Genomic DNA, 56,138 nt, shown 5'->3' on the forward strand with positions numbered 1-56,138 from the left:
CAGCCGCCACGGGGAAAACCAGCTAACCCCATGGCAGATAAAAGAAAAGCGTCGAGTAAATTTTCGACGACACAAACAAAAAACCCCGGCGTATGTCCGGGGCTTTTTGTTTGTACCGCTCTCAGCTTTACAGCTGAACCTCCAAATTGTCGATCAGGCGGGTCGCGCCCACCCTTGCCGCGGCAAGCAAGACCAGGTGCGTGGATGCCGTACTCGGCCGCCCCAAGGTTTCGGCGTCACGCACCTCGACGTAATCGACATCCCAGCCATGCTCACGCAACTCGCTTACCGACTGTAGCGCGAGCTCGTCATAGTTGCGGCTGCCATTGCCAATCGCGTCGCGGATGCGCTGCAGGTTCCGGTAGATACGCGGCGCCTCGCCCCTTTGCTCCGAGCTCAAATAACCGTTCCGCGAACTGAGCGCCAAGCCGTCATCGGCACGGCCGGTTTCGGCACCAATAATGGTGATCGGCATATTGAGATCCAGCACCATATCCCTCAGTACGAAATATTGTTGGTAATCCTTTTTACCGAAGATAGCGACGTCAGGCTGAACGATATTGAACAACTTGGTCACGACCGTCGTCACGCCGCGGAAGTGTCCCGGTCGAAAGGCGCCGCACAACTCGTTGGCAATCGACGGCGGCTCGATGCAGTAATGTTGCGGGTGCGGATACAACTCGTTTTCGTCAGGCGCAAACACCGCGGCCGTGCCGACGCTCTCGAGTTTTGCACAGTCGTCGCGCAGCGTACGTGGATAGCGCTCGAAATCTTCGCCCTGGCCAAACTGAAGCCGGTTGACGAAGATGCTGACAATGACAGCATCGCCATGCTGCTTGGCAAGCTGAATCAGCGACAGATGGCCTTCGTGCAGATTGCCCATGGTGGGCACGAACACGACCCTGCCGGCAGTCTTACGGAATTCGCGCAATTCGGCGATGGTATGCAGGACTTTCATGGCCATCCAGAATCAGAAACAGTGTTCTTCTGCGGGGAAGGTTTTCGCCTTGACCGCACCAACATATGCTTGGACCGCAGCCTGGATCGACTCCGCTCCTTGCATGAAATTTTTCACAAACCGGGCTTTTTTACCTGGGTAGATGCCGAGCATGTCATGCATCACCAGCACCTGCCCGCTACATTCAACGCCTGCGCCAATGCCAATGGTCAGCATATCGAGGGATTCGCTAACCTCTTTGGCCAGGCTTGCCGGGACAGCTTCCAGCACCACCATCGTGGCGCCCGCTTCCTGCAAGGCCAAGGCATCGGCCTTGAGCTGGCACGCCTGTTCCTCGGTCTTGCCTTGTACCTTATAGCCGCCGAGCTGGTTCACGGACTGTGGCGTGAGCCCGATATGGGCACAGACTGGAATGCCGCGCTCGACCAGGAAACGAACGGTATCGACCATCACCGCCCCGCCTTCGAGCTTGACCATGTGCGCACCGGCCTGCATCAAACGGGCGGATGATCTGAATGCCTGTGCTTCGCCTTCCTGGTAAGCCCCAAACGGCAGATCGGCAACGATCAATGCCCGCTTTGCGCCCTTGGCAACGCAGCGCGTGTGGTATTCCATCTGCTCCAGGGTGACGGGCAAGGTGCTGTCTTCGGCCTGCACGACCATACCCAGGGAATCCCCCACCAGCAGGACATCAACCCCTGCTTCATCCATCAAGGTAGCAAAACTGGCCTCGTAACAGGTCAGCATGGCGATCTTCTGGCCTTCGTGGGCCATTTTCTGCAGGCTGCTTATGGTTGTCCGCATCATTTCCTTCCACCTATCAAGCGATTGCTCAATAGTAGTTGTTTTGACTCGCTCATTTGCTATGTTAGCTGCCGACACTCAGCCTTTGCTGAAAAATTCTCGCCGGCCTCGCATCTGTTTGGTGCACTGCAAAAGTAACTCAAAATCCTCGGCGCTATCAACAAAATTGAGGTTGGCAGCATTGACGATCAACAGCGGGGCGTCTTCATAGCCATGGAAGAAACGGCTATAGCTGTCACCCAAGCGGCGCAGATAGGCCTCGGACATGCCTGCCTCATAGCTGTTGCCACGTTGCTGGATACGCTGCAAGGCAATCGCCACGGGCGTTTGCAGGTAGATCACCAGGTCTGGTGTGGGGGCCTTGGGGGCATAGAGCTGGTAGATGGCGCGATACAGCCGTAGCTCTTCATCATTCAGATTGAGCTCAGCGAACAGCAGGTCCTTGGCGAGCAGATAGTCCGAAACGGCGTGGCTTGCGAACATATCCAGCTGCTGCAGCTGCCCCAGCTGTTCCACCCGCTGCAGCAAGAACGATAGCTGTGCCGGCAGGGCATAGCGGGCCGGATCCTGATAGAACTTGGACAGGAAGGGATTGGTTTCCGGCTGTTCGAGCAAGGTGGCCGCGCGCAGGTGCTCCGCAAGTTTGCGTGCCAACGTCGTCTTGCCTGCGCCGATGACGCCTTCGACAACGATGTAGGGGCAGCGCTCCAAATCCACAGACTATCCTTCCAAACGCTGCAGACGCTGGCTCGTGCAAGCTGCCAGATAATCGGCTGCCGCGCCGCAGCCGGGAATGATGCAATCTGGCGCGATATCGAGCAATGGCAGCAAGACGAACGCACGCTCGTGCATGCGCGGGTGCGGCAGCGTCAGCGCCGCCGTCTCGATGACCGCCTCGCCATGCAGCAACAGGTCGAGATCAAGTGTGCGCGGTGCATTGCGGAAGCTGCGCTCCCGGCCGAAGCGCTGCTCGATCTGGAACAGCGCATCCAGCAGTGCTTGCGGAGCGAGTGCCGTTTCCAGCATTGCCACCGCATTGACGAATTCCGGCTGATCGAGATAACCGACCGGCTCACTGCAGTACAGGGGAGAAGCCTTCAATAGCCGGGTGTGGTCAAGCGCATCGAGCGCATCGATAGCGGCCAATACCTGAGCAGACGGGGCATCGAGATTGGCACCCAGCGCCACGAAGGCGATCTGCAAGGTCACTCGTTGCCGCCTGCGTCACCGCCCGCCTCGACGGCCGGCTCACTGGGCTTGCGCTTGCGACGGCGGCGCTTCTTGGCGGGCGCGCCATCCTCTTTGACCAGCATGTGCTCGCGTTCGCTGCCCTCTGCGACCTGGAAGCGCTCCCACCATTGCGCCAGCTCGGTATCGGCCTCGCCACTCTCGGCGCGCAACGCGAGGAAGTCATAGCCGGCACGGAAACGCGGGTGCTCGAGCAGACGGAAGGGCCGCTTGCCAGCGCGTTGCTCGAAGCGCGGCTGCAGGGCCCACACCTCTTTCATGGTGACGCTGTAGCGACGGGGGATCGCAAGCTTTTCTTCCTGCACTTCGAGCACCTGATCCATCGCATCGAACAGCGCGGGGGTAGGCAGCTCGCCCTTGGCCTGCCGATCTTTCCAGGCAGCCAACACCTCGTGCCACAGTAGCGCGGCGAACAAGAAGCCGACCGACACCGGCTTATCCTCGCGAATGCGCTGGTCGGTGTTGTCGAGCGCAAGCTGCACGAAGCGCTCGCCCATGGGCTGCTCGAGAATCACGTCGAGTAGCGGGAAGAAGCCATGGTGCAGGCCCTCTTCACGCAATTGGTGCAGGCACTGCCAGGCATGGCCCGAGAACAGCAGCTTGAGCATCTCGTCGAACAGGCGTGCGGCGGGCACGTTCTGCAGCAACTCGCCCATGCCGGCAATCGGCTTGCGGGTTTCCTCGCTGATGGTCAATTCAAGCTTGGCAGCGAGGCGTGCCGCGCGCAGCAGGCGCACCGGGTCTTCGCGGAAGCGCTGCACCGGGTCGCCAATGATGGCGAGGCGCTTTGCGGCGATATCGTCCATGCCTCGGTGGTAGTCGATGACTTCCTGGGTCGCGGGGTTGTAATAGAGTGCATTGACGGTGAAGTCACGGCGGCGGGCATCCTGCTCCTGATTGCCCCAGACGTTGTCGTGCAGGATGCGGCCGGCATCGTCGGTCACCTGGCCGTCGGAATCGCCACGGAACGTCGTCACCTCGATCACCTCGTCGCGGCCGAAGGTCACGTGGACGATGCGGAAACGCTTGCCGATGATGCGCGAGCGCCGGAACAGCGCGTGCACCTGCTCGGGTGTGGCGCTCGTGGCAACGTCAAAATCCTTGGGATGCTTGCCGAGCAGCAGGTCGCGCACGGCCCCGCCCACGACATAGGCCTCGTAACCGGCCTCCTGCAGCTTGTCGGTCACCTTGAGCGCGCTCGATGCGATCTCGCTGCGCTGGATGCCGTGCTGCTGCACGGGGACGACGACCGGGCCAGTGGGTTTGCCGCTCTTGCGCTTGCCGAACACGCGGCGGATCAGTTTCTGAATCATTGAATGCTATGCGGAGTTCGCGAGGATTTGCGAAAAAATGGCGCAATTATACATGCTTGTCAGACAGCCGCAGCGGCGCACCTTCAGTTGACCGCCGGCACATCGCTGCAGACACGGTTGCGCCCCTGGTGTTTGGCCGCGTAAAGGCACAAGTCCGCGGCCGACAACATCTTCTCGTGATTGAAATGCTCGTGGCCAGGCGCCACGCCAATACTGACCGTCACCGACAAGTCAGGGTGGATGTGATGCCATGGATGGGCCTGCACCGTCTGGCGGACCTTTTCGCACGCCGCCGCCGCGTCTTCCAGCCCCAGCTCGATGAACACCAGCACAAACTCCTCGCCGCCAAACCGCGCGACGATATCGGACTGGCGCACATGGCTGCGCAGCAGTTGCGCGACTGCCTTGATGGTTTCATCTCCCACCGCGTGCGAGAAGCGATCGTTGATGTGCTTGAAATGATCGATGTCGCACACCGCCACGGTGAGCGGGTGCCGGTAGCGCCGTGCTCGCTCGAATTCCTGCGCCAGCTGGCGATCGAGGTAGCGGCGATTGTGAATGCCGGTGAGCGGATCGGTCATGCTTTGTTGTTCGAGCTGCAACACCAGGGCCGACTTGACGCGGTCTGCCTCGAACAGCGCGCGGCTGGCCCGCTGCAGCTCCTCATGCGCCCGCGCCAGCTCGGTGTGGCGCAGCCGTTCCAGCTCCATCTGTTGGCGCACGTTTTCGAGGTCGACGCGGGCCTGCAGCAGCTTGAGCTTGCGATCGGAGCGTTCGTTGAACATCACGCGTTCGGATGTGTGGTAGCGCTCGCTGTATTCGAGCGCCAGCTCGAAACGACGCTGGCGCTTGTACAAGCCACTCAGCACGCGCTGCGCGTCCTGCAGGAACTCCGGCATCTGCCCGTCCAGCGCCATTTCGTGAGCCATCTGCAGCTCGACCTCTGCCTCGCCGTAGTGGCCGCTCTCGATCAGTAGGCGGCCAAGCTGCACCCGTGCGTCGATTTCGCTGACCGTCATACCATGGCTGACCAGCTCAGGGATGACGTCGCGCAGCAGGCACAAAGCCTCGACCGCGCGGCCCAATACGCTCAAGGTGCTGGCGCGATTCGCGCGGATCGCGGCCAGCAGTCCGTCCGCACCGTGGCCGTGCAATAGCTGTTCGGCCTGGCCCAGCGCCACCAGCGCGGCGTCAGCCTGCCCTTCCTTGCCGAGATCGACCCCAAGATTGCACAGGGCGCAGGCCTGATCCTTGATCTGTCCTGCGACGCCAAACTGGTCTGCAAGCAGGCGGAACTGTTCAATGGCCTCGCAGCGCCGTTCCGTGCGGGAATAAATGATTGCGATGCTGTTGGCCGCCATGCGTTCGCGCGCGGGCAGGCCCACCTGCTGAAACAGCGCGAGCGCTTCGAGAAAACACTCCAGCGCCTGATCGTAGAGACCACAGGTATCGTAGATGATGCCGATGCCGCGGCGGGCCATACCCAGCCATTCTCGATCGCAGGCCTGCTCTGCGGCGCGCTGGGCCGCCTGCAGATGGGACAAGGCCTCGCTGGCGTTTCCCTGGTAGTGATGGGCAAAACCGCTGAAGTAATGTGCCCTGGCCAGCTCGGCGGGCCTGTCGAGCGAGGCTGCCAGCTCGATGGCTTCGTCCGCGAGCGCCTGCGCGCGCCTCGCGTCGGCCTGCTGCAGCCGCTCGGCCAGCGCCAGCGCGGCAGCCAGCCGCTCAGCCGCATTGGCGGCCGAGTTCAGATGTTGTTCGAGTTCCTCGAGCGAGACAGGCACTGTTGTTCTTATATGATAAGGGTCCCAGCGCTAGTATAACGCGTTGCGCATTAAATGCAGGCTCGCTGCGGCATCTTCGTCGGGCCGAAAAAAAGGCCGCTTGCCGCGGCCTTTTCTGTCGAACATCGCTCAGTTGCTGCGGATGACGAATATCCGTGGCATGGCGTTGGGTGTGTTCGGACCAAACCAGCGATCGAATATCTTGGTGGCCTCGCCGGTTTTTTCCATGTCCAGCAATGCGTCGTTGACGGCCTTCTGCAGGCGCTTTTCGCCCTTGTGTATGCCGACCCCGTAAATTTCCAGCGACAGCGGTACGTTGGGGATTTCGTACTGCTTCTTGTTCGGCAGCTTGTTCAGCAAGCCGGCCAGAATCGGCTCATCGGTCGTCACCGCATCGAGCTTGCCGTCCGTCAGCGCCTTGACCGCCTCCGGATAATCCTCGAACAGCACGATACTTGCATTGGGCAGGGCCTTGCGCACCTGCTTTTCGGAGGTTGACCCCTTCACCGTGCCGAGCGTCGCCTTTTCCAGGTCGACCAGATCATGCATACGCCCCTGCTTGGTGAGGAATTTCTGCCCTGTGACGAAATAGCCGTAACTGAAGTCGATCTGCGCTTCACGCTCGGCATTCTTGGTCATCGTGGCGAGGACCAGGTCGACTTTCCGGTCCTTCAGGAAGGGAATGCGATCGGCTGAATCGACAGGCTTGGCCAGCAGCTTCACATTCAGGCGCCGCGCGATACCGGCCGCGAAATCGACGTCATAGCCCGAGACGGTCCTGGTTTTCTGGTCCAGCACGCCGAAAGGGGGGGTTGCATCCTTTACTCCCACCACCAGCTCGCCGCGTTTCACGATGTCGTCGAGGTCATCGGCCTGCACCAGCCCTGCTGCGGCAAGGCTGAGCACCAGCAACAGACGTGTCCATAGCTTCATTGCATTCTCCACTGAGGATTGCGGCGCCGGTCGCGCCGGAAGCGCACCTTATGCGCTCATCATGTCCGCGCGGCAATTGTGGATTTCAGCAAGTAGCAGGAATGACAGCGCTAATCCATGCAGATGCGATTGCGGCCGCGATGCTTGGCCTCGTACAAGGCGTGGTCGGCACGCCCGACCAGGGTGTCGATGCTCTCGCCGCAGTGGAATTCGGCGAGGCCGATGCTGATGGTCACCGACAGCCCGTCATGCACCGCCTGCCAATCGTAGCGCTCGATACTCTGGCGCAGCTTCTCGCAGACTTCGTGCGCGCCGGCCAGGTCGGTTTCGACCAGGATCAACGCGAATTCCTCGCCACCGAAGCGGGCGGCAATGTCGCTATCGCGCAGCTGCTCGCGCATCAGCAAGGCGATGGTGCGCAGCACGGCATCCCCGGTCTGGTGCGAGAAGCGGTCGTTGACCAGCTTGAAATGATCGACATCGCACATGGCCAGCGACAGGGTATGACCGTAGCGGTGGCTGCGCTCCAGCTCCTGCGCCAGTGCATTGTCGAGGTGGCGGCGATTGTAGAGGCCCGTCAGTGCATCGGTGACCGAGAGGCGTTCGAGCTCGGCGAGCAGGCGCGATTTCTCGCGGTCGGTCTTGAACAGCAACTCGCCCACCCGCCGCAACTCCTCGTTCGCCTTGGTCAGCTCGGCGTGGCGCTCGCGCAGCAGCTCGGTCTCGCGCCGCGTCTTCTCGACCTCGAAGCCGATCTGCAGCGAGCGGAACTTGTGTTCGGAACGCTCATTGAACACGTCCTTGTCGATATCGTGAAAGCGCAGCAGGTAGCGGTAGGCGGGCTCGTAACGGCCCTGCACCTGGTACAACTCGGCGTAGGCGCGGCAGGTGTCGGCCATCAACGGCTTGAGCTGGCCGCGCTCGGCCTGGGCCAGCGCCCACGCCAGGTCCGTCTCGGCCTCGCCATAGCGGCCGTTGGCGATACACAGGCGCACCAGATCGAGCCGGATCAGCAATTCGAGCTCCGCCATGCCGGCGGCGCTGACCGTCGGCAACACGGTGCGCAGCTCCGCCTCGGCCTCCTGCACGCGCCCCAGGTCGTGCATCACGCGCGCCCGGTTGTAGCGTGTCGATTCGGCCATGCCGGGCATCGGCTCGCGCGCATCGTGGGCCAGCGCCTCGTCGAACACCTCGAAGGCCTCGGCATGGCGGCCGAGCTTGCGCAAGGTGATGCCGATGCACACCAGCGGCCGGGTCAGATAGCCGTCCATGCCCAGCACCCGGCATTCCTCGATCAATTGCCGTTGGTGGGCCAGCGCCTCTTCGGTCTTGCCGACCTGCGAGAAAATCACGCCGATGCGATACGAAGCCGCCAGGCGGCGCTCGACCACGCCGGCCTCGTCAAAGGCACGATAGGCTTCATACAGACGTTTGAGCGCCTCGTCGTACAGGCCCAGGTTGTCGTAGACCAGCCCCAGCCCGTGCTGCGCCTCGCCCCACCAGCGTTTTACGCCAAGTGCGGCGGCGCGTTCGAGCTCGGCTTCGAGCACGCCAAGCGCGGTCTGCGGCTCCCCTGCCAGCAGCAGGCTGACGCCGCGCCAGCATTGTGCGGCACATGCCGAGACGGCATCGCCCAGGCGCTCCGCGAGCATCAGCGCATCGCTCGCGACATTCAGCGCAAGCGCAGGGTTGCCGGCGAAGACGCGCTCGGCCAGCGCCAGCAGGCAGGCGAGCCGCTCGCCATCGGCGATGGGCCCGCTCAGGCGAATCTCCAATTGTTTTTGTGACAACGGGGGCATGGATGCCCTCTCATTCCGGGCTGTCGATCGGGCGCCCCGGCCAGATGACCGTGCAGCTATCCTACTGAGGCGACTGAACATTATTGGCGGTGCAGCCCGCCATCGCAAATGAATATGCCTGACGAAATATCAGGTACGCCTCAGCAGCGCACAGGCTCGGGTTCGAGCTCGACGCCGAAGCGCTCGTAGACCGAGGCACGGATCGCCTCGGCCAGCCGCCAGATGTCGGCACCACTCGCCCCGCCGCAGTTGACCAGCACCAGCGCCTGCTTTTCGTACACGCCTGCGGCACCCAGGCTGCGGCCTTTCCAGCCGCACTGGTCGATGAGCCAGCCGGCGGCGAGCTTGCTGCGGCCATCGGGCTGCGGATAGGCCGGCAGCGCCGGAAAGCGCTCGCGCAAGGCGGCGGCGAGTGACGCCTCGACCACCGGGTTCTTGAAAAAGCTGCCGGCATTGCCGATCTCGGCCGGGTCGGGCAGCTTGCGGCGGCGGATGGCGATGACGGCGTCGGCGATGGCGCGCGCCGACAATTCCGTCACCTGCCGTGTCGCCAGCTCCTGCTGGATCTCGCCGTAGCCGGTGTGCCAGCAGGGCTGTTTCGGCAGCCGGAAGGTGACGCTGACGACCAGGTAGCGCCCGGCCAGCGCACCCTTGAACACGCTGTCGCGATAGGCAAACGCGCAGTCGGCCAGCAAAAACTGCCTGAGCTGGCCGGTGGCGAGCTCGATGGCATCGAGGGAATGGAAGCAATCCTTAATCTCGACCCCATAGGCGCCGATATTCTGGATCGGGCTGGCGCCCACCGTGCCCGGGATCAGCGACAGGTTTTCGAGCCCGGCCCAGCCTTGCGCGATCGTCCATTGCACGAAATCGTGCCAGCTCTCGCCTGCCATGCCGCGCGCGTAGACGGCCTGCGCGTCTTCATCGACCTTGGTGCGGCCCTGCAGCTCGACCCGCAGCACCAACCCCGGAAAATCGCGCGTGAACAGCATATTGCTGCCCCCGCCCAGCACCAGCCGCGGCACGCCCTGCCATGCGGGGTCGGCCAGCACGGCGCGTAGCTCGTCGAGCGACGCGAGATGGGCCAGGCCGGCAGCCTGCACGTCGACGCCGAAGGTATTGAAGGGCTTGAGCGAGACGTTGGATTCGATCAGGGGCTGGCTCAACGGCGGCTCCAGGGCAAAAGGCGTCATTATAGCCGGCTCAGCGATAGCGCCTGGCGACGTGCACCAAATACCACAACAGGGGTACGGCCGCGGCCGTCAGCGACAGCACCAGCGCGCACCAGAAGCCCGGCGCGCCGAGCGGCGTGCCATCGTTCACGAATGGCACGCCGTGCAGGCCGAGCATGTAGCCGCCGAAGATGCCGACCACCCAGAAGGCAAGCACCTGGATCACCATCGGCAGCGTGGTCACCTTGTAGCCGCGCAGCGCGCCGGTCGCGCTGACCTGCACCGCGTCGGGCAACTGGTAGGCGGCGGCGAACAGCAGCAGGGTCACCGCCAGTGCCTGCACCGCCTTGTCTGGCGTGTACATCGCCGCGATCTGCGGCGCCATCAGCAGGATCAGCAGCGCGGTGGCGCAGGCGAGCAGCAGCACCAGCGTGATGCCAACCTTCGAGGTATGCGCCGCGTGCGCGTAGTTGCCGGCCCCGACATGCTGGCCGACACGCACGGTCAACGCCGTCGCCACGCCGAACGGCAACATATAGGTCTGGGCCGAGAAATTGAGCGTGATCTGATGCGAGGCCACCACGCTCGCACCGAGCTGCGCCAGCATCAGCGCGACGATGGTGAACACGCTGACTTCGGCCAGATAGGTCAGCCCGATCGGCAGGCCCAGCCGCAGCAGGCGCTTCTGCTCGGCCCAGCGCGGCCACTCGAAGTGGCGCCACAGCTCGAACTGGCGGTAGAAGGCACGGCGCGAGGTATAGGCGATCAGCGCGAACAGGGAGAACCAGCACACCAGCGCCGTGGCCCAGCCGCAGCCGGCGCCGCCGAGTTTGGGCAGGCCGAACAGGCCGTTGATCAGCACGTAGTTGGCGGGGATGTTGAGCAGCAAGGCCAGCACGCTGATCACCATGATCGGCTTGGTCTTCGACAGGCTGGAGGTGTAGCTGTGGAATACCTTGTAGATCAGGAAGGCCGGCAGGCCGACGATCACGCCGTCGATGAAGCCCTCGGTCTTCTCCGCCACATCGGGTGCCGCCTTGGCCAGGCGCAGGATGCCGGGCGTGCCGAGCTTGAGCAGCAGCACCGCGAACAGCCCGAGCGCCAGCGCCAGCCACAACCCCTGGCGCATGATCGGGCCGATCTCGTGATAGCGCTTGCCGCCGTAGGCCTGCGCCACCAGCGGGCTCAGCGCGAGCAGGATGCCGGTAAAGCTGAGCGAGATGGTGATCCAGATGCTCGCGCCGAGCGACACGCCAGCCAGGTCAGCGGGCGATACGCGGCCGGCCATCACAGTATCGACAAAGGCCATCGCCGTCTGCGCCAGTTGCGCGACGATGATCGGGCCCGCGAGCTTGAGGATGGCGCGGCTCTCGGCCGGAAAACTGGGCAAGGGAGGGGTTTGCGGCATGCGTTCTGGCAACGACAAAACGCATTAGTGTCGCCCGAAGCCGGAAAGTTTACCAGTCGGGAAACCGGCAGCTTGCCGGCCGCAGCCCTACACCAGCGCCGGGCGCCCCGCCACGACGTGGACTTCGAGATGTGCCTGGTCGGCCACCAGGCGGTTGATCTGCAGCGCCTGCTCGAGCGTCACGGCGCGCACATGGTAGTCGCCATGCACGTATTCGATCGGCTCGGCGACCAGCTTGGCGATCTGCTGCAGCAACTGCTGGCGCACGCTGCTTTCGGTGCGGCGGGTAAAACTCAGCGCCAGATAACTCTTGGGATGGCCGCGGCGCACGCCCTGCGGCTCGGGCTCGCGCGGTTGGCGTTGGGCGACAGAGGAAACGAGTCGGGATTCGTCGAGATAGCAGTCAAACATGGTTGCTCCTTCAAGCAGCTTGGAAGGCGCGCCCGGAAGCAAGTTCCCTAGGCGACGCTTTAGCGGTATTTCGATGGCGCCCCGCAAGTTGTCCATTAAATCGGCGCGAGCGGCCCGACATTGAGCCGCGATAAACAAAAACCCCGCTTGCGATGCAAAGCGGGGTTCGGGAATGATTCCATCTCACCACGCTTTAGCTGTATTTGTAGCGCGCCCGCAAGCTGTGTTCAAATTGGCGCGATGCCTCGAATGTACGGGGCGCCCCTCGCCCCTGTCAAGCCCGATCCCATGACCCAGATGAACTGGCACACGCTGCTCTCCGCCGAGCGCCTGTGCAACACCAAGCCCGCCGGCCCCGATGCCGGCCGCACCGATGCCGGCCGCACCGACTTTCACAAGGATCACGACCGCATCGTGTTCTCGAGCGCGTTTCGCCGGCTCGGGCGCAAGACCCAGGTGCACCCGCTGACCGAGAACGATCATGTGCACACGCGCCTCACGCACTCGATCGAGGTGGCGAGTGTCGGCCGCAGCCTGGGCATGATGGTCGGCCAGCTGATTCACGACAGGCTGCCGGCCCACATCGCGCCACACGACATCGGCGCGATCGTGCAGGCAGCCTGCCTGGCCCACGATATCGGCAACCCGCCCTACGGGCACGCCGGCGAGTATGCGATCCGCGACTGGTTCTGCCAGACGGACAAGGCCTATCTGCTGGAGCCCTTATCGGCGCTGGAGCAGCTCGACCTGCAGACCTTCGAGGGCAATGCGCATGGCTTCCGCGTCATCACCCAGCTCGAGAACCACCGCTTCAACGGCGGGCTGCGACTGACCTATGCCACGCTCGGTGCCATGCTCAAGTACCCATGGACGGTCGAGCATACCGGGCAGAAGCAGAAATTCTCGTGCTACCAGGCCGAAGCCCCGCTGCTCGAAGACGTCGCCACCCGCCTCGGCCTGCCGCAGCTCGCGCCACGGCGCTGGGCGCGCCACCCACTGTCCTACCTGATGGAGGCAGCCGACGACATCTGCTACGCGCTGCTCGACCTCGAAGATGGCATCGAGATCGGCGTGCTCAAGTACGAGCAGGTCGAGCCCATCCTGATCAGCCTCATCGGCGATTCGACCGAACTGCGCGACGAACTCGCCGAATCGCCCACCACGCGGCGGCGCATCTCGCTGCTGCGCGGCCAGGCGATCCAGCGCATGGTCAACGCCGTGGCCCAGGCCTTCGTCGCCAACCACGATGCGCTGCTCGCGGGCGAAATGGAACACGACATCCTGCGCGCCTGCCCCGCACACATCACCGATAGCCTCAACACCGCCAAGCAGCTCGCGCGCACCGACATCTTCAACACGCGGCAGAAGGTCGAGGTCGAGGTCGGCGCCTACACCACGCTCGACATGCTGCTGGAGCCGTTCTTCAACGCCGTGTACCAGCTCAAGACCAGCGGCACGCTGTCGTTCCGCGCCCGCCGCACGCTCGACCTGATGGAACACAACGTGCCGGGCCGCGACTGGTCGCTCTACCACGCCTACATGCGCGTGCTCGACTTCATCGGCGGCATGACCGACAACTACGCAAGCTATCTGGCACGCCAGGTGGGCGGGCTGGGGCAGTAGCGGCCGGACAGCCTCTGGCTGGCGCCCGCCGGCCGAGGCCAGGCCCTTCAGAATGCAAGGCAGGGGCCGGCTTGCAGTCGCACGGTGCGCGATCTATAACGCCGCTTCATAAAGTTCAGCCCAACCGACGTACTCGACAGCGTCGGCCTGATCCACATGAACGGCCGCGTGTACGACCCACGCCTGGCACGTTTCCTCAGCGTCGACCCGGTCAACCAGGCACCGGACAACGGACAGAGCTACAACCCGTACAGCTACGTCTACAACAGCCCGATGATGCTGACCGACCCGAGCGGCTTCAGCGCCTGGACCAACACCCGGGAACACTACGTACGGCCGATCGTCACCGTTGTCGTCGCCTGGTTGCTCGGGCCCGGTGGTTACCCGCTGGTCAGCGCCGAAGCAGCCGGCTCCGCGCTGGCTGCCGACTTCCTCAACACCGTCATCGCCGGTACGGTGGCCGGCGGCATCCAGAGCGGATCGGTGGAAGGTGCGCTGCAAGGCGGCCTCACCGCCGCCGCCTTCTTCGGCGTGGGCAGTGTCACGGTCGGGCATGGCGAGGCAGCCCTCCACGCCTCAGCGGAAATGAAAGTGGCACAGGTCATCGGCCATGCCGCCGTGGCCTGCGCCAGCGCCATGGCCTCGGGCGGGCAGTGCGGCCCGGCCGCCATCGCCCAGGCCTTCACCACCTCGGCCGGGCACATGGGCCTGCCGGAAGGGCGCTTTGCCGGCACCGTCTCGCGCGCCGTGGTGGGCGGGCTGGCCTCGTCCCTGGCAGGGGGCAAGTTTGCCAATGGGGCGACGACGGCGGCGTTTGCTTATTTGTTTAATGAGGTGGCGAAGAGTGAACCACGCCACTCTGATCAGACAAGGATGAGAGCGATTCCAGGCGCGGCCGAAGCCATGCCCATGGACACGGGGGAGTCAGCAGCTTTAGCATTGTCCTTGGCTGATGGGGTTGGTATCTTCAAGATCGGTGTGGCGCTGATTACCCGTCCTACGGCAGTATTCGAGCTTTTTAGTGCGGCAAAGGGCGTAGGCACCACAGCAGAGCAAATTCTCAATGCTGAACGTATAAGCAGTGGCTTAAAAGCTGATGCCTCACATCGCGCAGCAAGTTTCCTGTCGAAAGAACAGCTTCAGGCAGGGCAGGTATTTCCCTTGCGTGGCGGAGATGGCGTTGAACGCACCTTGCTTCAAACACCCGGCGGCCTCAATGGCAAAAACGGGATTTACGAATACATTTATGACTCGGCTGGAAAAGTGACACATCAGCGCTTTATTGAAGGCGGCACTGTTACTGGTCTTCCTAATCAACGAGTTCCAAAGGTGCCTTGATATGAATTTGATGCCTATTCCATTTTTGTTTATTCGGGAACGTGTTTCACTGTCATGGCGTGAGGCCCTTTGGGGTTACGAACACCAAATGATTGGTTGGTCGGATATCGTTGATCTGGCGAAAGAAAGGCTTCGTTCGGACTCAGATGCAGGTGAGATTGAACTATCTTGCTTGGACAAGTCGGATACATCCCGCGTTGGTGAATTACTCAGGGAACTCGCTGCTTCTGAGCCGGAGAAGTTGGGATTGATGTCGGCTAAAAAATGGCTCTACCTGATGCTTGCGTGGACATTGGATAACAAGGATCGGATTGATGATCCTTTAGGCAAGGTCGAAACGATTTATGCTGACTTTGATTATCCGGGCGAGATCGAGAATTTCGTGAGGTATATGCCGGTAATGGATGATTATGATCCAAGCCATCACAGCAAAGAAGACAATGAAAATCGATTGTTTGAGAACTGGAAAAAATACTTGGATGTTGCCCAGAATGAAGTAGGAATCTCTTAAAAAAACCTCATCCACCCGCCTGCGGCGGGTAGCTGTTAAGAGAAGGGCCGCACGATGCGGCCCTTGGTTTATCGGCTGGGCGATGGTGCCAGGAACGACTGCGGAGGCAGCGTTTGCCAACACCATCATCGCCGGGGCCATCGCAGGTGGTGTCCAGAGCGGCACGCTGGAAGGCGCCTTTCAGGGCGGCCTCACCGCCGCCGCCTTCTTCGGCGTGGGCAGTGTCACGGTCGGGCATGGCGAGGCAGCGCTCCACGCCTCAGCGGAAATGAAAGTGGCACAGGTCGTTGGCCACGCCGCCGTGGCCTGCGCCAGCGCCATGGCTTCGGGCGGGCAGTGCGGCCCGGCCGCCATCGCCCAGGCCTTCACCACCTCGGCCGGGCACCTGGGCCTGCCGGAAGGGCGCTTTGCCGGCACCGTCTCACGCGCCGTGGTGGGCGGGCTGGCCTCGTCCCTGGCGGGGGGTAAGTTCTCCAATGGGGCGGTGACGGCGGCGTTTGCTTATTTGTTTAATGATTTGGCGAGCCAGCAAAAAGGGAAAGCGCTTGAAGTGCAAGCTCAAGCGGAATTGAACGGTCAAGGCTGGAGTACGTACACGAATCGCCAAATCGTTTTTGAAGATGGCGTAGCATCCGAAATGGATATAATTGGGCGGAGGGGAGCAGAAATTAGCGCAATTGAATGCAAAAATGGGAGCTGCGCAAAATGGACGCCAAATCAAAAAAGCCATATTGACGCGCTTGCAGAAGGTCGCTATTACGTTAAAGGTGTTCTAGACATTAATCCAGATCAATTGGTGCGTGATCAGGGTAAATTTACTGCTAGTCTATATACAGAGAGCTCCACTAGAATAATGAGAAGTCCCACTACAGCTAGGTACTTCAATGCAGGTGGTACTCTGTTGCGGTCCTTTTTTCCAATTTCACTATTTATAGATTCGTACTTTATGGCGAGGGATTACGAGTATGCATCTAAATGCGTGATGGGCGGTGTTGATGTATGTGCGCCTCCAAAGTATTGGGATTAATTATGGCGTCAGATAATTTTGTTAAACATTTCAGAAGAACGCTAAACATTTTTCTAAAAGATATTGGCTTCAAAAGGCTACGTTCGGAAAGATGGATTAACCACCTTTCAGATGATTTGGAAATCCACCTTGATGTGCATTTGACAACTTTTGGCGTAACTAAAGGGTTTTATCTGGAAATATGTTTTGGCTATCGTTATTCCAAAGTTGAGGAGCTTCGTAGCCAGCTTCAAGAAACTATAATAAGCAGGGAGATGGCTGCTGTTAATGTGGACATACATAAGATACTGGCTTTCTCCCCAGGCGGTTGTTGGAACATATCGTGTGAAGCCGATGTGAATCCAATGGCGTTGTCTATTGTTTCTGTCGTGAAATGTTTTGCCGATAGCACTAAAGATTTTCAGGCTACCACTTCGTTATGGCAGAAAATAAAAAATATGAACATGGAATCATACGAAATTCATGAGAAAGTTCACCGTAATGGTGAAGGGGGTGCTGATTGTGTTTTTTATATGCAGGGCCCTACCCTTATCCCGATTTTGGCATACTTAAACGATGATGATTTTTATATTTGTAAAGAATTGACATCTTTCTTGTCTAGAATGGAGCCCAAATCTAATTTGGCATTTCACGAGCTGGCTTATATAAGATTTGTGAGAAATTTTCTTAAGCTACCTAGGTAAGGCCGTAATCCGTACCCCGCGGTAGAATGCAATCGAAGCGAAGCGCATTGCACTGCATGGCCAATGCTTGTCTTGCCGTCTCGTTTGCTGCCATTCGGCGTATTGTGCTGTGCTTCGAACACGCCCTCCATGTTCTGAAGCGAAGGGTGATGCGCCGTCTGCTCTGAGCGGCGGTGGCCGCAACTACACCTGGAGCGACAACGGCCAGCTCACCCACATCCAGCAAGGCAGCGACAGCCTCGACTTCGTGCTCGACAGCGACGGCCAGCGCGTCAGGCAGGTCAAGAGCATTGCCGGCGTGGCCAGCACCGTCTGGTACGACAACACCCGGCTTGACCTGAACAGCGCGCTGGAAGAAGAGAGCAAGGCCGGGCAGACCACCTGGCGCCACACCCTGAGCGCCGGCGGCCACGCCTTCGCCGTGCTGGAAAGCGGTGCCAGCAACAGCCTCAAGTACCTGCACGCCGATCACCAGGGCAGCATCGTCGCCGCCAGCGACAGCAGCGGCAACCTGCTCGAACGCCTGCGCTACGACCCCTGGGGCCAGCGTAACGACGGCACCGCCCACACCGTCACCACGCGCGGCTACACCGCGCTCGAAATGCTCGACAGCCTGGTTGGGTCTGACAATCCCAACACTCACTACCACCGTTGGGCTTCGCAAATTCAGCCCAACGCGTCCGATTACGCCAGATGCCGCGCAATCAGCCACCTGAAGTGAAATCTGGACTTTGCTGACAAGCGCGCCCTACTTCAACCACCCCCGCTCCATCGCGTATTTCACCAGCCCTGCCGCGCTGTCGATGCCGAGCTTGCGGCGCAGGCTCAGGCGGTGGGTTTCGGCGGTGCGCACGCTGATGTCGAGCTGCTGTGCGATGGCCTTGTTCGACAGGCCGTGCGCGAGCAGGATCAGCACTTCCTTTTCGCGCTCGGTCAGGTCGAAGCTCTGCGCCTGCGGCTTCACCAGTGCCTGGGCCGCGGCGGCGCTGTAATAGCTGCCGCCGGCGGCGACCGCGTCGATGGCGGCGATGATCTCGTGCGAGCCGGCGTCCTTGAGCACATAGCCCTTGGCGCCGGCGCGCATGGCGCTGGTCACGTATTCGCTGTTGTCGTACATGCTCAGGATCAGCACACGGATGGCCGGGAAGCGCTCGGACAGCAGCTCGGTGAGGCGGATGCCGTTCATGTCCTTCATGCCGATATCGACCAGCATCAGGTCCGGCGCCAGTTGCTCGGCCAGGGCCAGGGCTTCGGCGCCGCTGCCCGCCTCGCCCGCGACCTCGATCTGGGCGACGGCTTCGAGCCGTGCGCGCAGGCCGTCGCGCACCAGCGGGTGATCGTCGACGAGCATCAGGCGGATACGGCGTGGGGAGGCAGGGGTGGTGCTCATCAACGGCCTTTCCATGACAGGGGCAGGCTGACCACCAGCCGGGTACGGCCAGGGCGCGATTGCAGGGTGAAGCGGCCGGCCAGGTGCTCGACGCGCTCGCGAATATTGCGCAGGCCGATGCCGCCTGCGCGCTCGATGCTGGCGGGGTCGAAGCCGCGGCCGTCGTCGACGACGGACAGCCGCACGCAGCCGCCAGCCTGCGACAGCTTGACGCGCACCGACTGCGCCCCGGCGTGGCGCTCGATATTGGTGAAAGCTTCCTGCGCGATGCGGAACAGCGCCACGGCTTCGTCTGTCGGCACGTGCGCCCCGCCATCCTGATCGAGCGCGACGGCGATGCCGGTGCGCTGCTCGAATTCGTTGGCGAGCTGCGTCAGCGCGGCCGACAGGCCGAGGGTATCGAGGATGGACGGGCGCAGGTCGTGTGAGATGCGGCGCACCTCGCCGATCGCGTCACCGAGGCCTGCAATGCCCTTGTCGAGCGCCTCGCAGGCGCCCTCACCGCCGCTCTGCAGCTTGTGCTGCGCCAGCTCGAACTGGAACTTGGTGGACACCAGCAGTTGCGAGATGCCGTCGTGCAGCTCGCGCGATACGCGGGCGCGCTCCTCTTCCTGCAGATTCACGATGCGCTGGGCCAGCGCCTTGAGCTTGCTGTCGGCCAGACGGTGCTCGCTGACGTTGAGCACCAGCCCGCCCGCAAATACCAGCAGCACCGCCACCAGCGCCACGCCGCCGAGCCCGAGCAGCGTCGCGCGCACGGTAGCCCGCGCGCGTTCGCGCACCTCGGCGGTGGCGCGCTCGACGTCGTCGAGATAGATGCCGGTGCCCACCATCCAGCCCCAGCGCGGCAGCAGCACCACGTAGCCGAGCTTCTCGGTCAGCTGGTGCGTCGAGGGCTTTTCCCAGCCGTAGCGCTGGTAGCCGTCGCCATCGCGGCTGGCGGCCGCGAGCAGCGCCTGGATCACGTGGCGGCCCTGCGGGTCGGTCAGGTTCCACAGATTGCGCCCGACCAGCTGCGGCTGGCGCGGGTGGACGATATTGCGCCCGCTCATGTCGTAGACGAAGAAATAGCCATCGTCGCCATAGTTGATCGCGCGCAGGATGGCCTTGGCCTGCTCCTGCGCAGCCGGGTCGTCGCGCCGCGCGTCGTAGAGCGGCTGGATCGAGCTCAGCGCGAGCTCGACATAGTGCTTGAGCTCGGCCCGCTTGGCGGCCATGAAGCTTTCCTCGATCAGCTCCACCTGCCGCTCGGCGAGGCGCTCGGCGCGGTACTGCACCAGCGCGCCAATGGCAAACATGGCGAGCAGCAGGGGCAGCACGGTAAGCGCGACGATCTTGTATTTGAGCTTCATGGTATTTGCGGCGGCGCACTACGCATTACTACGCAGCGCAGTCCGGTAGTACTGCGAATGTTAACGAATGCCTAAAAGGAGAATAGTAGAGCCCAAGCTCGGCAAGCCGGGATTTACCCTGATGCCGGTACCGATTCAGCCGAGCGAAGGATGCCCGCAGCAGCCCCGCCCACGGGTGCGGATGCCGCAGGCAGCCAAGGAGCCTCACCATTCAGCGCCAGGCCCATGAGCCGTGGCGCACCGGTTCGGAGACACATCATGCACCAACTTTCACGCCATGCGATCTTCGGCGTCATCGCGCTGATCGGCACGTTTGCGCTCGGCACGGTCGCCCTGCATCGCGGCGAATCGATCAATGCCTTGTGGATCGTCGTCGCGGCGGTATCGGTCTATCTGATCGCCTACCGCTATTACGGCCTGTTCATCGCCAGGCAGGTAATGAAGCTCGATCCGCAGCGCACCACGCCCGCCGTGCGCAACAACGACGGGCTCGATTTCGTGCCCACCAACAAATACGTGCTGTTCGGCCACCATTTCGCCGCCATCGCCGGCGCCGGTCCCCTGGTCGGCCCCGTGCTCGCGGCGCAGCTCGGCTACCTGCCGGGCATGCTGTGGATTCTCGCCGGCGTGGTATTCGCCGGCGCGGTGCAGGATTTCATGGTGCTGTTCATCTCCACGCGCCGCGACGGCCGCTCGCTGGGTGACCTGATCAAGTCCGAGATCGGCCATGTGCCCGGCGTGATCGCGTTGTTCGGCACCTTCATGATCATGGTGATCATCCTCGCCGTGCTCGCGCTGATTGTCGTCAAGGCCCTGGCGGAAAGCCCGTGGGGCGCCTTCACCGTGGCAGCGACGATCCCGATCGCGATCTTCATGGGCCTGTACACGCGCTATGTCCGCCCCGGCCACATCGGCGAGATCTCGGTCATCGGCTTCGTGCTGTTGATGCTGTCGATCTGGGGTGGCGGCCAGGTGGCCGCGAGCCCGATCTGGGCACCGGTGTTCACCTTCACCGGCGTACAGCTGACCTGGATGCTGATCGGCTACGGCTTCGTCGCCTCGGTGCTGCCGGTGTGGCTGTTGCTGGCGCCGCGCGACTACCTGTCGACCTTCCTCAAGATCGGCACCATCGTCGGCCTGGCCATCGGCATCCTGCTCGTCGCACCGCAACTGAAGATGCCCGCGCTGACCAAGTTCATCGACGGCACCGGCCCGGTGTGGGCGGGCAGCATGTTCCCCTTCCTGTTCATCACCATCGCCTGTGGCGCGGTTTCGGGCTTCCATGCGCTGATCGCCTCGGGCACCACGCCCAAGCTGCTCGAGAGCGAGTCGCACATGCCCTTCATCGGCTACGGCGGCATGCTGATGGAGAGCTTCGTCGCCATCATGGCGCTGGTCGCCGCCGCGGTGATCGACCCGGGCGTCTACTTCGTGATGAACAGCCCGGCAGCGGTCATCGGCAAGACAGCAGCCAGCGCTGCCACGGCCGTATCGAACTTCGGCTTTCTGATCACCCCCGAAATGATCACGCAGACCGCGCAGGAGCTCGGCGAGAAGACCATCATCTCGCGTGCCGGCGGCGCCCCGACGCTGGCCGTGGGCATGGCGCAGATCCTGTCGAACGTGTTCGGCGGCAGCGGCATGAAGGCGTTCTGGTACCACTTCGCCATCCTGTTCGAGGCGCTGTTCATCCTCACCGCCGTCGATGCGGGCACCCGTGCCGGCCGCTTCATGCTGCAGGACCTGATGGGCGCCTTCGCGCCGTCGATGAAGAAGACCGAATCGTGGGCCGCCAGCCTGACCGCCACCGGCCTGTGCGTCGCGGCCTGGGGCTACTTCCTGTACCAGGGCGTGGTCGACCCGCTGGGCGGCATCAACACGCTGTGGCCGCTGTTCGGCATCGCCAACCAGATGCTGGCCGGCATCGCCCTCGTGCTCGCCACCGTGGTGCTGTTCAAGCTCAAGCGCGAGCGCTATGCCTGGGTCACCGTGCTGCCGACGATCTGGCTGTTGATCTGCACGCTGAGCGCGGGCTGGCTCAAGGTGTTCTCGGACAACCCCAAGGTCGGCTTCCTGGCCCATGCCCACAAGTATGAAGCGGCACTCGCCAAGGACGAGGTGCTGGCGCCGGCCAAGAGCCTGGTGCAGATGCAGCAGGTGGTGTTCAACGACTATGTCGATGCGACGCTCGCCTTCGGCTTCATCCTGCTCGTGGTCAGCATCGTGCTGTTCGGCATCCAGGCCTGCATCAAGGCCTATCGCGAAGCGCACCCGACGGCGCAGGAAACGCCGTTCGTCGCCGCCGCCGCGCGGGCCTGAGCCGTGTTCGCCCAGCTCGAAAAACTCGGCAAGTATCTCGGGCAGGCCGCCAATCTGATGGTGGGCGTGCCCGACTACGAAGCCTATGTGAAGCACATGCGCGACACCCACCCGGAGCGCGAGCCGATGAGCTACGAGGCCTTCTTCCGCGAACGGCAGGAGACACGCTACGGCGGCGGCGCAGGCAAGTGCTGCTGAACGGTGCGCCCAGGCATCGCGCTGGCGCCACGAGACGAGGTTGTCCGTCGCGCGGGCCGCGCTGCGGGCACACCCTGTCGAGCCAAGGGCGGCGTTCCTCACGGGGCGCCGCCCTGTTACCTTGGCGCGGCGCCGCCGACTTGCGCTACGCTAACGCATCGGGCCACCGCGCCGACGGCCCGGCCATACACCCGGCCCACTCCACATAATCGACTACCATCGCCACCATGAACCCGATCCCCGTCACCCTGCTCACCGGCTTTCTCGGCGCCGGCAAGACCACGCTGCTCAACCACATCCTGCGCGCCCACCATGGCCACCGGATCGCCGTCATCGAAAACGAGTTCGGCCCGGTCAACATCGACAGCGAGCTCTTGATCCAGGAAGCCAGCGAAGTGGTCGAGATGACCAACGGCTGCCTGTGCTGCACGATACGCGGCGACCTGGCCCACCACCTGCGCTCGCTGCATGAACGCAAGCTCGCCGGCGAGCTCAAGTTCGACCGGCTGGTGATCGAAACCACCGGCCTCGCCGACCCGACACCGATCGCCCAGACCTTCTTCGCCGCACCCGAGCTGGCGGCGGCCTATATTCTCGACGCGGTGATCACCGTCGTCGACACCGTGTACGGCCCGCGGCAGCTCGACGAGCACAGCGTCGCGCGCAAGCAGGTGGGGTTTGCCGACCGGCTGCTGCTGTCCAAGACCGACCTCAGCGGCGACCCCGCCGTCGAGGCGCTCAGCGCCCGGCTGGCGCGCATGAACCTGCAGGCGCCGCAATACCGGCTGGACCACGGCCAGGTCGATCTCGACCTGCTGTTCGAGGTGCGCGGCTTTCACCTCGACGAAGACATGCTGTCGCGCCAGGCACCAAGCCAGGCGCGGCTTTACATGCCCTCGCAAGGCACGCCTGGCGGCGCGTTGCGGGCAGCGGGCGGCAACTCCTTCGCCGACGATATCGCCGCGCTGCACCTGCACCACGACGGCCCGCTCGATTTCCAGCGCATCAGCGCCTTCATGAACGCGCTGATGGACGAACACGGCGACAACCTGCTGCGCCACAAGGGCGTGCTGGCGATCGCCGACGACCCGCGCCGGCTGGTATTCCAGGGCGTGCACAAGATCGCAGGCTTCGATTACGGGCGGGAATGGGGCGATGACGCGCCCAGGTCGGATATCGTGCTGATCGGGCGCGGCTTGCCGGAGGCGGAATTGCGCGCGGCGTTCGCGCGCTGCGCGGGGTAGGCATCTTGCCCTCACCCCCGGCGCACCGCGCCAGGATTCACGCCACCTTGCCGCACCCAGCCGGCTGGTAAACCCGCTCGGTCGAGGCCGGGTATTTCGCCAGTTTGGCCGCCGGGCGGATCGGCCGGCGCACCAGCTCGCCGCCGCAGTTCGGGCAGACGCCGGCCAGCACGCCCTCTACACATGACACGCAAAACGTGCACTCGAACGAGCAGATGCGCGCCTCGCGCGAGTCGGGCGGCAGGTCCTTGTTACAGCATTCGCAGTTCGGTCGCAGTTGCAGCATGGGGCTCTCTCCTGTTTTCTGGATTCATGTCACGCTCGGCCTTCGGCACGCATCGCGCCGGGGCTGTCGCCGTAGACCTTGCCCCAGACGCGGCGGAAGTCGCGCGCCGAGCCGAAGCCGGACAGCTCGGCGACGCGCTCGATCGGATGGTGCGTGTTCTCCAGCAGTTGCCGCGCGTGGGCCAGGCGGATCGCCTGCTGGTAATCGTTGACCGTGGTGCCGGTGTGCTCGCGGAACAGACGGGTCAGGCTGCGCGTGCTGACGTGGACCGCATCGGCCAGCGTGTCGAGCGACCAGTGTTGTTGCGGCGCCTGGGCGATCAAATCCTGCGCCTTGTGCACCGTGGGGTGCAGGTGGTTGCGGTGGGCAAGCCACGGCGACAGTTGCGGGTCCTGCCCACTGCGGCGCAGGTAGACCACCATCTCGCGCGCGGTCTGCTGGGCGATAGCGGCGCCCGCTTCGCGCTCGATCAGGTAGAGCGCGAGGTCGATGCCGGCGGTGATGCCGGCGGCCGTGGCGATCGGGCCATCCTCGACGAACACGCGATCGTCCTCGACGCGGGCGGTCGGCGCCAGCTCGCGCAGCCGCTCGGTCACGCTGTGGTGCGTGGTGCAGCGGCGGCCCGCAAGCAGGCCGGCACGTGCGGCGAGCTGGCTGGCGGAACACACGCAGGCCAGGCGGTGGGTGTTGGTGAAGCTGCGTGCGAGCCAGTCCACCACCTGCTGTGCCTCGGGCCGCTGGTAATCGACGGCAGAGCGCGTGGTGCCGGTCAGCATCACCAGCGCACCGCTCGGCAAGGGCTCGGGCAGCGGGGCCAGGCCGTCGTGGCGCAGGCCGATCGAGCAGTGCAGGCTCGCCACCGGCGCCACCATGTGCAGCCGGAAGGCGGCGCCGAATTCGTTGGCGATGCGGAAGGCCTCGGCCGGCCCGGCGAAATCGAGCAGCGCGAAACGCGGCGTCAGCACGAAATAGATGTCGAGCGGCTTCATCAGGCAACCCTCGCCCGCAGGCGCGCGATCAAGCGGCCGCCGAACACGTTGAGCACCAGCCCGCTCATCAGCAGCAGGCTGCCGGCCCATTGCTGCGCGAGCAGACGCTCATCGAGCAGCAGCGCGGCGCACAACAGCCCCACCCACGGCACCAGCAGGCTGAACGGTGCGACCGAGTTGGCCGGATAGCGCTTGAGCAGCCAGGTCCACAAGCCATAGCCGACGATGGTGGCGGCGTAGGCCAGGTAGAGCACGCAAAGCACAGAGGTAAGATCAAGGCGCTGCAGCGCCGGCAGCACGCGCGCCGGCCCTTCCACCACGAAGGACAGCGGTGCGAACACCGCCAGCGGCACGAGCGAGGCCCACACCACGAAGGCGAGCATGTCGACCGACGGCACGCGCTGCGTCATGCGCCGCACCACCACATTGCTGAACGCCCAGCCGACGGCCGCCGCCAGCGTCATCAGAAAACCGGGCAAGGGCATGCTCTGCCCGTGCGCGCTGCCGATCAGCCACAGCCCGCCGATCGCCACCAGCAGCCCGGCGAGCTGGGTGGACTGCCAGCGCTCGCCGAGCATGCCGGCCGCGAACAGCAGCGTGAAGAAGGCCTGGATCTGCAGCACGACGGAAGCAAGCCCGGCCGGCATACCGACCTGGATCGCGCTGAACAGGAAACCGAACTGCACCACGGCCCAGCTCAGGCCATACAGCACGATGTCGCGGGCCGGCACCCTGGGGCGCTTGACGAAGAAAATCGCCGGGAACACCGTGGCCAGAAAGCGTAGCGCGCACAGCAGCAAGGGCGGCACGCCATGCAGCCCCCACTTGATGGCGACGAAGTTGAAGCCCCAGACGAGGATGACGACGAGCGCCAGGGCGATATCGCGTGGTGGCATGGTGCTTGCGTTCATGATGGCTATTCGGGCCTGTTGTGGTGGATGGATGCTGCGCGGCGCCCAGCGCCCAGCCCCAATGCGAGGGAAAGGCGCGGCGCCGCTCGGCCGGGGTCAGGCAGGCAGGCGCGCAGCCCCCGCCGGTTCGAGATCGGCCAGCGCCTGCGCGACCGTCTTGATCGCGGCGAAGCGGTCTGCCAGCACCAGCTCGGTCTTTTCCTTGATCTCCTGCGGACTGTACTCGCGCCCCGTGGCCGGGTGCACCATCGGGAAGGTGAGCGTCGCCTCGGTGACGTAATCGACCTCGTAACCAAGGTCAGACGCCACCCGCGTAGTGGTCTCGCAACATTGCTCGGTGCGGCTGCCGGACACGATCAGCTTGCCGATGCCATGCGCTTCGAGCCAGGCGCCGAGCCCGGTATCGGTGAAGGCGTTATGTACATGCTTCTCGAAGCTGACGGCCTGGTTCTGCGGCAGCCAGTCCATCGCACGCACCAGGCCCGATGCCCTGGAGAACGGTCCGCTCTCGCCTTCGGAATGGAAGATGTGCACGATCGGGACATTTTGGGCCTCGGCGCCGGCGATGAGCGCCAGCAATGCATCGCGGAATGCCGGCACGTCGTCCTCGCGCCAGTAGGGGCGGTGTTCGAACGATTGCTGCACATCGATGACCAGCAGGGCGGCTTTCTTGCTCATGGCGTGTTCCTTTGCAGGTGAATGGGTAGTGCCATGCTACGTCGGCCCCGCCGCTCGCAGCAGCCCGGATCAGGACATCAGCAGGACCGATTCGGCCAAACGGATGAGACTTATCCGGCAAGTGCCGATGGAAGGGAATTGTGCCGCACCACGACGGGGCGGAGACAGATACAGTTGCCGCCCGAATCAGGGGACACACCACGCCGCGACAGGCGAGGCCTGGCCCACGGGCTCAACGGCGGCAGTGCGCTATTGCAGGAAGCAGCAGGCACACCAGTCGATGGCGCGGCAGATCCAGAAGACGAGGCCGGCGAGACAGGGCAGGCACGGCACGCCGCACAAGAAGGCAAGCCACAGCCAGGGTTTGCGATGAGAAAAGGGGGCGATCCTGGCGACGGGCGGGAAGACGGCGCCTCGCCCGGCATCGCATCCGTGGCGTCTACGGCCTCCCCTTACCGGTATCACGCACCGCCCGCAACAGTCGATCGACCGTGGACTGTGCGGGCCGTGGCCCGGTTTCAGGCCTTCCAGCTTCCCGACTTGCCGCCGTGCTTCTCCAGCAGCCTGATGCCGTCGATGCGCATGCCACGGTCGATAGCCTTGCACATATCATAGATGGTCAACAGGCCGATGCTGACGGCGGTCAGCGCCTCCATCTCGATGCCAGTGCGGCCGACGGTTTCCGCCGTGACGGTGCACTCGACCGCGCTGTCGGCGTCGATGATGTGGAAATCCGCCGCCACGCGCGTCAGCGGGATCGGGTGGCACAGCGGGATCAGCTCGCCGGTGCGCTTGCTCGACATGATCGCCGCGATGCGCGCGATGCCGATCACGTCACCCTTCTTGTGGTCGCCGGCCTTGATGCGGGCCAGCGTTTCGGGCTGCATGGTGATGCGCCCGGTGGCAACGGCGATGCGGTGGGTTTCCGGCTTGCCGCCGACATCGACCATGTGTGCCTGGCCGCTGTCATCGAAATGGGTGAGCTGATCGTTGTTCTGCATAAAGATTTTCCGTTGCCAACAGCTTGCAATACTTTCTTACAGGCGTGTCAGGAACTGCCGCGCCAAAGTGACTATCATAGCACCATGCGTCTACTCACTACCCTAGTCCTGCTCGCCTGCTTCAGCTGGCGCGCCACCCTGGCCGACGGCCTGCCCGACCTCGGCGACTCCTCGCAAAGCACGATGTCCACCCAGCAAGAGCGCCAGCTCGGCGAGAGCGTGATGCGCCAGTTCCGCGCCAGCGAGAATTTCGTACGCGATCCCGATGTCAGCCAGTACCTCAACACGCTCGGCTACAAGCTCGCGTCGAACAGCCAGGACCCGACCATCCCCTTCGAGTTCTTCGCGCTCAAGGACCGCTCGATCAACGCCTTCGCACTGCCGGGCGGCTTTGTCGGCATCCACACCGGCCTGCTGCTGACCGCACAAAGCGAATCGGAGCTGGCCTCGGTGCTTGGCCACGAAATCTCGCACGTCACCCAGCACCACCTGGCGCGGCAGATGGAATTGCAAAGCCGGCTGACCCTGCCGATGCTGGCGGCGTTCGCGCTCGCCATCCTCGCCGCGCAGCGCAGCGGCGGCTCGGGCGACACGCCGGTCGCGGCCATCGCCTCGGCCCAGGCGCTCGGTGCCTCGGCCCAGCTCGGCTACAGCCGCGACAACGAGCGCGAGGCCGACCGCCTCGGTATGCAGACACTCGAAAAATCGGGCTTCGATCCGCGCGCCATGCCGCGTTTCTTCGAGCGCATGCAAAAGGCGACGATGGCGCTCGACAACAACGCCTTCGCCTACCTGCGCACCCACCCGCTGACCACCGAGCGCATCGCCGACACCCAGGCCCGCGTCGACCTGCTGCCCTACAAACAGGTGCCGGACAGCCCCGATTTCTCACTGGTGCGCGAGAAGATACGCGTGCTGCAGATGGGCCCCAAGGCCGCCATCCAGTATTACAAGTACACGATAGACGAGCGCAAATTCAGCACCGAGGCAGCGGCACACTTTGGCTATGCGGTCGCGCTGATGGAAGATCGCCAGTACGACAAGTCGCTGGCCGAAGCCGCCAAGGCCCAGGCGATGCTGACCCACCCCTATATCGACGAGCTGATCGGCGACACCCAGCTCGAAGCCGGCCGCACCAAGGAGGCCGAACACATCTACACCGAGGCGCTGGCGCGCTACCCGGACGTGCTGGGCCTGTTCTACGGCCAGGTCGAGGCGCTGCTGCGGCTCAACCGCCCCAAGCCCGCGCTCGACAGCATCAACCAGCGGCTCAACCTCACCAGCAGCGACCCGGGCCTGTATCACCTGCAAGCCCGCGCCTACTCGATGCTCAACGACACCGCACACGAGCACCGGGCCCTGGCCGAGGCTAACTGGTTCAGCGGCAACCCGCACGAGGCGCTGACCCAGCTGCGCATCGCCCACCAGGCCGCGAAGGGGGATTTCTACCTGCAATCGTCGATCGAGGCCCGCCAACGCGAAATCCAGGCAGTGGTGAAGGAAATGGATAAGGGGCAGAATCGCCAGAAACCGCAGCAGTAGCCCTCATCCAGACGAAAGAAACGGCACCGCTGACGGTGCCGTTTTTTTGTGCCTGCGGCCGCTCAATACGCCGCAGTAAAGCGGCGGCGGATGTGTTTTGGCTGCTCGATTTCGTCGATGATGGCCATGGCCAGATCGGCGGTGCTGATCCCGGCGGGGCCGTTGTCGCCCATCAGCACCTCGTCCTCACCCAGGCGGTAGTGGCCGCGGCGCTCGCCGGGCTCGAGCATGACGGCGGGTGAGACGAAGCTCCAGTCGAGGTCGGTATCCTGCTTGATCAGATTGAGCGCCTCGCGCGCGCCGAGCGCGCCCTGCTTCCACTGCTCGGGGAACTCGGGCGTATCCACCAGTTGCACGCCCGGCGCGATGAACAGGCTGCCGGCGCCGCCGACCACGAGCAGGCGCCTGACGCCGGCCTGCTTGACGCCGGCCGTGATCGCCTGCGAGCCCTTGACGTGCTTGGCGTAGATGTCCGCATCGCCCCAGCCCGGATTGAAGGCGCTGATCACCGCATCGTGGCCGGCCACGGCCTGCGCCACCTGGGCCGGATCGTAGACATCGGCCGCGAGGCCGGTGAGGTTGGCGTGGGTGGCCAGCTTCTCCGGGTGGCGCACGATGGCGGTGACATGGTGGCCGCGTGCGAGCGCTTCGGCGAGGATGGCGGAACCGACATAACCGGTGGCACCGATGAGGGCGAGTTTCATGAGGGGCTCCTGTGAGCGGGTTGCGATGGAGCCATCTTAGGCGGCTTGATTGTCCAGATAAACAGATCAATCAACAAAACACCGTCAATCAAAAGCAAACAATAGTCGCGTCAGAGGTGTGTCGAGAAGAAGGCGTAGCGATTCTTGCCGCCGCGCTTCGCCAGATACATCGCCGCGTCGGCATTGGCGAGCAGGGTGGCGGGATTGTCGCCATCCTCGGGGTAGATGGCGATGCCGACGCTGGCCGAGACATTCACCTGCCGGCCACCGACGGTGATCGGCAGGCGCAGCTCGTCCACCGCGCGGGCAGCGGTGTGCTTGACCATATCGGGCTCGACGATGTCTTCGAGCAGCATCAGGAACTCATCCCCGCCGAGCCGGCACACCGTGTCGTTCTTGCGCACACAGTCGCGCAAGCGGCCCGCCACCACTTTGAGCAGCAAATCGCCCGCCTCGTGGCCGAACTGGTCGTTGACCGGCTTGAAGCCGTCGAGGTCGATGAACAGGATGGCGAAATGGCGGCCGCTGCGCTCCGATTGCAGGAACAGGTGGTTGAGCCGGTCCTGGAACAGGTTGCGGTTGGGCAGCTTGGTCAGCGGGTCATAGTTTGCCTTGGCACGATATTCGGCCTCAGCCTCCTTGAGCTGGGTGATGTCGGCCAGCACCGCCACGTATGATGCGGAGACACTGTCGTTGCCGGGCAGCACGCTGAGCGACACCAGCTCGTTCAGGATACTGCCGTTGGCACGCCTGAGCGACATCTCACCCTGCCAGCGCCCAGTGTCGGCCAGGGACGAGGTCTGAGCGGTGAAAAACACATCGTCGTGCAGGCCCTCGCACAGGCTGCGGATCGACCGCCCGACCAGCTCCCGCACGGGATAGCCGCACAGCTGCAGAAAGGCCGGATTGACGCTGCGGATGGTGCCGTCGACCTCGAGGATGACGATACCTTCGAGCGCCACCTCGTAGATCTTGGCGGCTTCGCGCAACTGCGCCTCGGCGGCCTTGCGCTCCGAGATGTCGCGCGCCAGCGACACCATCAGCCGCTCCGCCCCGACACAGAACGAGCTGGTCGAAATTTCGACCAGCTTGTCCTTACCATTGGGCAGGTGCAGCATCAGCTCGGCCCAGGCCACGGTCTGGTCGCTCTCGTTCAACTCCGCCAGTCGCTGCGCGGTGACGGGCAGGTAGTCGGCGTGGATGAATTCCATGCAGTTGTGGCCGATCACCACCGCCGGGCTGAGCACTTCGAGCAGCTCGGCCGCGCGCCAGTTGGCGGACTGGAATACCTGCTCCTTGTGCAGGAACACGGCCTCGGGCATCAGCTCGATCAGCCGCCGGCTGCGCTCCTCGCTCAACTGCAGGTCGAGCTCGGCCTGCTTGCGCTGGGTGATGTCGCGCGACACCAGCACCAGCTCACCGCCACTGCCCGCCAGCCGGCGGCTCGCGCTCGCCTCGAGCCAGACGGGGTGCCCCTTGCGGTGGCGCATGCGGAACACGATGTCGCCGCCCAGGTCGCCACTGCGCAGGTGCTGCAGGGCGCGGGTCAGGCTGCTGACATCATCGGCGTGGCACAGCTCGGTCAGCGTGTGGTTGAGCATCTGCCCCTGGGTATAGCCGAGCAGCAGCTCGCAGGCAGGCGAGACGAACAGGAAGGTGCCGTTGGCATCGTGGCGCGAGATCATGTCGCGCGACAGCTCGGACAGCTCGCGGTAACGGTGCTCGCTGGCGGCGAGCCGCGCCGTCAGGCGGCTGCGCTCGCTCAGGCTGGCCCCCAGCAGCAGCGCCGACATCGAGGTGAACAGCAGCAGCACCTCGAAGAAGCGCAAGGAGGATTCGGCATCGATACTGGCCTGGTAGCCATACGCCATGGCAACGCAGATCGACGTCGCCATCACCAGCACCGCCAGCACCGATTCGCGCAGCCCCAGCCGCAGCCCGGTCCAGATCAGCACGGGGAACAGCGTGAAGAACATCGGTACGTCGAAATAACTGCGCACCGGGCCGAACGTGATCACGTAGCTGAGCGCCACCACGGCAAGCTGCGACGCCACGAAATCCGCCCAGTACGCCGGCCGCCATTGCCTCAGCGGCACCCGCCCATAGGACAGCAGCAGGGGCGCGATCACCAGCATGCCGGTGAAATCGCCGAGAAACCAGGTCGTCCAGCCGTTCGCCATGCCGGCACTGGGCAACAGCCCCCACAGCAAGAGCGTTGCGATCGCGATGCTGGTGCCGATGAAGCAGCCGATGCCCGCGGCGACGGCGAAACGCACCACGCTCGCCGGGCTGCCGAGGCCGGGGTCGAAACGCGGGCCCATACGCTCGAGCCACAGGGCCGGCAGCCAGGCTTCCAGCGTGGCGCCGCAGGCCACCATGAGGCTGGCGAACAGATTGCCGGATATCCACAGATTGATCGCCAATGAGCCCAGCAGCACACCGGGCCACAGGTGCCGCCCGCCGAGCAGCAGGCAGCCGATGGCAATACCCGAGGGCGGCCACAGATAGCTGATCTGTGCATTATTGATGGAGCCCAGCGACAGCCCAAGCAAGCCCGAGGTCAGGTAGGCAATCGCGATGATCGCCATGCGCATGCCCTGCGGCCAGGTTGTGGTCATAGTCGCGGGAGAGGAGGAACGATAGCCCACACGTTGCACCGACCCGATTCCGATAAACCATTATAGGCGCGGGATTCCGCCGGTCGGCAAGCGTTTGGCGGCGGGCGTGCCCGGCCGCGTATATAAGTTGCGCCAGATACGACAAACGCCCGATGCATCGGGCGTTTGTGGGGCACAAAGCGGCCGGAGCTCAGTTGTGGAACTGGGCTTCGCGCTTCTGCATCGAGGCCATGATCGCCTCCTGAATGTCGGCCGACATCAGCATGGCGGCGTTCCAGCCGGCGACGAAGGTCAGCCCCTCGGCCACCGAGTGGTCACGCGAGTAGTTGAGCACTTCCTTGGTGCCGCGCACCGACACCGGCGACTTCTTGGCGATGCTGGCGGCCATGGCCATCACCTCGCTCATCATCGTCTCGCGGTCGGCGAAGCAGCGGTTGACCAGGTTGATGCGCTCCGCCTCCTGGCCCGACACGTTGCGGCAGGTAAAGGCCAGCTCGCGCGCCCGGCCCTCACCGACCAGCCTGGGCAGGCGTTGCAGCGTGCCGACGTCGGCCACCATGCCGATATCGAGCTCCTTCACGCTGAAATAGGCATCTTCGCTGGCGTAGCGCATGTCGGCCGCGCTCACCATGTCGATGCCGCCGCCGATACAGGCGCCATGGATCGCGGCGAGCACCGGCTTGCGGCAGCGTTCGAGCGAGCTCAGGCAATCCTGCATGTCGAGGATCAGGCGGCGCAGCTTTTCGCGGCTGCGCGCCTCGCAGTCGTCGCTGATCATCTGTTTGATGCCCATCATCAGCATCAGGTCGATGCCGGCGCAGAAATTCTTGCCCTCGCCCGACAGCACGGCCACACGCGCCTCGGGCTCGGCATCGACCCAGTCGAAGGCGCGGCGGATGTCGTGCCACATGGTTTCGTTCATCGCGTTGGACTTGTCCGCGCGGTTCAGCGCGATGTGGGCGATATGGTTTTCCAGCGTGATCTTGATGGTTTCGAGTTGCATGGGTCGTCCTTCTGTGTGGGGGTACGGAAGTTACTGCCTGAACCGGTTGAGTCGGCCTGCACGGCTAATCGCGCTTCTTGGGGATCCAGGCCCAGATCATCTCGCACTGGATCGGCGATTCGCCCGAGTCGTCGGTGATGGTGACGGGCACCGTGACCTCGCCTTTTTCCTCGCTGACGATGGCCCGGATCTGCTCTGGGCGCAGCTGCGCGACGGCCTTCATATTGCCCTGGGCGCGCTTGAGGTAATCGACGCGCAGGGTCTTGATCAGCGGCAGCTTGTCGTCCGGCAGGTGCATGCCGACCGCAAAGCCGGTCGCGGTCTCGGCCAGGAGCGCCATGGCGGCGGCGTGCACGCCCTTGATGTGGTTCTGCACGCGGCGGCGGTTCTTGATGCTGACCACCACGCGCTGCGGCGATACCTCTTCGAACCTGAGCCTGGCGGTGCCCAGAAACGGCACCACATTGCCCAGCAGGAAGGTCTGCAGACCTTGCCTGAGGCCGCCCGGCAGGCCCTCTAACTTGCCGACGAGGCGGCTCATCTGGTTGGATGTGGACATCTATCTCTCCCTGATCTAATCGATTTTTTGTGTGTTGCGAGTCAAAGCGGCCCACGCGGGGCGAACATGATGACGGCCATGCCCGCGAGCGTTAGCGCAGCACCGAGAGGTCCCACGGGGTCGGGCGGATGCCATCCACCAGCCAGAGCCAGAGCAGCGCAACGCTCACGTAGACACCGCCGTAGGCGGCATAGACCCGCCCCGACGCAGCCGGGTGCAGCGTCAGCAGCCAGGCGAACAGCGCCAGCGACGCCGCGGCCGGCACCAGCAGCCACGCGGCCCAGCCTTGCCTGAGCCAAAGCCCTGGCAGGTAGCAGCCGACGATCTCGGCCACGGCGGTCAGCAGGAACAGCCCCAGCGTGCGCATGCGCCATTAGCCAAGCTGCCCGCCGGCACCGAGGCCAAGCCGGATCTGCTTGATGATGTCGTCGAGCACCGCAGACGAATCGAGCACGCGCGCCACCTGCAGCCCGCCCTGCAGCGCCGCCATGATGACCGCCGCGCGGTCGCGCGCACGGCCCTTGAAGCGGAAATAGCCCTTCTCCAGCCCGTCCACGAGAATGCGCTCGCACCAGTTCAGCAGCTCTTCCATGAAGGCGCGCGTCTCTGTCTGCATCGGCTGCTCGAGCACGAGGAATTCGGCCGACAGCACGCCGGTCGGGCAAATGCGCTGGTTCTGGTCGTAATAGCGCACCACCAGGTCGAAATACCATTCGAGCTTCTGCCACGGGTCGCCCGCCAGCGTCTCCTGCTGCGCCGTCCAGCGCGCGAAACGGCGGCGGTAGCGCTGGATCAGCGCCACGCCGAGATCGGTCTTGCTCGGGTAGTGGTAATGGACCGCGGCATTCTTCACGCCGAGCGCAGTCGAGATGTGCTGGTAGCTGAAGGCCGAGAAACTGCGCGTGAGCAGCAGCTCCTCCGCGGTATCCAGAATCAGTTTCTTGGTATCGGGTTTGATGGGGGCAGACATGCGATCGACTGTACTTACTGATCAGTAAGCTGTCAAATACTCGCCCCGTCGGGCGTCCGCCGGCTCAGCCCATGGTTGTCACCCAAGGCCAGGCGGGCCAGCGGCAGCTTCGGGCTTCGGGCTTCGGGCTTCGGGCTTCGGGCTTCGGGCTTCGGGCTTCGGGCTTCGGGCTTCGGGCTTCGGGCTTCGGGCTTCGGGCTTCGGGCTGCTCGCAGCGTACCGGCGAGCGCTAGCTGCGCGGCTGGGCGGCTGGGCGGCGGCGCGACGCTGCAGCTCGTCGGGCGCGACGTTCTCGATACGCGTGGCGATCCACCACTGGTTGCCGAACGGGTCGATCACGCCGCCGTTGCGGTCGCCGTAGAACTGGTCGGCGGGCTCCATCGTCGAGCTGGCGCCGGCCGACAGCGCTCGCCGATAGGTCGCATCACAGTCTTCGACATAGAGATAGAAGGCAGCCGGCATAGCCGGCCAGCCCTCGCAGCAATCGGACAGCATCAGCACCGAGTCGCCGACGCGCATCTCGGCGTGGCGCACGCGGCCATCCTGATCGAGGCGCTCGAACACGCTGCCGCCGAAGGCTTGCTCGATGAAGCCGATCAGGCGCGCGGCACCGTCGACGATCAGGTAGGGTGTGACGCTGTGATAGCCGTCGGGGATGGGTTTCGCTGCCATGGTGACCTCCATTGCCTGCGCGATGGGCCAGGCGGCCCATCGAGCTTCATTGTAGGCGGGTCTCGGCACTTGCCCCAGACATCCGTTTACGCGGAGCAACCGCCTGGGCCGCGAGCTTGACCAGCGGGGAGACAAGGCAAGTGGCAGCCGGCACTGACAGCAGATATGCGCATGGCTGCGCCAGGCGACAGGTCAGCCCGGGCAGTCGGTGGCGCGCAGCTCGCTACCCTTGACGTCGAGCACGGCGCGGTTGAGACGGACGAGGCCGTCCTCATCCGGCTGCGCCAGCACGATGCGCGCCATCCTCACGCTCTCGCGCAGGCCGCTGCGCACGCCGCGCACGCCCTTGTCCTGCATGGCCTCGAGGCGCTGGCGCGCGGCCTCTTCGGTCGAATAGACGCCGAGCGACACCGCGTTGCGATTGGCGCCGGCATCGTTGACGATGAAGAAATCCTTGTCGGCCAGGCCCAGCGTCTTCAGTTCGTCGGTGCGCTTCTGTGCGTCGACCAGGCTCTTGAACGGCGGCAGATAGACCCAGTAGCGCTTCTGCTCGCTCACCTCGGGCTCGCCCTTGGGCTCACCCAGCTTGAGCGTGGCGAGCAGCTGCCGTGCGCGCGACAGCTCGGCGGCCGGGATATGCTCCCAGCTCTGGCACTGGCCGGCATCGGCCGCCTGGGCCGGGCGCTCGGCCGCAGCCTGGGTGGCGGCGGGCGTCGTAGGGGGCGTAGCAGCAGGTGTAATGGCGGGCTTGGGCTTGGCCGTAGGCACGGCACTAGCCGGCAACAGCTTGACCTGCTCGGGATGGAATTCGCGCTGGTGGCTGTCCACACTCACCGGCTGCGACAGGCGGAGATAGCCGAAAACACCGAGGTTGACGAGCACCAGGGCGGCAAACAGCCACTTCATCGCGCGCGCTCCTTGGCCGCGGTTGGGCCTGCCTTTGCCATCATCATTCCTTGACCACCCTCAACAGACCTTCCAGCACCAGATTTTCCACCAGCAATACCTTGAGATTGAGATACGGGCGCAGCAGATGCGCATCGCCGCCGGACAGCACGCAAACGCTCACCGGGCAGCCCGACAGCTTCATTTCGCCCGCCATGCGGCTGACGCCGCCGATCAACGCTTGCATGATGCCGCCGTGAATGGCATCGGCCGTGTTGCCCGGAAATGGCGTGAAACTGCCGCTGCGGCTGCCCAGATCGGCGGTGCCGCCAGCCAGCGCCTGCTGCATGAGCCGGAAACCGGGCGCGATGATACCACCGAGATGCTGGCCGCTTGCAGCCAGCGCATCCACCGTCATGGCCGTGCCGACGTTGACCACCAGGCAATTGCCCTCATGCAGGCTGTGCGCCGCCAGCAGCGCAGCCCAGCGATCCGCGCCGAGCTGAGGTGGATCGGCATAGCCGTTGCGCACCCCGAGCCGGCTGCCGCTCGGCGTCAGCCAATCGACCGGCAGCCGCCAGATCAGCGCCAGCCGCTCCATCGTCGCCTTGACCTCGGGCCCGGCGACATTGCAGCCGACCACGCGCCGCGGCGTGGGCAGTGCGGCCCACTGCACCGCCAGCCCATCGAGCGCGGCGTGATCGGCGCTGCCGCGCCCCAGCCATTGCTCGCCATCGTGAAACGCCCATTTGACACGCGTATTACCGGCATCGATCAGTAGCCACATTGCCGTCAGCCCAAGCTCATCATGATTTCGCGCGCAGGCTCAACTCGCCCACCCGCACCGTTTCCACCCCGGCGCCGCCGTCGACCAGCAGCGCGCCGTCGGCATCGACCCCGAGCACCGCCACCGCGCGGCGCAATCCGCTCGGCGCGAGCAGGTCGACCTCGCGCCGATGAAACAGGTGGCGAGCCTGCCAGTCGCCCAGCAGGCCGGCAAAGCCATCTCGCTCGAAACGCGCCAGCACCACCGCCAGCTCGCCCAGCACGGCGGCCAGCAGGCGGTTGCGCGGCACCGCGCCCATGCCGGCCTGGGCCAGATCGGTGACGGTCTGGTCAATGGTGGCCTGAGTGGCGGCGGACAGCCGGCAATTGATACCGATGCCGATCACCGCACAGGACGGCCCGAGCGCATCGCCCTGGACCTCGATCAGCACGCCGGCGAGCTTTCTGCCCTGATACAGCACGTCGTTGGGCCACTTGAGGCCAGCCCCCTGCACGCCGAGCTGTTCGAGCGCCTGCACGATGGCGAGGCCCACCGCCAGGCTCAACCCGGACAGTTGCGCCACGCCGAACGGGAAACGCCACAGCAGCGAGAACATCAGGCTGCCGCCGAGCTCGCCCTGCCAGCGGCGCCCCAGCCGGCCACGGCCAGCGGTCTGCCGCTCCGCCGCGATCACGGTGCCATGGGCGGCCCCGACGGCGGCGCGCTGCATCAACAGTGTATTGGTCGAATCGATCTCGTCGTGCAGCTCGACGTGAAAGCGCGCCGCGCTGGCGCCCTGTGCCTCGGCGATGCGCTGGCCGTCGAGCCAGTCGATCGGCGCCGCGAGCCGGTAGCCACGGCCGCGCACCGAGTACAGCTCGACGCCGGCCGCTTCCACCCCCTGCAGCGCCTGCCAGATGCTGGCGCGCGACAGGTCGAGCCGCTGCGCCAGTGCCTCACCGGAATGAAAGGCACCGTCGGCGAGCAGTCTCAGTACGGCGAAGCTATGAGCGTTCAAGGCAGGAAAGCAGAAAAGGGATCAACTCATCTTAGCACACAGGCAAAGCGCGTCGCGCCTTGTCTGGCGCGCGTTTGCGCGGGGCGGCGCGGGTTTCGCCCACGCCGCCGGCAGGGACCCGCTGCCTGGCCATCAGATCTTGAAACGCCCGACGATGCCGCGCAGATTCGACGACAGCTGTTCGAGCTGCTCGACCGCCTTGCCGACCTCGTCCACCGCTTGGCTGTTGTTCTGCGACATCGTGCTGATCTTCTCGATGTTCTGTGCTATGTCGGTGCTGGCAGCGGCCTGCTCGCTGGTGGCTTCGGCGATCTGCACGATGCTGGTCACCAGGTGCTGGGTGCTGTCGCGCACGCTGTCCATCGAGCGCGCCGCGCGTTGCGACAGCTCGCGCCCCGATTCGATCTGGCTGCGCGCGGCGCCCATATCGCTGGCGGCGGTGCCGATCTCCGTCTGGATCGTCTCGACGATGCGCGAGATCTCCACCGTCGCCTCGGCGGTGCGTGCGGCGAGCTTGCGCACCTCGTCCGCCACCACCGCGAAGCCTCGCCCCTGCTCGCCGGCGCGCGCGGCCTCGATGGCGGCATTGAGTGCGAGCAGATTGGTCTGTTCGGCAATGTCCTTGATCACGCGCACGATGGTGTTCACCTGCTCGGACTGCTGGCCCAGGCTATCCATGGTTTCGGACAGCTTGGCGACACGGTCGTTGATCAGCTGGATCTCGTGCGCCACGCCCGTCACGAGCTGCTGACTGTTGGCAGTCTCGGTGCCGGTGGCACGCGCGGTATGCTCGAAGTCGCGCGCGGTCTCGGCGATGTGCTGGATGCTCACGGTAACCTGTTCGACACTGGCCGCGGTGGCCGTCGCCGCCTCGGCCTGCTGCGCCGATGCAGCCTCGACACAGTGCGCCGAGCCCGCCAGCTGCTCGGCCGAGCCGCCCACCGCCTCGCTCTGGCTGCGCACGTCGACAAACATGTCGCGCAGGCTGCCCATGAAGCGGTTGAAATGCGCGGCGGTACGGCCGATCTCGTCCTCGGCGCGGACTTCGAGCCGGCGCGTGAGGTCGCCCTGGCCCGCAGCGAGCGCCTCCATGGCCGTGGACAGCCGCAGCAGCGGCCGCATCAGCGCGGTCAGGAACAGCGCCAGCAGGCCGATGATGACCAGCGTCATCACCACCCCGACCAGTACGGCGCGGTTGCGCACCGCGACGGCCTCGGCGACGATCACCGACTGCGGTACCGAGACACCTATCGACCACGGCTCGCCGGTGTCGCCGACGGCGATCGGGGTGAAGATGTGCACATAGCCGTCCTTCTCGAACTGCATCGGCTTGCCGCTCTTGACCGCATCGAGCAGGCCCGCGTCGAAGGCCTGCGGCTCGACGGGCTTGCCCAGGAGCTTCGGGTCCCTGGCCACCACGTACTGGCCGCCATTGGAGATCAGCGTGACATAGCCCACGCCGAACGGTTTGTACTTGCCGACCGACTCCTGCAGATTGGCCAGCGGCACGTCGATGGCCGACACGCCGAGGAACTTGCCCGCGCCATCCTTCATGGCGACCACCAGCGAGGACATCAGCACCTGCTTGCCCTGCACATCGTAGGGGAAGGGCTCGGTCACCGTGTCGCGGCCACGCTGCTTGGGCACGAAATAGAAGTCACCCCAGCCGCTGGATTCATACGCGGGCTTGTAGCCCTCGGGGTTCTCGCGGAACTTCTCGGCGGCCTTCTGCTGGTCGGCGCCGAGCATGGTGTCCTGCTTGATCTGGTTGTCGGCGCGCGTGATGTAGGGCATGTAGCGGCCGGTGGGGTCATGCACGGGCCAGTCCTTGGCGTAGTCGGCATCCTTGCCGTCCATCGCGTTCGGCTCCCACAGCATCCACAGCCCAGAGGCCTGCGGCACCGACTGGAGCATCCTGATGAGCATCGCGTCGAGCGTCTTTCGCTCGGGGAAATCCTTGCCCTGCATGCCCTGCACCGCCAGCGCGAGATGCTTGGGCAACTGGTAGCCCCAGGCGAAGTCAGCCGACACCTTCTGCGCATAGGCTTCGGCCTGCTCGCGGGCACGGGCCAGACCCTGCTCCTCCGACGAGGCATACATCTGCGAGGCGATGATGGCGATCATGACGCCGAAGCCGAGCACGATCGACACCGCGGCAACGATCAGCACCTTGGTGCGCAAACTCCAGTCCCGAAAGGCTTTCATTACATGGGGCTCCTGCCATACCAGTTATCGTTATGTCGACGGACACCTCAAAAAACCGCTGCGAACAAAGGCCGGCGCGTACTCGCGGGCCTTGCCCCACCTGCCGGGCGGGCAAGACGCGAGCGCGCAGGACGGTGTTCGCATTACGGGTTTCCGCCGTGATCCACACATTCGCCCACGCCACAGCCGCCATGAGACGGCTTAACTGCTCGCAGACGAATATATTTTTCATCATAGACAACAAATCCCGCCAAGATAGGGCGCAGACGTTGCTTCACGCTCGTTAGACCAGCCATTGGCCACCGCCGTGCGGCCCGCGCCATTACGCGCCCGGCGCGCGACCGACCATGCTGGGGCCAGCCGGCCGCGCCCGGTGCTGCCCGACGAGCCACCCAACGAGCCGATCGACGCGGTGGCCGAGACAGCGACGGACATGCGCCTGCCCGCACGGATCGCAGCGACGGCGCCGGGCACGATCCCGCTCGGGCCTGACGACAGGCCACCCCGGCAATATCGCACCGCCGCGGCCCGGCACGCCCCGCCCTGCCGCAGACCTGTGCCGCGCCAAGCACCGCGGTAGGCGGCCTCCTCGCCGCCATCTGGCGCGGCACGCCCTATTACGGAACGCGCTATCGAATTCGCGCACCGTAATGCGGCATGGCACAAATGGGGTGCGCCATTTCCTGGTGCGGAAATGGCCATACGTGTAATTCAGCCATTGATAGATCAGCGCTTTTCCGGCTTTTTAACAAGCTGGCACGACCATTGCTTGAAGGACATGCAGAAGACGATGTCTCGATTTTCAGGTTAGTGGAGCAAGCGATGAAAAAACTGAAACTGGTAATGGTCGGCAATGGCATGGCGGGTGTGCGCACCTTGGAAGAGCTGCTGAAGCTCAACGCCGATCTGTATGAGATCACGGTGTTCGGCGCCGAGCCCTATGCCAACTACAACCGCATCCTGCTGTCGCCGGTGCTGGCCGGTGAGCAGACCATCAAGGACATCATGCTGAACGATGTCGACTGGTATGCGGAAAACAACATCACCCTGCACCTGAACAAGAAGGTCGTGAAGATCGATCGTGCGCGCCGCATCGTTTATGCAGAAGACGGCACGGAAGCCGAATACGACCGCCTGATCATGGCCACCGGCTCCAACCCCTTCATCCTGCCGGTGCCGGGCAAGGAGCTCGAAGGCGTGATCACCTTCCGCGACATCTACGACGTAGACAAGATGGTCGATGCCTCGAAGAAGTTCAAGCACGCAGTCGTCATCGGCGGCGGCCTGCTGGGCCTCGAAGCCGCCAACGGCCTCAAGCTGCGCGGCATGAACGTATCCGTCGTGCATATCGCCGAGTGGCTGCTCGAACGCCAGCTCGACAAGACCGCCGCCAAGCTCTTGCAGAAGAACCTCGAAGACAAGGGCCTCAACTTCCTGCTGCAGAAGCAGACCTCGGAACTGGTCGGCGACGAGCACGGCCGCGTCAAGGCAATCCGCTTCAAGGATGGCACCGAAGAGCCGGCCGACCTGGTGGTCATGGCTGTCGGCATCCGCCCCAACGCCGATCTGGCCGAGTCGATCGGCCTGCACGTGAACCGCGGCATCGTCGTCAACGACACGATGCAGACCTTCGATCCCCGCATCTACGCCGTCGGCGAGTGCGTCAATCACCGTGGCGTGGCTTACGGCCTGGTGGCACCGCTGTTCGAAATGGCCAAGGTCGCCGCCAACCACCTGGCGCAGTTCGGCATCGGCCGCTACCAGGGCTCGGTGACCTCGACCAAGCTCAAGGTGACGGGCATCGACCTGTTCTCGGCCGGCAACTTCATGGGTGACGACAGCACCGAGCAGATCACGCTGTCCGACCCGGTCGGCGGCGTCTACAAGAAGCTGGTGATCAAGGGCGACCGGCTGGTCGGTGCCTGCCTGTTCGGCGACACCGCCGACGGCGCGTGGTATTTCAAGCTCGTGCGCGAAGGCCAGAGCATCGCCGAGATCCGCGACCACCTTGCCTTCGGCGAGCGCGACCTGGTCGGCGATGCAGGCCACCAGGGCCAGAATAAGGCCGCCGGCATGCCCGACGACGCCGAGGTATGCGGCTGTAACGGCGTATGCAAGGGCACCATCGTCAAGGCGATCCGCGAGAAGGGCCTGACCTCGGTCGACGAGATCAAGAAGCACACCAAGGCAGCATCGAGCTGCGGCTCCTGCGCCGGCCTGTGCGAGCAGATCCTGATCTCCACCGTCGGCGGTGCGGCCGACCTCAAGCCGAAGTCGGAAAAGGCCATCTGCGGCTGCACCGACCACAACCACGGCAACGTGCGCCGCGCGATCAGGGACAACCACCTGACCAGCATCCCCGAAGTGATGCGCTTCATGAGCTGGCGCACGCCGAACGGCTGCTCGACCTGCCGCCCAGCGCTGAACTACTACCTGATCTCGACCTGGCCGGGCGAGGCGAAGGATGACCCGCAAAGCCGCTTCATCAACGAGCGCGCCCACGCCAACATCCAGAAGGACGGCACCTATTCGGTCGTGCCGCAGATGTTGGGCGGCGTCACCACGCCGGCACAGCTGAAGAAGATCGCCGAGGTCGCCGAGAAATACAACGTACCGACCGTCAAGGTCACCGGCGGCCAGCGTATCGACCTGCTGGGCATCAAGAAGGAAGACCTAGTGCCGATGTGGGCCGACCTCGGCATGCCGTCCGGCTACGCCTACGGCAAGTCGATCCGCACCGTGAAAACCTGCGTCGGCGCCGAGCACTGCCGCTTCGGCACGCAACGCTCGATGGAGATGGGCATCCAGCTCGAAGAGGAGCTGCACAATATGTGGAGCCCGCACAAGGTCAAGCTCGCCGTCTCCGGCTGCCCGCGCAACTGCGCCGAGGCCGGCATCAAGGACGTCGGCGTGATTGGCGTCGATTCCGGCTGGGAGCTGTATGTCGGCGGCAACGGTGGTATCAAGACCGAAGTGGCGCAGTTCTTCATCAAGGTGAAGACCGCCGAGGAAGTCCGCGAGTACACCGGCGCCTTCCTGCAGCTGTACCGCGAAGAGGCGTTCTACCTCGAGCGCACGGTGCACTACCTGCACCGCGTCGGCCTCGATCACGTGAAGAAGATCGTGCTCGACGATGCCGAACAGCGTAAGGCGCTGTACGAACGCCTGCTGTACTCGCTGTCGGTCGAGCAGGACCCCTGGGTCGAGCGCGTCAAGGGCACGGCCAAGCTGGAGTTCATCCCGCTCAAGATCGAGGACAGCGTCCCGGCATAACGGCGCCCTGCCCCGCGCCAAGCCTGGCGGCCACATCCGGCAGGCCGGCGCGGGGAGGCACACGCAACGGCAACATCGCCAAAACAAGACGCGGCGCTGGCCCATCCCCAGCCCGCAGCAGTTGGAGAATATCGCATGACAACCTGGCACAAAGTCTGTTTTCTGACCGAGATCCCGCAACTCGGCGCCCGCGTGGTGCAGCATTCGAGCGGCGACATCGCCGTGTTCCGCAACAGCGAGGATGAAGTCTTCGCGCTGCACGACAAGTGTCCGCACAAGGGCGGCCCGCTGTCGCAAGGCATCGTGCACGGCAAGACCGTCACCTGCCCGCTGCACAGCTGGAACATCGACCTGTGCAAGGGCGAAGCCCTGGCCCCCGACATGGGCTGTACCAATCGCTTCGACACCAAGGTCGAGGACGGCGTGATCTATCTGGCCGTGTAACGCACCGGCCCTCCCCCGACATCGCTGCATCGTGCCCCGCAACGGGGCGCGCGGGGCTGCTTACGCTTGAAAACCCGAAAGGAAACACGATGACCACGCAAAACAAGGGCTTCTGGCAGTCCGGCCACACGCCGACGCTGTTTGCCGCGTTCTTCTATTTCGATCTGTCGTTCATGGTCTGGTACATCCTCGGCCCGCTCGCGGTGCAGATCGCCGGCGACCTCGGCCTCTCGGCCCAGCAGCGCGGCATGATGGTGGCCACGCCCATCCTGTCCGGCGCCCTGCTGCGCATGGCGATGGGCATCACGGTGGACCACCTCGGCCCGAAAAAGGCCGGGCTGATCGGCCAGGCCGTCGTCATGGCCGCCCTCGGCACCGCCTGGTTCTTCGGCATCCACAGCTATGAGCAGGCGCTGATGCTGGGCGTGGCGCTCGGCATGGCCGGTGCGGCCTTCGCCGTCGCGCTGCCGCTGGCCTGCCGCTGGTATCCGCCGCAACACCAGGGCAAGGCCATGGGCATTGCCGGCGCCGGCAACTCGGGCACCGTGCTCGCCGCCCTGTTCGCCCCCACCCTGGCCGGGATGTTCGGCTGGCAGAACGTGTTCGGCTTCGCGGTGCTGCCGCTCGGCCTGGCCTTCATCGTCTACCTGATGCTGGCCAAGGATGCGCCGGAGTGCCCGCCCGCCAAGACCTTCGGCGAATACCTGTCGGTGCTGAAGGACAAGGACAGCTGGTGGTTCATGTTCTTCTACAGCATCACCTTCGGCGGCTTCGTCGGCCTGGCGGGTACCCTGCCCGGCTACTTCCATGACCAGTATGGCCTCGATCCGAAAGTGGCCGGCTTCTACACCGCTGCCTGCGTGTTCGCCGGCTCGCTGTTCCGCCCGCTCGGCGGCGCCATCGCCGACCGCATCGGCGGCATCAAGGCCCTGCTGACCATGTACACGTTCGCCGCAGCCTGCATCGCCGTCGTCGGCATCAACCTGCCGTCGAGCTTCGCCGCGCTGGCCTTCTTCGTCGCCGGCATGCTGGCACTCGGCGCCGGCAACGGCTCGGTGTTCCAGTTGCTGCCGCAGCGCTTCCGCAAGGAGATCGGCGTGATGACCGGGCTGGTCGGCATGGCCGGCGGCATCGGCGGCTTCCTGCTCGCGGCGGGCCTCGGCCTGGCCAAGCAGGCTACCGGCAGCTACCAGATCGGCCTGTGGCTGTTCGCCAGCCTCGGCCTGGTCGCCTGGTTCGGTCTCTCCAGCGTGAAGACCCGCTGGCGCACCACCTGGGGTGCCGCCGCCGTCACCGCCGCCAAGGTGTAACCCGGAACCCGCCAGGCAGCCTGGCGGGTTTTGCAGTATCGCTTCCACTACCTGTAGCATTTGGCGGGGCTTCGGCCCCGCGTTTTTTCCGCAGGCTTATGCGGGCAGCTTGCCACCAGGCCCCCCGCATAAGCCTGCCGACGCCGCCACCATGGCGGCCTCGTGTTCGTGACCATGTTTGCCTACGGAGATCACCGCTTGCGCCCCCACATCGCCATCACCCGAGTCCTGGCCAGCGACGATGGCCCACGCCAGCTGGTGGCCGAGCTCGATACCCACCTCGCCACGCTCTATCCACCCGAGCAGAACTTCCTCACCCCCATCGCGGCGCTGGCGCAGCCCGGCGTGGCCTTCCTGGTCGCCCACATCGAGGGTGAGCTGGCGGGCTGCGGCGCCGTGGTCGAGCAGGATGCAGGCTATGGCGAGCTCAAGCGCATCTATGTGCGCCCCGCATTCCGCGGCCTGGGCGTGGGCAGGCGGCTCGTCGCGGCGCTCGAACAGGCGGCGCTCGAACGCGGCCTGCCCCACCTGAAGCTCGAAACCGGCATCTACCAGCCCGAGGCAATCGCCCTCTACCAGCGTTGCGGTTACACGCATTGCAGCCGCTTTGGCGACTACCCCGACAGCGCATCGAGCGTGTTCATGCACAAGCCGCTGACGGCCGACCTGGCCAGCACCGCGAGATGACGCTCGAACTCGCCATCGGCAGCCATAGCGAGACCGGCCCCAAGCCGCGCAATGAAGACGCGCTGGGCATGGTCACGCCGAGCGGCGAGCTGCTGACCACCAAGGGCATTGCACTGGCGCTGGCGGACGGCGTATCGGGCTGCGAGAACGGCGACGAGGCCGCGCGCACCGTGGTGCGCGGTGTGCTGTCCGACTATTACGCGACACCCGAGACCTGGGAGATCCCGGTCGCGCTCGACAAGCTGCTCACCGCGCTCAACAGCTGGCTGGCGGCGCAGAACGGCGGCGGCCAGCAGCGCTTCGTCTCGACGCTGGCGGTGTTGATCGCACGCGGCCGCCGCTATGTGCTCGGCCATGTCGGCGACACCCGCATCTACCTGCTGCGCGACAAGGCACTCAGGCAGCTGACGCAAGACCACGTGTGGGACCAGCCCGGCATGCATCACGTGCTGAAGCGCGCCGTGGGGCTGGACGACGCGATCGTCGTCGATTTCAGCGAGGGCGAGCTGCGCGCGGGCGACGTCTTCCTGCTGGCCACCGATGGCGTGTGGGAGCCGCTCGGCGAGCTGCGCCTGCACGAGCTGCTGGAGCTGCACGACGACCCGCAGCGCGCGGCGGAGGCGATCTGCCAGGCGGCCCTCGTGGCCGGCGGCCAGGACAACGCCAGTTGCCAGGTAGCCCGCGTCAGCCGCCTGCCGAGCGAGGCGCTGCGCGACAACCTGGCGCTTGCCACGCAACTGCCGCTGCCCAGCAAGCTCAAGCCTGGCCAGCACTGCGACGATTTCGTGATCGAATCGTTGCTGCACGAGTCGCGCGCGACCCGGCTGTACAAGGTCAGCCATTCCCCGAACGGCAAGCCCTATGTGCTGAAGACGTTAGGCCCGCTGCTCGCGAGCGACGAGGAGGCGCAGACGGCGCTGCTGACCGAGGAATGGCTGGGCAAGAAGCTCGCCGCCCATTATTTCCCGCAGGTGCTGCCGCTCGACAACCGCAGCAGCCTGTATTACGTGATGAGCTGGCACGCCGGACAGACCCTCGCGGCCCGCCTCGAGGCCGGGCAGCACTTCAGCGCACCCGAGGTGGCGGGCATCGGCATCCGCCTCGCCAAGGCACTGGGCGTGCTGCACCGGCTCAATATCCTGCATCGCGACATCAAGCTCGACAACCTGCTGCTAACCGACGACGACAAGCTCAAGGTGCTCGACCTTGGCGTCGCACTGTGCCCCGGCCTGACGCCCGATGCCACCAACAGCAATCCCGGCACGCCCAGCTACATGGCGCCGGAACTGTTCAACGGCGCTGGCGCCACGCCGCAGTCCGACCTGTACGCCGCCGGGGTGAGCCTCTACCGCCTGCTGACCAGCCACTATCCCTACGGCGAGATCGAGCCGTTCCAGCACCCGCGCTTCGGCGAGCCGGTGCCGCCCACGCGCTACCGCCCCGATATTCCGCCGTGGCTCGAGAACTGCCTGCTCAAGGCGGTTGCCCGCGAAGCCCCGGCGCGTTTCGAAACCGCCGAGGAGCTGCTGGTGGCGCTGGAGCGCGGCGAGCACCAATCCGTCTTCACGCACCGCCGCACCCCGCTGATCGAGCGCGACCCGCTCTTGACCTGGCAAGCCGTAGCTGGCGTCTCGATCGTGTTCAATCTGCTGTTGCTGTACATCCTGCTGGCCCGCTAAAGTGTGGCCCGCCCGGCGTTTATGCGCCGATGGCCTAACATAAGTAGGGTATGACGGCAGTCCACGACATGAGCCGGCCCCATCGTATCGATGGCAAGGCGCTTGCCCGGCTGATCGCTACACCCAATAAAAACGCCCCATTCAGGGGCATTGGATCAGGAGTAGGTATGAAAACATGCAACAAGGGGCTGCTCGTCGGCCTGATCGCCACGGCACTCTTGGTCGGCTGCGGCAAGAAGGAAGAAGCCCCGGCCACCCAGCCGCAAGCCGCCACCACAGGCGCCCCGGCGCCCGCCCACAAGAATGAGATCATCGTCGCCACCGAGGCCGCCTTCGAGCCCTTCGAGTGGATCAACGACAAGAAAGAGCTGGTCGGCTTCGACATCGACCTGGTCAAGGCCATCGCCGCGAATCAGGGCCTGACGGTGAAATTCACGAACATGCCGTTCGAATCGACGTTCACCGCGGTACGCGAAGGCAAGGTCGACATGGTGGCCGCCGCCATCACCATCACCGACGACCGCCGCCAGACGCTGGATTTCTCCGAGCCCTACTTCAACGGCGGCCTGGCCATCGCCACGGCAACGGACAGCGTGAAGTCGCTCGACAGCCTGAAGAAGGTCAAGGTCGGCGTGCAGGAAGCCACCACGGCCGAGAGTCTGATGACCAAGCTGATGGGCGGCACGAGCCCCAACATCTTCGGCTACAAGGACACCGACAAGGCTTTCGATGCCCTGCTCAAGGGCGACATCAAGGCGGTGCTCGCCGATAACTGGGTCGTCGGCAAATTCGCGCAGAGCCATGCCGACAAGGGGATGAAGATGGTGAGCGACCCGGCGATCCCGGTCGAGCCCTCGGGTTTCGTGTTCAAGCAGGGCAACGCCGAGCTCGCCGCCAAGATCAACGCCGGCCTCAAGGCGATCAAGGACGACGGCAGCTATGCCAAGATCCACGCACAGTACTTTGGCACGACACCGCAACAGTAAGCGATGCCCAGCGTCACCTTCCTCGGCGGCCCGATGGCCGCCGAGGTCACCTCTGGCTACGAGCCCGACGGCCTGACCACGGTGCTCGACCTGGCCCGCCTCGACGATCTGCCCATCTACTGGCACTGCGGCCTGGGTACCTGCGGCACCTGTGCAGCACGCGTCACGGTCCTCGACGGCGAGCCGCGTGCGATGAGCAACAAGGAGCGCAATGTGCTGCTGCGCGCCGGCAAGCCGGTCGACGTACTACCCGATCAAGCCAGCTGGCGCCTGACCTGTGGCTACGTGCTGAGTGGCGAGACGCTGCGCGTCGAGTGGTGAGCCCGTTCTGACACCGGGCTCGCCCGCATCGTTTGCATCGCGGCAGCTGTTTTCCTCAAGCCGACCCGGCAATGATGCACCGCCACTGTCACCGGGCGGAGGTGCTGCCGCGACAGGGCGGGTATCGTAAAGCTGGCCCGATTCGTGCACGCATTGACGTCAGCGTCGCGGCCGCCCGCGCGATTGGCATCGGGCGAAACGCTGCGCTATAGTGGCTGGATTAGGCCTGAGCGCCTAAAAAAGACAACACCCAAACTCGATCCAGGGAGATTCAAACAATGAAGCTATCCAACAAATTGCTCGCCGCCCTGCTGGCCGGCGCCGTCGCCCTCGCCGCCTGCGGCAAGAAGGAAGAACCGGCTCCCGCGCCGGCCCCGGCACCTGCCGCCCAGGCACCGGCCGAGCCCGCCAAGCCCGCGGCAAAAGAGCTCGTGGTCGGCACCGATGCAGCCTACGCGCCGTTCGAATCCGAGAACGAGAACAAGGAAATCGTCGGCTTCGATATCGACGTGGTGAAGGCCATTGCCGACAAGGCCGGCATCAAGGTCAAGTTCATCAACACCCCGTGGGAAGGCATCTTCAAGACGCTGGAACAGGGTGACCGCGACTTCCTCGTCTCGGCGATCACCATCACCGACGAGCGCAAGCAGACCATGGACTTCTCCGAGCCCTATTTCGAAGCCAAGCAGCTGATCGCCGTCGGCAAGGACAGCAAGATCAAGAAGTTCGACGACCTGAAGAAGCTCAAGGTCGGCGTACAGACCGGCACCACCGGCGACGAAGTCGTACAGAAGCTGCAGGGCAAGACCAGCGCCAACATCAAGCGCTTCGAATCGACCCCGCTCGCGCTGAAGGAACTGGAAGCTGGCGGTGTTGACGCCGTGGTGGCCGACAACGGCGTCGTCATCAACTATGTGAAGAACAACTCGCAAGCCTTCCGCACCGTTGAAGACGCCAGCTTCGCCAAGGAGTACTACGGCCTTGCCGTGAAGAAGGGTAATGCCGACCTGGTTGCCAAGCTTAGCGATGGCCTGAAGAAGATCAAGGAAGACGGCACCTACGACAAGATCTACGCGCAATACTTCGGCGAAGCCAAGCCGGCAGCCGCTGAACAGCCGAAGCAGTAAGCAACGGCAGGCAAGCACAAAAACGCGGCCCACGGGCCGCGTTTTTCTTGGTGGCTGTGTCAACCCAGCCAGCTGGCCGTGCGCTATTCTGTATCTATCTGTCGCATGGGCTATACGTCACCCCTTGCAAGTTGCGTAAACTCGCAGTGGCGAAAGGCCCTGAATATATTTTATTATCCGCCGCTTGGCTGACGGATCGGGCCACCGGCCGGCACAGACGCACCCCCTCACCGCATCGCTAGACATCGGCTCTCAGCACAAGGAGCAATATGGATTTCCGCTGGCATATCCTGCAAGAGTACGCACCGCTCTTCGTGCAGGGCATCAAGATGACCCTGCTGGTCACCATCATCGGCGTCGTCATCGGCACGGTGCTCGGCCTCTTGACCGGCATGGCCAGGCTGGGGCAGGTCAAGCACGGCCCCTGGAAGTATGTCGTCAAGTTCGCCATCCGCCTGCCGGCTACCGCCTATGTCACGTTCTTCCGTGGCACCCCGCTATTCGTACAGATCCTGCTGATCCACTTCGCGCTGATGCCGACGCTGATCCACCCGGTCAACGGCCTGCTGATCACCGGCGACTTCGCGCGCGAAATCAAGCAGGACTACGGCGCCTTCCTGTCCGGCATCGTCGCGCTGTCGCTCAATGCGGGCGCCTACATCTCGGAAATCTTCCGCGCCGGCATCCAGTCGCTCGACAAGGGGCAGACCGAAGCCTCGCGCAGCCTGGGCATGAACTACTGGCAGACCATGTACCACGTGGTGATCCCGCAGGCCTTCCGCCGCATGCTGCCGCCGCTTGGCAACGAGGCGATCATGCTGCTCAAGGATTCCTCGCTGGTGTCCGCCATCGGCCTCGCCGAGCTGGCCTATGCCGCGCGCACCGTGGCGGGCGCCTATTCGCGCTACTGGGAGCCCTATCTGACGATTTCCTTCATCTATCTGGTCATGACGCTGGGCATGTCCGCATTCGTTTCCCACCTGGAAAAGAGGTACGGCAAAGGTGATTCACGTTAAATCGTTGCAAAAGGCCTACGGCCATACCCAGGTGCTGCGCGGTATCGATTGCGACATCGCGGCGAAAGAGGTGGTGTGTGTCATCGGCCCCTCGGGCTCGGGCAAGAGTACCTTCCTGCGCTGCATCAACGCGCTGGAGGAGCTGACCAGCGGCGAGATCATCGTCGACGGCATGTCGGTGCACGACCAGAAGACGGACATCAACAAGCTGCGCGAAGAAGTCGGCATGGTGTTCCAGCGCTTCAACCTGTTCCCGCACATGACGGTGCTCGACAACATCTGCCTCGCGCCGATGCAGGTGCGCAAGAAATCGCGCGCAGAAGCCGAAGCGCAAGCCAAGGAGCTGCTCGTCAAGGTGGGCCTGTCCAACAAGGCTGACGCCTATCCCAACCAGCTCTCCGGCGGCCAGCAGCAACGCGTGGCCATCGCCCGCGCGCTGGCGATGAAACCGAAGATCATGCTGTTCGACGAGCCGACCTCGGCGCTCGACCCGGAAATGGTCGGCGAAGTGCTCGATGTCATGAAGAGCTTGGCACAGGAAGGTATGACCATGGTCATCGTCACCCACGAGATGGGCTTCGCGCGCGAAGTCGCCGACCGTGTGTTCTTCATCGATCAGGGCATCATCATGGAACAGGGCGATCCGGCACAGATTTTCAGCGCGCCGCGCAACGACCGCACCCGCGACTTCCTGTCCAAGGTGCTGTAATCCAACACCCCCAAACAAAAACAGCGCCGATTGGCGCTGTTTTTGTTTGGGGGCTCAGGCCTATTCCCGCGTGACCCGCGTCGACCCGCCACGCGACAGCAATCTGACCGCATCGCCCACCTTGAGGTCATCGTTCGGCGACGCCTCCTGCACTACGGCGATCTCGCGGCCATCATTCAGCCTGACGGTGATTTCGACGCCCTGCTTCTTGCCGACTTCCTTTTCGATAGCGTTGCCAGCCAGGCCACCAATGATGACACCCGCAATGGCGCCTGCCGTGCTGCCGCGGCCCCGACCCATCTCGCTGCCGGCGATACCGCCCAGCGCCGCGCCACCCAGCGCGCCGATCGGCGTGGCATCGCTCTCGAGCACCACGGGCCGCAGACCGGTAATCGTGCCATGGCGCACCGTCTGCTCGACACGCGCATCGTCACGCGTATAGGTATCGCCACTGAGCTTGCTCGCGCACGCACCCAAGGTCAGCATACTGGCGCACAACAACATCGAAACGACGGGCTTCATCATTGCATCACTCCCTGAGCGGGCAGTTACCAGAGCCGCTCTCCGAATTGTTCAAGATACATGGCCGCGATGGCGCCGCGGTCGAACACATGATTCTGGGCGCCACGGCGGGCGATCTTCAAGGCGCCGAGCAGTGCCGCCAGCCGGCCCGTCTTGAGCCAGCCCAGGCTATGCATGATGCCGTACATCAGGCCGGCACGGTATGCGTCGCCACAGCCGGTCGGGTCCACCACGGCTTCCGCTTGGACGCAGGGAATATCGAGGCGTTCACCGTCAGCATAAATCTGCGACCCTTCGCCGCCGCGCGTGACGATCAGTGCGCGCACCTTGCCGGCGATCGCATCAAGCGTCAGGCCGGTGCGCTCCTGCAACAGCTGCGCCTCATAGTCGTTGACAGCAACGTAGTCCGCCAGTTCGATGAAGGCAAGCAGCTCTTCGCCATTGAACATCGGCATGCCCTGGCCCGGGTCGAAAATGAACGGGATGCCCGCCGCCTTGAATTCGCGGGCATGCTGCAACATGCCATCTCGCCCGTCAGGTGCCACAATGCCCAGGCTCACCTGCTTTGCATCGGCAACCCGGTTGAGGTGCGACTGTGTCATCGCCCCCGGATGGAAGGCCGTGATCTGGTTGTCGTCGAGATCCGTAGTGATGAATGCCTGCGCGGTAAAGCTCTGCGGCACGCGCTGGATGTGCTGCTGGGCGATCCCCAGCGATTCGAGCCTGGCCTGGTAGGGGGCAAAATCGTCGCCGACCGTCGCCATGACCAGCGGCGAGCCGCCGAGCAGCTTCAGGTTGTAGGCGATGTTGCCGGCACAGCCACCGAACTCACGGCGCATCTCCGGCACCAGGAACGACACATTGAGCATGTGCACCTTCTCCGGCAGGATGTGATGCCGGAAACGATCTTGGAACACCATGATGGTGTCGAAGGCCATGGAACCGCAAATCAACGCATGCATTCTGATATCCTGAATCGGTTAACTGGAGCGGATTCTAGCACGCGGCCGTGGGTGCCACACGGCCAGGGGAAGGACATGGAGCATCGCCTGCAATCACGCGCCCACCTCAAGACCTGGGTGCGCGTCATCCCGCCTGCCGGCCACGGCCTGCTGGGCAATATCGAAGATATTTCCACCGGCGGCCTGGGGGTTCTGCACGACCGCCCCATGCCGATCGATACCGAATGCAACGTCTATTTCATGCTGCCGCTGGGTGCATTCGAGACCATCGTTCAGGCACGCTGCCGGATCGCGGCCTGCCATCAACAGGATGCGGCATGCTTCCACATCGGGCTGCAATTTCTCGATTTCGTGACGGACACGCGCGAAGCTCAGGACGCCATACACCGCTTTCAGCATCAACTACAGACTGCCGGCCGGTAACGATCAAAAAAGCGCAACAAAAAGGCCGGATCGACTCCGGCCTTTTCAACACCCAGCAATACCGCTCACCCCTGCACGACGGGGACGATCAGCACCTCGACACGGCGGTTCAGCGCGCGCCCCTGCTCGCTATCGTTGCTCGTGCGCGGCTCCGACTCACCCTTACCGTAGGCAGTCAGCCGCTCGGGATGCACCCGCTGCCCCTCGAGGTATTGCTCGACAGCCTGGGCACGGCGGTTGGACAGATCCATATTGCTCGCATCCGAACCGACGCTGTCGGTATGGCCGACGATGGTCAACGAAGTCTTGCCATAACGGTTCACCACATCGGCGATCCTGTTCAGCGTCGGCATGAATCCACTCTTGATCGCGGTGGAATTGGTGTCGAACGCAGTCGCCCCGGTCATCGTCACGCGCAGGACATGGTCCGGCAACCTGTCGATGTCGATCGCACCCACCTCGCGCTCACCGGCCAGCACCTTTTCCAGATCCTTGCGCTGGTTATCCATATAGCTTCCCACGGCGACACCCGCCAGCCCGCCACCAACCGCACCGATCAAGGCCCCCTTGCCGCGGTTTCGGTGGTTGATCGCCGCGCCGGCCAAGGCCCCCCCCACCGAGCCGACAATCGCGCCGGTTTCAGCATTGGTCAACGGCCGCGAACGCCCGTACTCGTCCGTTGCACAGGCACTGATCGCCAACGCAACCAACAAGCCGAGGGCAATACCGCTGTTTACTTTCTTCATGCGACGCCTAGACGTTGAACCAGAAGATCATTGGCAAGTATTTGATTTGCCTTTGGTTCGCCTGCGTGCTGCAAAAAATGTACTCCGATTTGTACTCAATCGTGCGGCGGCTGAGTACGCCGGGGCAGTCTGCGGGCACGAGCTGCGCGTTGACCTGATCAACTACGCGTTCGCGCATGGCTTTTTCGCGCATGGCTTTAATGGTGCCAGCACTTTGTGGATTCATGCTCGCGACTTTGCACTCAGCGGCAGAGGGTACGCTGAAACGCTCACAGACGTACGGGGCGTTCAACTCTTGGGGCCGCTATGCCAAGAACCCCATGGGCTTCCTAGTTGAGGCGACTTGGTCTGGCAGGTCGCCGACGCGGATGTGATCCCGCTCCTCCCGCGCAGCACGTCCCAGCGCGCGCTTCAACGCCAGCCCCACGGTTCTCGGCGGCAAGTTCTTCAGCTTGTCCACCACCTGCTCGTCCAGCGTTGGAGCAAAACCTGACCCCCAAGGGCTCTCGGCCCGCATACGGCCATACATCTGTCGAGCGATGTGGGCCACCTGCGCTGGCGTAGGGGCCTGCACGTGCAGCACCGTCATGCGCGACAGCAGCGGCGCCGGGATGCCTTCGGTGCTATTGGCCGTGGCGATCCAGTTCACGTGGCCGGCATCGATGGCGAAATCGCGGATCGAGAGGTCGATGAAGTCTCGCGCGCTGCGAGGTTCCAAAAGGGTGTAGAGCGCCGCGAGTGGGTCGTACTGACGTTGCTGGTCGGTCTTGTCGAGCTCGTCCAGCACGATCACCGGATTGGCCAGCGGCTGGTAGTTGTTCGAGCAGTTCCTTCTGGGTCCAAAGCCGCAGCCGAAAGAATTGGGAGGCCAGTTCTTTCTGCACGTTGCCCTTGAAGCCACCCCAGGCCACGAAGAGACCCTGATCAGCATTGAACTTGGTCATGGCTCCCAGCAGTTTGTCCACCGGCTCGCGGCCAATCGGCGAGTCCTCAGACTTCACCTCCACGCACAGACGCGGCGCGGAAAACCCCAAGGGGCCAGAGCCTGCAAGGATGTCAGCACCGCCGTCTGCTCCCTCCGGGCTGCGATAGGTGGTGTAGCCCTGTGCTTTCAGGATGCCCTCAACCAGTCGGGTCAAGCCGTGCCCCTTGAAGCGAGCAGAAACCAGAGCGGCGATCTGGTCGCGTGCCAACTCGTCCAGGTCGGCATCTGCGGCCTCGACATCGGCGGTCGTTGCCGTCGCTGCCTTGGCAGGCGCTGCAAGCGTTTCTGCCTTCCAACCCTGGGCGCGCATGGCCGCGATGCGCTGCTCGGCGTTGTTGCGCTGGATACGGCAGATGGTGAGAAACGCCCCGAAGGAAAACAACAGGTCCTTGCCAAAGTGCGTGCGGGGGATGGCTTCGCCGATCCACTTCACAGCTCGCCAGTGGAAGAAGGGGTTCGGACCAGCCGTCTCGGCGTGGTAGTCCCCCGTGATCTCACCGATGTAGACCGCAGGCTGCGTCTTCAGGGGCAACACCACGAGGTCGCCCCTCTGCATCTCGTGGGTGAAGGGCCAGACCTGACTGACCCAATTCAGCACAGCCTTGGGCTTGGCCTCAGGGTAGCGC

Annotated in this window: 54 protein-coding genes and 2 pseudogenes (1 of these 56 running past the window's edge); 21 read left to right on the forward strand and 35 right to left on the reverse strand. The window is 64.2% G+C overall.

Translation table 11 applies throughout. From position 1 onward, the window contains the following. Positions 1-127: 127 nt before the first annotated feature. The 11 genes from panC to ABWL39_RS16575 form a co-directional block, all read right to left on the reverse strand. Entirely contained in the window at positions 128-958 is an 831-nt protein-coding gene (gene panC, locus ABWL39_RS16525) for a pantoate--beta-alanine ligase (RefSeq protein ID WP_367793757.1), read from the reverse strand. Between the two features lie 12 nt (positions 959-970). Continuing rightward, positions 971-1,762 (reverse strand): 3-methyl-2-oxobutanoate hydroxymethyltransferase, encoded by a 792-nt coding sequence (gene panB, locus ABWL39_RS16530; RefSeq protein WP_367794048.1) that lies wholly within the window; start codon positions 1,760-1,762, stop codon positions 971-973. A 78-nt stretch (positions 1,763-1,840) separates the two neighbouring features. Then, entirely contained in the window at positions 1,841-2,479 is a 639-nt protein-coding gene (locus ABWL39_RS16535; protein WP_367793760.1) for a deoxynucleoside kinase, read from the reverse strand. Positions 2,480-2,482: 3 nt separating this feature from the next. Next, positions 2,483-2,971 carry a 2-amino-4-hydroxy-6-hydroxymethyldihydropteridine diphosphokinase gene (folK, locus tag ABWL39_RS16540; RefSeq protein ID WP_367793763.1) on the reverse strand — a complete coding sequence of 163 codons (489 nt, stop codon included), beginning with the start codon at positions 2,969-2,971 and terminating at the stop codon, positions 2,483-2,485. Next, entirely contained in the window at positions 2,968-4,323 is a 1,356-nt protein-coding gene (gene pcnB, locus ABWL39_RS16545; protein WP_367793766.1) for a polynucleotide adenylyltransferase PcnB, read from the reverse strand. Before pcnB ends, folK begins: the two co-directional genes overlap by 4 nt. Before the next feature lie 83 nt (positions 4,324-4,406). Next, positions 4,407-6,107 (reverse strand): diguanylate cyclase, encoded by a 1,701-nt coding sequence (locus ABWL39_RS16550; protein ID WP_367793769.1) that lies wholly within the window; start codon positions 6,105-6,107, stop codon positions 4,407-4,409. Positions 6,108-6,236: 129 nt separating this feature from the next. Next, the gene (locus ABWL39_RS16555; protein WP_367793772.1) at positions 6,237-7,040 is read right to left on the reverse strand and encodes an ABC transporter substrate-binding protein; all 804 of its coding nucleotides are present in this window, start codon (positions 7,038-7,040) and stop codon (positions 6,237-6,239) included. A 110-nt stretch (positions 7,041-7,150) separates the two neighbouring features. Then, on the reverse strand, positions 7,151-8,839 hold the full coding sequence (locus ABWL39_RS16560; protein WP_367793776.1) for a diguanylate cyclase: 1,689 nt from the start codon (positions 8,837-8,839) through the stop codon (positions 7,151-7,153). 140 nt (positions 8,840-8,979) lie between these two features. Then, complete coding sequence (murB, locus tag ABWL39_RS16565; protein ID WP_367793779.1) at positions 8,980-10,032, reverse strand: UDP-N-acetylmuramate dehydrogenase; 1,053 nt, start codon at positions 10,030-10,032, stop codon at positions 8,980-8,982. Positions 10,033-10,042: 10 nt separating this feature from the next. Beyond that, positions 10,043-11,419 carry an MATE family efflux transporter gene (locus ABWL39_RS16570; protein WP_367793782.1) on the reverse strand — a complete coding sequence of 459 codons (1,377 nt, stop codon included), beginning with the start codon at positions 11,417-11,419 and terminating at the stop codon, positions 10,043-10,045. An 87-nt stretch (positions 11,420-11,506) separates the two neighbouring features. After that, on the reverse strand, positions 11,507-11,830 hold the full coding sequence (locus ABWL39_RS16575; protein WP_367793785.1) for a hypothetical protein: 324 nt from the start codon (positions 11,828-11,830) through the stop codon (positions 11,507-11,509). Between the two features lie 288 nt (positions 11,831-12,118). Between ABWL39_RS16575 and ABWL39_RS16580 the strand changes: the two genes are divergently transcribed. The 6 genes from ABWL39_RS16580 to ABWL39_RS16605 all read left to right on the forward strand — a co-directional run bounded on the left by ABWL39_RS16580 (position 12,119) and on the right by ABWL39_RS16605 (position 17,733). Further along, positions 12,119-13,453, forward strand: a complete 1,335-nt coding sequence (locus ABWL39_RS16580) for a deoxyguanosinetriphosphate triphosphohydrolase (RefSeq protein ID WP_367793788.1) — start codon at positions 12,119-12,121, stop codon at positions 13,451-13,453. A gap of 108 nt (positions 13,454-13,561) precedes the next feature. After that, the gene (locus ABWL39_RS16585; RefSeq protein ID WP_367794051.1) at positions 13,562-14,791 is read left to right on the forward strand and encodes an RHS repeat-associated core domain-containing protein; all 1,230 of its coding nucleotides are present in this window, start codon (positions 13,562-13,564) and stop codon (positions 14,789-14,791) included. 1 nt (position 14,792) lies between these two features. Continuing rightward, positions 14,793-15,302, forward strand: coding sequence for a DUF2247 family protein (locus ABWL39_RS16590; RefSeq protein ID WP_367793791.1), 510 nt, complete (start codon positions 14,793-14,795; stop codon positions 15,300-15,302). Positions 15,303-15,384: 82 nt separating this feature from the next. Next, positions 15,385-16,329, forward strand: coding sequence for a hypothetical protein (locus ABWL39_RS16595; protein ID WP_367793794.1), 945 nt, complete (start codon positions 15,385-15,387; stop codon positions 16,327-16,329). Next, entirely contained in the window at positions 16,302-17,012 is a 711-nt protein-coding gene (locus ABWL39_RS16600) for a hypothetical protein (protein WP_367793797.1), read from the forward strand. Before ABWL39_RS16595 ends, ABWL39_RS16600 begins: the two co-directional genes overlap by 28 nt. A gap of 109 nt (positions 17,013-17,121) precedes the next feature. Further along, positions 17,122-17,733, forward strand: coding sequence for a hypothetical protein (locus ABWL39_RS16605; RefSeq protein ID WP_367793800.1), 612 nt, complete (start codon positions 17,122-17,124; stop codon positions 17,731-17,733). 27 nt (positions 17,734-17,760) lie between these two features. Here the strand turns inward: ABWL39_RS16605 and ABWL39_RS16610 are convergent, their stop codons facing one another. Further along, entirely contained in the window at positions 17,761-18,402 is a 642-nt protein-coding gene (locus tag ABWL39_RS16610) for a response regulator (RefSeq protein WP_367793803.1), read from the reverse strand. Beyond that, complete coding sequence (locus ABWL39_RS16615; RefSeq protein WP_367793806.1) at positions 18,402-19,754, reverse strand: cache domain-containing protein; 1,353 nt, start codon at positions 19,752-19,754, stop codon at positions 18,402-18,404. Before ABWL39_RS16615 ends, ABWL39_RS16610 begins: the two co-directional genes overlap by 1 nt. 258 nt (positions 19,755-20,012) lie before the next feature. Here ABWL39_RS16615 and ABWL39_RS16620 point away from each other — a divergent pair, with 258 nt between their 5' ends. The 3 genes from ABWL39_RS16620 (at position 20,013) to ABWL39_RS16630 (ending at position 23,515) form a co-directional block, all read left to right on the forward strand. Then, positions 20,013-22,073 (forward strand): carbon starvation CstA family protein, encoded by a 2,061-nt coding sequence (locus ABWL39_RS16620; protein ID WP_367793809.1) that lies wholly within the window; start codon positions 20,013-20,015, stop codon positions 22,071-22,073. Positions 22,074-22,076: 3 nt separating this feature from the next. Continuing rightward, positions 22,077-22,271: a YbdD/YjiX family protein gene (locus tag ABWL39_RS16625; RefSeq protein WP_367793812.1), complete on the forward strand. Its 195-nt coding sequence runs from the start codon at positions 22,077-22,079 to the stop codon at positions 22,269-22,271. 227 nt (positions 22,272-22,498) lie between these two features. After that, positions 22,499-23,515: a GTP-binding protein gene (locus tag ABWL39_RS16630; protein ID WP_367793815.1), complete on the forward strand. Its 1,017-nt coding sequence runs from the start codon at positions 22,499-22,501 to the stop codon at positions 23,513-23,515. Between the two features lie 37 nt (positions 23,516-23,552). On the opposite strand, the gene ABWL39_RS16635 is transcribed toward ABWL39_RS16630, so the two are convergent. The 5 genes from ABWL39_RS16635 to moaC all read right to left on the reverse strand — a co-directional run bounded on the left by ABWL39_RS16635 (position 23,553) and on the right by moaC (position 27,380). Beyond that, a complete protein-coding gene (locus ABWL39_RS16635) occupies positions 23,553-23,801 on the reverse strand; it encodes a DUF1272 domain-containing protein (protein ID WP_367793818.1) in 249 nt (82 codons plus the stop codon). Positions 23,802-23,830: 29 nt separating this feature from the next. Continuing rightward, positions 23,831-24,790: a GlxA family transcriptional regulator gene (locus tag ABWL39_RS16640; protein ID WP_367793821.1), complete on the reverse strand. Its 960-nt coding sequence runs from the start codon at positions 24,788-24,790 to the stop codon at positions 23,831-23,833. Continuing rightward, complete coding sequence (locus ABWL39_RS16645) at positions 24,790-25,701, reverse strand: EamA family transporter (protein ID WP_367793824.1); 912 nt, start codon at positions 25,699-25,701, stop codon at positions 24,790-24,792. Before ABWL39_RS16645 ends, ABWL39_RS16640 begins: the two co-directional genes overlap by 1 nt. A 96-nt stretch (positions 25,702-25,797) precedes the next feature. Next, the gene (locus ABWL39_RS16650; protein WP_367793827.1) at positions 25,798-26,379 is read right to left on the reverse strand and encodes an isochorismatase family protein; all 582 of its coding nucleotides are present in this window, start codon (positions 26,377-26,379) and stop codon (positions 25,798-25,800) included. A 518-nt stretch (positions 26,380-26,897) separates the two neighbouring features. Further along, the gene (moaC, locus tag ABWL39_RS16655) at positions 26,898-27,380 is read right to left on the reverse strand and encodes a cyclic pyranopterin monophosphate synthase MoaC (RefSeq protein ID WP_367793830.1); all 483 of its coding nucleotides are present in this window, start codon (positions 27,378-27,380) and stop codon (positions 26,898-26,900) included. An 84-nt stretch (positions 27,381-27,464) separates the two neighbouring features. Here moaC and ABWL39_RS16660 point away from each other — a divergent pair, with 84 nt between their 5' ends. Then, positions 27,465-28,922: a M48 family metalloprotease gene (locus ABWL39_RS16660; protein ID WP_367793833.1), complete on the forward strand. Its 1,458-nt coding sequence runs from the start codon at positions 27,465-27,467 to the stop codon at positions 28,920-28,922. Positions 28,923-28,984: 62 nt separating this feature from the next. Here the strand turns inward: ABWL39_RS16660 and ABWL39_RS16665 are convergent, their stop codons facing one another. From ABWL39_RS16665 to ABWL39_RS16715, 11 genes and pseudogenes are all read right to left on the reverse strand, one after another. Next, positions 28,985-29,626: an NAD(P)-dependent oxidoreductase gene (locus ABWL39_RS16665; RefSeq protein WP_367793836.1), complete on the reverse strand. Its 642-nt coding sequence runs from the start codon at positions 29,624-29,626 to the stop codon at positions 28,985-28,987. Between the two features lie 110 nt (positions 29,627-29,736). Further along, positions 29,737-32,244: a diguanylate cyclase gene (locus ABWL39_RS16670; protein WP_367793839.1), complete on the reverse strand. Its 2,508-nt coding sequence runs from the start codon at positions 32,242-32,244 to the stop codon at positions 29,737-29,739. A 190-nt stretch (positions 32,245-32,434) separates the two neighbouring features. Continuing rightward, the gene (locus ABWL39_RS16675; protein ID WP_367793842.1) at positions 32,435-33,247 is read right to left on the reverse strand and encodes a crotonase/enoyl-CoA hydratase family protein; all 813 of its coding nucleotides are present in this window, start codon (positions 33,245-33,247) and stop codon (positions 32,435-32,437) included. Positions 33,248-33,311: 64 nt separating this feature from the next. Beyond that, a complete protein-coding gene (locus tag ABWL39_RS16680; protein WP_367793845.1) occupies positions 33,312-33,806 on the reverse strand; it encodes a DUF4442 domain-containing protein in 495 nt (164 codons plus the stop codon). A 41-nt stretch (positions 33,807-33,847) separates the two neighbouring features. After that, positions 33,848-34,173 (reverse strand): annotated as a pseudogene (locus tag ABWL39_RS16685) (YnfA family protein). A 6-nt stretch (positions 34,174-34,179) separates the two neighbouring features. Next, complete coding sequence (locus ABWL39_RS16690) at positions 34,180-34,776, reverse strand: TetR/AcrR family transcriptional regulator (protein ID WP_367793847.1); 597 nt, start codon at positions 34,774-34,776, stop codon at positions 34,180-34,182. 78 nt (positions 34,777-34,854) lie between these two features. Continuing rightward, positions 34,855-35,448, reverse strand: a complete 594-nt coding sequence (locus ABWL39_RS16695; protein ID WP_367793850.1) for a VOC family protein — start codon at positions 35,446-35,448, stop codon at positions 34,855-34,857. 192 nt (positions 35,449-35,640) lie between these two features. Then, complete coding sequence (locus tag ABWL39_RS16700) at positions 35,641-36,354, reverse strand: SPOR domain-containing protein (protein ID WP_367793853.1); 714 nt, start codon at positions 36,352-36,354, stop codon at positions 35,641-35,643. 43 nt (positions 36,355-36,397) lie between these two features. After that, the gene (locus ABWL39_RS16705; protein WP_367793856.1) at positions 36,398-37,120 is read right to left on the reverse strand and encodes a type III pantothenate kinase; all 723 of its coding nucleotides are present in this window, start codon (positions 37,118-37,120) and stop codon (positions 36,398-36,400) included. Between the two features lie 19 nt (positions 37,121-37,139). Continuing rightward, on the reverse strand, positions 37,140-38,117 hold the full coding sequence (locus ABWL39_RS16710; protein WP_367793859.1) for a biotin--[acetyl-CoA-carboxylase] ligase: 978 nt from the start codon (positions 38,115-38,117) through the stop codon (positions 37,140-37,142). A gap of 132 nt (positions 38,118-38,249) precedes the next feature. Beyond that, positions 38,250-40,322 (reverse strand): methyl-accepting chemotaxis protein, encoded by a 2,073-nt coding sequence (locus ABWL39_RS16715; RefSeq protein WP_367793862.1) that lies wholly within the window; start codon positions 40,320-40,322, stop codon positions 38,250-38,252. A gap of 822 nt (positions 40,323-41,144) precedes the next feature. Between ABWL39_RS16715 and nirB the strand changes: the two genes are divergently transcribed. The 10 genes from nirB (at position 41,145) to ABWL39_RS16765 (ending at position 51,874) form a co-directional block, all read left to right on the forward strand. Further along, positions 41,145-43,595: a nitrite reductase large subunit NirB gene (gene nirB, locus ABWL39_RS16720; RefSeq protein ID WP_367793865.1), complete on the forward strand. Its 2,451-nt coding sequence runs from the start codon at positions 41,145-41,147 to the stop codon at positions 43,593-43,595. Positions 43,596-43,730: 135 nt separating this feature from the next. Beyond that, on the forward strand, positions 43,731-44,039 hold the full coding sequence (nirD, locus tag ABWL39_RS16725; protein ID WP_367793867.1) for a nitrite reductase small subunit NirD: 309 nt from the start codon (positions 43,731-43,733) through the stop codon (positions 44,037-44,039). Between the two features lie 89 nt (positions 44,040-44,128). Then, entirely contained in the window at positions 44,129-45,349 is a 1,221-nt protein-coding gene (locus ABWL39_RS16730) for a nitrate/nitrite transporter (protein WP_367793870.1), read from the forward strand. Between the two features lie 198 nt (positions 45,350-45,547). Further along, positions 45,548-46,036: a GNAT family N-acetyltransferase gene (locus tag ABWL39_RS16735; protein ID WP_367793873.1), complete on the forward strand. Its 489-nt coding sequence runs from the start codon at positions 45,548-45,550 to the stop codon at positions 46,034-46,036. Next, entirely contained in the window at positions 46,033-47,715 is a 1,683-nt protein-coding gene (locus tag ABWL39_RS16740; RefSeq protein ID WP_367793876.1) for a protein phosphatase 2C domain-containing protein, read from the forward strand. Before ABWL39_RS16735 ends, ABWL39_RS16740 begins: the two co-directional genes overlap by 4 nt. Before the next feature lie 167 nt (positions 47,716-47,882). Further along, the gene (locus ABWL39_RS16745) at positions 47,883-48,701 is read left to right on the forward strand and encodes a basic amino acid ABC transporter substrate-binding protein (RefSeq protein WP_367793879.1); all 819 of its coding nucleotides are present in this window, start codon (positions 47,883-47,885) and stop codon (positions 48,699-48,701) included. Between the two features lie 3 nt (positions 48,702-48,704). Then, positions 48,705-49,022, forward strand: coding sequence for a 2Fe-2S iron-sulfur cluster-binding protein (locus ABWL39_RS16750; protein ID WP_367793882.1), 318 nt, complete (start codon positions 48,705-48,707; stop codon positions 49,020-49,022). Between the two features lie 278 nt (positions 49,023-49,300). Next, entirely contained in the window at positions 49,301-50,149 is an 849-nt protein-coding gene (locus ABWL39_RS16755; RefSeq protein WP_367793885.1) for a basic amino acid ABC transporter substrate-binding protein, read from the forward strand. Between the two features lie 269 nt (positions 50,150-50,418). Further along, a complete protein-coding gene (locus ABWL39_RS16760) occupies positions 50,419-51,165 on the forward strand; it encodes an amino acid ABC transporter permease (RefSeq protein WP_367793888.1) in 747 nt (248 codons plus the stop codon). Beyond that, positions 51,152-51,874 (forward strand): amino acid ABC transporter ATP-binding protein, encoded by a 723-nt coding sequence (locus ABWL39_RS16765; RefSeq protein WP_367793891.1) that lies wholly within the window; start codon positions 51,152-51,154, stop codon positions 51,872-51,874. Before ABWL39_RS16760 ends, ABWL39_RS16765 begins: the two co-directional genes overlap by 14 nt. Before the next feature lie 60 nt (positions 51,875-51,934). Here the strand turns inward: ABWL39_RS16765 and ABWL39_RS16770 are convergent, their stop codons facing one another. Both ABWL39_RS16770 and ABWL39_RS16775 read right to left on the reverse strand, forming a co-directional pair. After that, positions 51,935-52,399, reverse strand: a complete 465-nt coding sequence (locus tag ABWL39_RS16770; RefSeq protein WP_367793894.1) for a glycine zipper 2TM domain-containing protein — start codon at positions 52,397-52,399, stop codon at positions 51,935-51,937. A gap of 23 nt (positions 52,400-52,422) precedes the next feature. Then, positions 52,423-53,358: a carbohydrate kinase family protein gene (locus ABWL39_RS16775; RefSeq protein WP_367793897.1), complete on the reverse strand. Its 936-nt coding sequence runs from the start codon at positions 53,356-53,358 to the stop codon at positions 52,423-52,425. A gap of 75 nt (positions 53,359-53,433) precedes the next feature. Between ABWL39_RS16775 and ABWL39_RS16780 the strand changes: the two genes are divergently transcribed. Further along, the gene (locus tag ABWL39_RS16780) at positions 53,434-53,781 is read left to right on the forward strand and encodes a PilZ domain-containing protein (protein ID WP_367793900.1); all 348 of its coding nucleotides are present in this window, start codon (positions 53,434-53,436) and stop codon (positions 53,779-53,781) included. A gap of 65 nt (positions 53,782-53,846) precedes the next feature. On the opposite strand, the gene ABWL39_RS16785 is transcribed toward ABWL39_RS16780, so the two are convergent. From ABWL39_RS16785 to ABWL39_RS16800, 4 genes and pseudogenes are all read right to left on the reverse strand, one after another. Then, entirely contained in the window at positions 53,847-54,527 is a 681-nt protein-coding gene (locus tag ABWL39_RS16785; protein WP_367793904.1) for an OmpA family protein, read from the reverse strand. Between the two features lie 7 nt (positions 54,528-54,534). Next, positions 54,535-54,753 carry a hypothetical protein gene (locus tag ABWL39_RS16790; RefSeq protein WP_367793907.1) on the reverse strand — a complete coding sequence of 73 codons (219 nt, stop codon included), beginning with the start codon at positions 54,751-54,753 and terminating at the stop codon, positions 54,535-54,537. 78 nt (positions 54,754-54,831) lie between these two features. Continuing rightward, positions 54,832-55,458 carry an AAA family ATPase gene (locus ABWL39_RS16795; RefSeq protein ID WP_367793910.1) on the reverse strand — a complete coding sequence of 209 codons (627 nt, stop codon included), beginning with the start codon at positions 55,456-55,458 and terminating at the stop codon, positions 54,832-54,834. Further along, a pseudogene (locus ABWL39_RS16800) lies at positions 55,340-56,138 on the reverse strand (restriction endonuclease) (its annotated part continues 149 nt past the right edge of the window); the annotation flags it as partial. The gene ABWL39_RS16795 and the pseudogene ABWL39_RS16800, both read right to left, overlap by 119 nt.

The sequence above is a fragment of the Chitinivorax sp. PXF-14 genome (assembly GCF_040812015.1).
Lineage (GTDB): Bacteria > Pseudomonadota > Gammaproteobacteria > Burkholderiales > SCOH01 > JBFNXJ01.

What these genes read in the sequence shown, in the direction of transcription:
- panC (WP_367793757.1), bottom strand. Translation starts at nt 958, where the DNA reads ATGAAAGTCCTGCATACCATCGCCGAATTGCGCGAATTCCGTAAGACT.
- panB (WP_367794048.1), bottom strand. Translation starts at nt 1,762, where the DNA reads ATGCGGACAACCATAAGCAGCCTGCAGAAAATGGCCCACGAAGGCCAG.
- pcnB (WP_367793766.1), bottom strand. Translation starts at nt 4,323, where the DNA reads ATGATTCAGAAACTGATCCGCCGCGTGTTCGGCAAGCGCAAGAGCGGC.
- ABWL39_RS16555 (WP_367793772.1), bottom strand. Translation starts at nt 7,040, where the DNA reads ATGAAGCTATGGACACGTCTGTTGCTGGTGCTCAGCCTTGCCGCAGCA.
- ABWL39_RS16560 (WP_367793776.1), bottom strand. Translation starts at nt 8,839, where the DNA reads ATGCCCCCGTTGTCACAAAAACAATTGGAGATTCGCCTGAGCGGGCCC.
- murB (WP_367793779.1), bottom strand. Translation starts at nt 10,032, where the DNA reads ATGACGCCTTTTGCCCTGGAGCCGCCGTTGAGCCAGCCCCTGATCGAA.
- ABWL39_RS16570 (WP_367793782.1), bottom strand. Translation starts at nt 11,419, where the DNA reads ATGCCGCAAACCCCTCCCTTGCCCAGTTTTCCGGCCGAGAGCCGCGCC.
- ABWL39_RS16575 (WP_367793785.1), bottom strand. Translation starts at nt 11,830, where the DNA reads ATGTTTGACTGCTATCTCGACGAATCCCGACTCGTTTCCTCTGTCGCC.
- ABWL39_RS16580 (WP_367793788.1), top strand. Translation starts at nt 12,119, where the DNA reads ATGACCCAGATGAACTGGCACACGCTGCTCTCCGCCGAGCGCCTGTGC.
- ABWL39_RS16590 (WP_367793791.1), top strand. Translation starts at nt 14,793, where the DNA reads ATGAATTTGATGCCTATTCCATTTTTGTTTATTCGGGAACGTGTTTCA.
- ABWL39_RS16595 (WP_367793794.1), top strand. Translation starts at nt 15,385, where the DNA reads ATGGTGCCAGGAACGACTGCGGAGGCAGCGTTTGCCAACACCATCATC.
- ABWL39_RS16600 (WP_367793797.1), top strand. Translation starts at nt 16,302, where the DNA reads ATGTGCGCCTCCAAAGTATTGGGATTAATTATGGCGTCAGATAATTTT.
- ABWL39_RS16610 (WP_367793803.1), bottom strand. Translation starts at nt 18,402, where the DNA reads ATGAGCACCACCCCTGCCTCCCCACGCCGTATCCGCCTGATGCTCGTC.
- ABWL39_RS16615 (WP_367793806.1), bottom strand. Translation starts at nt 19,754, where the DNA reads ATGAAGCTCAAATACAAGATCGTCGCGCTTACCGTGCTGCCCCTGCTG.
- ABWL39_RS16620 (WP_367793809.1), top strand. Translation starts at nt 20,013, where the DNA reads ATGCACCAACTTTCACGCCATGCGATCTTCGGCGTCATCGCGCTGATC.
- ABWL39_RS16630 (WP_367793815.1), top strand. Translation starts at nt 22,499, where the DNA reads ATGAACCCGATCCCCGTCACCCTGCTCACCGGCTTTCTCGGCGCCGGC.
- ABWL39_RS16635 (WP_367793818.1), bottom strand. Translation starts at nt 23,801, where the DNA reads ATGCTGCAACTGCGACCGAACTGCGAATGCTGTAACAAGGACCTGCCG.
- ABWL39_RS16640 (WP_367793821.1), bottom strand. Translation starts at nt 24,790, where the DNA reads ATGAAGCCGCTCGACATCTATTTCGTGCTGACGCCGCGTTTCGCGCTG.
- ABWL39_RS16645 (WP_367793824.1), bottom strand. Translation starts at nt 25,701, where the DNA reads ATGAACGCAAGCACCATGCCACCACGCGATATCGCCCTGGCGCTCGTC.
- ABWL39_RS16650 (WP_367793827.1), bottom strand. Translation starts at nt 26,379, where the DNA reads ATGAGCAAGAAAGCCGCCCTGCTGGTCATCGATGTGCAGCAATCGTTC.
- moaC (WP_367793830.1), bottom strand. Translation starts at nt 27,380, where the DNA reads ATGCAGAACAACGATCAGCTCACCCATTTCGATGACAGCGGCCAGGCA.
- ABWL39_RS16660 (WP_367793833.1), top strand. Translation starts at nt 27,465, where the DNA reads ATGCGTCTACTCACTACCCTAGTCCTGCTCGCCTGCTTCAGCTGGCGC.
- ABWL39_RS16665 (WP_367793836.1), bottom strand. Translation starts at nt 29,626, where the DNA reads ATGAAACTCGCCCTCATCGGTGCCACCGGTTATGTCGGTTCCGCCATC.
- ABWL39_RS16670 (WP_367793839.1), bottom strand. Translation starts at nt 32,244, where the DNA reads ATGACCACAACCTGGCCGCAGGGCATGCGCATGGCGATCATCGCGATT.
- ABWL39_RS16675 (WP_367793842.1), bottom strand. Translation starts at nt 33,247, where the DNA reads ATGCAACTCGAAACCATCAAGATCACGCTGGAAAACCATATCGCCCAC.
- ABWL39_RS16680 (WP_367793845.1), bottom strand. Translation starts at nt 33,806, where the DNA reads ATGTCCACATCCAACCAGATGAGCCGCCTCGTCGGCAAGTTAGAGGGC.
- ABWL39_RS16690 (WP_367793847.1), bottom strand. Translation starts at nt 34,776, where the DNA reads ATGTCTGCCCCCATCAAACCCGATACCAAGAAACTGATTCTGGATACC.
- ABWL39_RS16695 (WP_367793850.1), bottom strand. Translation starts at nt 35,448, where the DNA reads ATGGCAGCGAAACCCATCCCCGACGGCTATCACAGCGTCACACCCTAC.
- ABWL39_RS16700 (WP_367793853.1), bottom strand. Translation starts at nt 36,354, where the DNA reads ATGAAGTGGCTGTTTGCCGCCCTGGTGCTCGTCAACCTCGGTGTTTTC.
- ABWL39_RS16705 (WP_367793856.1), bottom strand. Translation starts at nt 37,120, where the DNA reads ATGTGGCTACTGATCGATGCCGGTAATACGCGTGTCAAATGGGCGTTT.
- ABWL39_RS16715 (WP_367793862.1), bottom strand. Translation starts at nt 40,322, where the DNA reads ATGAAAGCCTTTCGGGACTGGAGTTTGCGCACCAAGGTGCTGATCGTT.
- nirB (WP_367793865.1), top strand. Translation starts at nt 41,145, where the DNA reads ATGAAAAAACTGAAACTGGTAATGGTCGGCAATGGCATGGCGGGTGTG.
- nirD (WP_367793867.1), top strand. Translation starts at nt 43,731, where the DNA reads ATGACAACCTGGCACAAAGTCTGTTTTCTGACCGAGATCCCGCAACTC.
- ABWL39_RS16730 (WP_367793870.1), top strand. Translation starts at nt 44,129, where the DNA reads ATGACCACGCAAAACAAGGGCTTCTGGCAGTCCGGCCACACGCCGACG.
- ABWL39_RS16740 (WP_367793876.1), top strand. Translation starts at nt 46,033, where the DNA reads ATGACGCTCGAACTCGCCATCGGCAGCCATAGCGAGACCGGCCCCAAG.
- ABWL39_RS16745 (WP_367793879.1), top strand. Translation starts at nt 47,883, where the DNA reads ATGAAAACATGCAACAAGGGGCTGCTCGTCGGCCTGATCGCCACGGCA.
- ABWL39_RS16750 (WP_367793882.1), top strand. Translation starts at nt 48,705, where the DNA reads ATGCCCAGCGTCACCTTCCTCGGCGGCCCGATGGCCGCCGAGGTCACC.
- ABWL39_RS16755 (WP_367793885.1), top strand. Translation starts at nt 49,301, where the DNA reads ATGAAGCTATCCAACAAATTGCTCGCCGCCCTGCTGGCCGGCGCCGTC.
- ABWL39_RS16760 (WP_367793888.1), top strand. Translation starts at nt 50,419, where the DNA reads ATGGATTTCCGCTGGCATATCCTGCAAGAGTACGCACCGCTCTTCGTG.
- ABWL39_RS16770 (WP_367793894.1), bottom strand. Translation starts at nt 52,399, where the DNA reads ATGATGAAGCCCGTCGTTTCGATGTTGTTGTGCGCCAGTATGCTGACC.
- ABWL39_RS16775 (WP_367793897.1), bottom strand. Translation starts at nt 53,358, where the DNA reads ATGCATGCGTTGATTTGCGGTTCCATGGCCTTCGACACCATCATGGTG.
- ABWL39_RS16780 (WP_367793900.1), top strand. Translation starts at nt 53,434, where the DNA reads ATGGAGCATCGCCTGCAATCACGCGCCCACCTCAAGACCTGGGTGCGC.
- ABWL39_RS16785 (WP_367793904.1), bottom strand. Translation starts at nt 54,527, where the DNA reads ATGAAGAAAGTAAACAGCGGTATTGCCCTCGGCTTGTTGGTTGCGTTG.
- ABWL39_RS16790 (WP_367793907.1), bottom strand. Translation starts at nt 54,753, where the DNA reads ATGAATCCACAAAGTGCTGGCACCATTAAAGCCATGCGCGAAAAAGCC.
- ABWL39_RS16795 (WP_367793910.1), bottom strand. Translation starts at nt 55,458, where the DNA reads ATGCTGATCAGGGTCTCTTCGTGGCCTGGGGTGGCTTCAAGGGCAACG.